Genomic DNA, 56,692 nt, shown 5'->3' on the forward strand with positions numbered 1-56,692 from the left:
AAAGACACCGTGGCAACGATTTTTAACATTGTTTGCGGGACCATTATTTAACTTCCTACTCGCATTTGTGTTATTTATCTTTTTAGCTTATGTTGTTGGTAAAACAGTCGATACACCGACTGTCGGTGAAGTATCTGAAGGGTCTCCAGCAGAAAAAGCTGGAATTGTCGCTGGTGACGAAGTGAAAGAAGTCAACGGTCAAGTCGTCAGTGACTGGACAGAAATGACACAAACAATCGCAGCAAACGGTGGAGAAGATAAACCGATTACGTTTAAAGTTGAAAACGACGGTAAGGTACGTGAAGTTGACATCGTACCGATGATTGAAGAAACAGAGACACCAACCGGTGACGTTGAGAAACGTTTAATTATCGGTGTGCGTCAAATGATGGCAGAACCTAAAAATATTTTCGAACCGATACTTTGGGGTACTGAAAGAATGATTGAAGTGAGTACGATGTTACTCACGTTACTCGGTCAATTGTTCTTATCGATATTCCAAGGTGAGTTTACATTTGATATGTTAAACGGACCTGTCGGTATTTATAAAGTGACAGAATCTGTCGCACAGCTTGGAATTATTAGTTTAATCGCATTTACTGCGATGATTAGTGTAAACCTAGGGGTAATGAACTTATTACCAATTCCAGCACTTGACGGAGGAAGAATATTATTCGTCTTATACGAAGCGATATTTAGAAAACCGGTAAATAAAAAGGTTGCAATGAATATTCAAATTGCTGGTGTATTATTCGTTATAATGATTATGATCTTAGTGACATGGAATGACATCAAAGTATTTTTCTTAGGGGGATAATTGAATGAGACAATCAAAAATGTTTATACCAACGCAGCGTGAAGTTCCAGCTTCAGCTGAAAGTTTAAGTCACCAGTTAATGTTAAAGTCAGGCATGATTAAACAACTCGCGCGCGGGGTGTATACGTACTTACCAATTACAAAACTCGTACTACAAAACATCGAAAACATCGTACGTGAAGAAATGAACCGTATCGATGGAAACGAAGTTCAAATGCCAGTACTCGCACCGAGAGAATTGTGGGAAGAGTCTGGCCGCTGGGAGAAATATGGTAAAGAATTAATGCGTTTAAAAGACCGTCACGATAGAGACTTTTTACTCGGACCAACACATGAAGAAGTCGTCGTGGACTTAGTGAGAGACGAGTTACGTAGTTATAAACGTCTACCACTCACGATTTACCAAATCCAAACGAAATTCCGTGACGAACTACGCCCACGCTTTGGATTATTACGTGGAAGAGAATTCATTATGAAAGATGCGTATTCGTTCCACATCGACCAAGAGTCACTGTCTAAAACGTATCAAGATATGTACAATGCGTATGAAAAAATATTTACACGTTTCGGTTTAGATTTTAGAGCAGTTGAAGCAGATAGTGGTGCAATCGGTGGTTCACACACTCACGAATTTATGGCGCTATCTGAAATTGGTGAAGATACGATTGTATTCAGTGAAAATAGTGATTATGCTGCAAACATCGAAAAAGCAGCGTGCTTACGTCCTGAAGAAAAAAGCAATGATGCAGAAAAAGACATTGAAAAAGTAGATACACCGAACGTAAAATCATGTAGTGAACTTGCTGATTTACTCGGTATTGATCTAAAAGAAACGACGAAAACGATGGTCGTTAACGTCGACGGTGAATTTAAAATGATCGTACTTCGTGGTGATCACGAGTTAAATACGATTAAATTAAAATCATTCTTTAACTCAAATACAGAGCCAGAGCTTGCAGATCAATCAGATATTTTAGAAATTTTCAATGCACACACAGGATCACTCGGACCAGTTAACAGTAAAATTCCTGTATATATCGATTATCAAGTAGAAGTGATGAAGAACTTCCCAGTTGGTGCGAATGAAGATAATTATCACTTTATCAACGTGAACTTAAAAGACGTTGAGGTCGAAGACGTCGGAGATTTCAGATTCATTACTGAAGGTGAAATGGCACCAGACGGTAGCGGACCAGTGAAGTTTAGAGAAGGTATCGAAGTTGGACAAGTGTTCGAGCTAGGTACTGAATATAGTGAAGCATTAAATTTAACAGTGTTAAACGAACGTGGCCAAAGTGTTCCAGTATTAATGGGATGCTATGGTATTGGTATTTCAAGAGCTTTATCAGCAATCATTGAAAAATACCACGACGAAAATGGAATTATGTGGCCGAAATCTGTCACTCCTTTTGACGTACACATCGTCATGATGAACGTTAAAAAAGAAGAGTTCGTAAATCCAGCTGAAGAATTATACGATTCACTATCTAAACAATATAAAGTGTTACTCGATGACCGTGATGAGCGTGCGGGTGTTAAATTTAACGACTCAGACTTAATCGGCATTCCAGTAAGAGTTGTCGTAGGGCGCGGTATTAAAGATGGTGTCGTTGAAGTGAAATTTAGAAATAGTGAAAAAACGCACGACGTTAAATTAGAAGACTTAGAATCATTTATAAACGAACATTATAACTAACAATACTACAGCGTAAATCGAGAGATTTACGCTTCTTTTTGGAGAGATGCTTTGTGGATTACAACCGGCAATTTAACATACTCTTACAACAGGCAAATATAGAAGACAATGAACAGTTAACTGGCGGGGAACTTAGAAAAGTAATCGTCGACGACAAAACGCGTGAATGGGAGTTTCATATACATTTTGAGACGCTGATCGATTACGCGGTATTTGCGTTTTTAAAGCAAAAAGTCGAAGAGACGTTTCGAAATATCGCAACGGTTCGCTTAAGAGTACATGCTAATGAATTCAAAGAGCGAGACATTTACGAGTATTTAAAAGAAGCGCTAGAAAATATCGAAGTGACTGAAAACTTTAAGCGCCAAATTAACAATTCGAAAATTATGTATAACGACGACACTTTAAAATTTAGTTTTACGAGTGACGTTACTAAAGAATATTTTGAACGAAAAATTAAAAACAATTTAATTTTAGAATATCGTTCATATGGCATCCTCATCTCAGACATCGTGGCAGATGTAGATTTTGATGCACAAACAAAAAACGATGAAAAACTCGATCAAAAAATTACGAATCATACAGAAAAATTATTAGAACAACATAAAAAAGAGAAAGAAAAAGAAGTATCGAAGCCTAAAGAAATCGTTAAGCAAATCGGTAAAAAACTTACGTTTGATGGCGTAAGAAAGATGTATACGATCGAAGATGAAGAATATAACGTCCGATTAGAAGGTGTAATTTTCAGTAAAGACGTGATACATACACGTACTGGAAAGCAAATTTTAAATATGAAAATTACCGACTACACGGATAGCATTCAAGTGAAACGTTTCGGTAACAAAGAAGAAGAAACTAACGTATTCGAAGCGCTGAATAAAGGGGACTGGGTAATCGTCGAAGGAAATATTGAGTACGATGACTTCGCAAAAGACCTTGTCATGAATTTACGTGCGTTAACGATTACTAAACCACCTAAACATGAAGATGATAGTGAAGAGAAGCGTGTCGAACTTCATCTTCATACGATGATGAGTGCGATGGACGGTGTGACGACAATAGAAGATTATATTGACCGCGCGGTTGAATACGGACATCCTGCACTTGCTATAACAGACCATAACAACGTTCAAGCATTCCCGAACGCATATAATTATGCTAAAAGTAAAGGTTTAAAAATGCTCTTTGGTATGGAAGCAAACATCGTCGAAGATAGTGCGAAACTCGCATTTAAAGATAGTCCAGTGCGTTTAGAAGACGCGACGTACGTCGTATTTGACGTTGAGACGACAGGGTTATCTAGTAGATACGATAAAATTATCGAACTCGCAGCAGTTAAAGTACATAACGGTGAAATCATCGACCGTTATGAAAGCTTTATTAATCCGCATGAACCGTTATCAGAGGTCATTAAAAACTTAACAGGTATTACAGATTCGATGTTAGAAAACGAACGTGAATTTGAAGATGTTCTCCCTGAATTTAGAGAGTGGGTCGGGGATGCGATATATGTCGCACATAACGCGACGTTTGACATGGGCTTCATTGATACGGCGTTCACTAAGCTTGGGTTTGGTCCGTCAGATAACCCTGTCATCGACACGTTAGAGATTACGAGAGTACTCAATAAAGACTTAAAACGTCATAACTTAGCAGCACTTGCTAAACATTATAACGTCGAACTCGTCAGTCACCATAGAGCGATCTACGACGCAGAAGCGACAGGTTTTATATTTATAAAGATGTTAGCGCAGTTAAAGAATGCGGGCATTGCCACACATCAGGATATTAATACGCTCGCTAGAGATGATGCGTTTAAGTTAAGTAAACCGAGCCACGCGACAATTTTAGTTAAAAACCAAATCGGTTTAAAAAACTTATTTAAAATTGTTTCAGATAGTTTAACAGATAGTTTTTACCAAGTACCGCGAGTGAGAAAGCACTTTTTAGACGCTCACCGTGAAGGGTTAATTATCGGAAGTGCGTGTGATAACGGAGAAGTGTTTCGAACGTTATTAGAAAAGTCATATGACGATGCACTTAAAAAAGCACGTTACTATGACTATTTAGAAGTGTTCCCGAAAGACTTATATGTTCATCTCTATGAACGCGAGTTAATTCGAGATGACGATATGTACGAAGAACTCATTCATAACATGATTAAAATCGGAGACGAATTATCGATTCCAGTCGTCGCGACAGGAAACGTTCATTATCTCGATAAAAAAGATAAAATTCGTCGCGAAATTATCATTAAAGGAAACCCTGGGAATCCGTTATCCCGACAAACGTTACCGGAAGCTCATTTTAGAACGACGACTGAAATGCTTGAGGACTTTTCGTTTTTAGGTGACGAACTTTCACGAAAAATTGTCATTGAAAATACGAACGAAATTAGTCGTTCGATCGACGAAGTCGAAGTCATTAAAAACGGATTATTCACACCAGAAATTGAAAATGCAAACGAAGAAGTTAAGGAGTTAACGTATTCAACAGCAAAAGAGATTTACGGTGATCCATTACCAGAAATCATCGAAGCACGTTTAGAAAAAGAGTTAAACAGTATTATCTCAAACGGATTTGGCGTCGTGTACCTAATCTCACAAAAGCTCGTTAAAAAATCACTCGATGACGGCTACTTAGTAGGTAGTCGTGGTTCAGTTGGTTCAAGTTTAGTCGCGACGATGATGGGGATTACTGAAGTTAACCCAATGCCGCCGCACTATATTTGTCCGAAGTGTAAGCATAGTGAGTTTTTCGACGATGGTAAATATAACTCAGGATTTGACTTACCCGACAAAAAATGTGAGAAGTGTAATGTCGAATTCATTAAAGAAGGTCAGGATATTCCGTTTGAAACGTTTTTAGGATTTAAAGGGGATAAAGTTCCAGATATCGATTTAAACTTTAGTGGAGAATATCAAGCGACAGCACATAACTACACGAAAGAACTATTCGGTGTAGACTACGTCTACCGTGCAGGAACGATTTCTACACTCGCAGATAAGACTGCATTCGGATACGTGAATGGATATATGAATGATCACGGACTTCATAAACGTAAAGCAGAAATCGATAGACTATCAAGCGAAAGTGAAGGGATTAAACGTACGACAGGTCAGCACCCAGGGGGAATTATCGTTATCCCGGATTCTATGGACGTCTTTGATTTTACGCCAATTCAATATCCAGCAGACGATACGTCGAGTGAATGGCGTACGACACACTTTGACTTCCATAGTATCGACGAAAACGTCTTAAAACTCGATATCCTTGGTCACGTTGATCCGACGATGATTCGTATGCTCGAAGATTTAACAGGCGTGGATCCGAAGACGATTCGAATCGACGACGAAGATACGATGAAACTATTTGAAGGTCCAGAAGTACTCGGTGTAAGTCGAGATGACATTATGAGTAATACTGGAACGTACGGCGTACCTGAATTCGGAACACCTTTTGTTCGTGAAATGTTAGAAGATACAAAACCAAATACATTTGGTGAGCTCGTTCAAATCTCGGGATTATCACACGGTACAGACGTTTGGCTAGGAAATGCGCAGGATTTAATCCGAAAAGGAATTTGTGACATTTCAACAGTTATCGGGTGTCGTGACGATATAATGGTTACTTTAATGTATAAAGGACTCGAGCCGAGTTTAGCGTTTAAAATTATGGAGAGTGTACGTAAAGGACGCGGACTTCAACCAGAGTGGATTGAAGCGATGAAAGCAAATGGGGTAGAAGATTGGTATATCGATTCTTGCTTAAAAATTAAGTACATGTTCCCGAAAGCACACGCAGCAGCGTACGTACTTATGGCAGTAAGAATTGCGTACTTTAAAGTGCATTATCCTAAAGAATATTACGCGACATATTTAAGTGTACGTGCAGCTGACTTTGATTTAATGACGATGACAAAAGACAAGTCGACAATTCGTACGCGCGTAAAAGAGATGAAAGACAACTATAATGAGTTAACGAAAAAAGAAAAAGACTTATTAATCGTTTTAGAAATTGTGAATGAGATGAGACATCGTGATATTAATATGTTACCGGTCAATATCGAAAAATCTCATCCAGAGCACTTCATTATAGAAGGCGATGCTTTAATCCCACCGTTTACTGCAGTACCAGGACTCGGGCTAAGTGTTGCAAGAAATATTGCTGAAGTGAGAAAACATGACCACTTTATAAGTAAAGAAGATTTAAATAAAAAAGCTGGAGTATCCCAAAAAGTGATCGATTATTTAACAGAACTTGGAAGTTTAGATCATTTACCAGATAAAGCACAGCTTTCTATATTCGACTTATAAATAATGATGTGTTATAATTAACTAGAAATAAAATGTTGTGGATTTGGAAAAGAGCGCACCATCGTGTCCGCTCTTTTCTTATGTTTTAAGCGAGGTGAACGTATCGGTGAATAAAAAAGAATTACACATATTTGAATTAGCAGAACCGGTTGTAGAATCATTGGACTACTCATTAATTGAAGTGGAGTACAAAAAAGAAGGTAAAGATTGGTTTTTAAGATTTTATTTAGACAAACCAGGTGGAATTACGTTAGATGATTGCGTACGTGGCAGTGAAGTACTTGCTGAGAAATTAGACGAATGGGATATTATCGACGGTCATTATTTCCTCGATGTCTCTTCACCAGGTGCAGAGCGTCCAATCAAAACTGAAAAAGATTTAGAGACGACTTTAAACAATGGTATTTATGTAAAAACGTACCAGCATATCGATGGTGAACAAGAATGGACAGGGATACTCACAGAGTACGATGACAGTTCGGTAACGATTAAGTATCGCGATAAAACGCGCGAAAAGACTGTAACAGTCGATCGTGACAAAATTGCTGTAATTCGTAAAGCTGTATTAGTTTGAATGGAGGAATAGTAGTGAATCAGGAATTACTGAATGCAATAGAATATATTCAAAAAGAAAAGAACATCCCAGTAGAAGTACTCGTTGAAGCAATTGAAGCGGCACTTTTAACTGCGTATAAAAGAAATTATAAAGAACATAAAAACGTCCGTGTAGAAATTAATATGGACACAGGAAACTACCGCGTTGTATCTAGAAAAGACGTCGTTGAGGAAGTAGAAGACGACACAGCAGAGATCGATTTACTCACAGCGAGAGAATACAACCCAGCATATGAAGTCGGTGACCCGTTTGATGAAGACGTAACACCTTCAGACTTTAACCGTGTCGGTGCACAAGCTGCGAAACAAGCAGTTATGCAAAGAATTCGAGATGCTGAACGTGAAATTTTATATGAAGAGTTTATAGATAAAGAAGATGAGTTATTAATCGGAACAGTCGATAGAGTCGACAGTCGTTTCGTATACGTCACACTTGGTAACACGGATGCTGTATTACCAGAGTCAGAGCGTATGGCAAATGAAGTCTACAAAACTGGCGATAAAATTCGCGTCTATTTAAACAAAGTAGAACAAACGACACGTGGACCACAAATTTACGTCTCACGTACACATCCAAATCTTTTAAAACGACTCTTCGAAGAAGAAGTTCCAGAAATTTATGACGGAACAGTACTGATTATGAGTGTCGCAAGAGAAGCTGGCGAACGTTCTAAAATTTCAGTATACGCTGAAAACGAAAACGTCGATGCAGTTGGGTCATGTGTTGGTGCAAGAGGTGCCCGCGTTGAAGCAATCGTCGACGAGTTATCAGGTGAAAAAATCGACATCGTATTATATGACAAAGATCCTAAAGTATACGTTAAAAACGCATTATCACCGTCAGAAGTGGTCGACGTAATTATTAATGAAGATGAAAAATCAACGACAGTCGTTGTACCAGATCACCAGTTATCACTCGCAATTGGTAAACGTGGTCAAAACGCACGACTTGCTGCGAAGTTAACAGGCTGGAAGATCGATATCGTTTCAGAATCTGAATTTAACGGTAATACTGAGGATGAAGAAACTTTAGAAGAAACTGAAGTAGAAGAGTAGAGGTGTGACGTTTATGGCACGAAAAATTCCGATGAGAAAAGATATTTTATCTGGTGAAATGTTTAAAAAACAAGATCTTATACGAATCGTTAAAACGAAAGACGGCGAAGTATTTGCAGATGAAACTGGAAAGAAAAACGGTCGTGGTGCCTACGTCGTCAAAGATTTAGAAAAAGTAAACGATGCACGTGACAAAAGGGTTTTAGAAAGTAAACTCGGTGTATCAACAGAGGTGTTAGGCCCAGTGTATGACGAAATTATTCGTCTCATATACCGCGAGGATATTCCGAAGCGATGAATAAAGAGTTAAATTTACTCGGACTTGCAACACGTGCAGGAAAAGTAATTAACGGTGAACCTCTAACTTTAGATGGTATTAAACGTAAATCAGTGAAACTTGTTTACTTAGCAAGTGACGCTGGGAATAGTACAAAAAAGAGAATACGCGATAAAACAACAACTCAGTCAATTCCTTTAATTGAAGATTATACTAATCACGAGCTTTCACAAAGCACTGGAGCATATAACCGAGTGGTTCTCGGTGTGACAGATGTTGGCTTTAAAAAGAAGTTGTTAGAGTTGAATGAGAAAGGAACGTGATTCAATGAGTAAGATTAGAATTCATGAATACGCGAAACAACATAACTTACAAAGTAAAGAAGTTATAAATACTTTAAACGAGAGTGGAAAAGACTTTAGCTCTCATATGCAGACGTTAAACGATGATGACGTTAAACTATTAGACCAAAAGTTTGTTAAAAAAGAAAAGAAAAATGACAAACCAAAACAAAACAAAGATAAAAAACATAAACATAACAATAAAAAGCAAGACAATAAAAAGAACGTAAACAAAAAGAATGACAAAAAGAATAAGCAGCAAAAGCAACAACCAAAACAACAAGAAAAGCCTGTAAAAGAAGCTAAAGCTGAGGTTCAAGGTGAAAAGACGTTTACGTATGAAGAAGGAATTACAGTCGGTGAGCTTGCTTCAAAAATTAATGTCGACGCATCAAAAGTCGTTAAAGACTTATTTATGCTCGGAATTATGACAAACATCAACCAAAGTTTAGATGACGAAGCGGTTGAAATCGTCGCAGATAACTACGGCTATACAGCTGAAAAAGAAGAAGTTATCGACGACACGGACCTCGATATTTACTTCGATTTAGAAAACGAAGAGTTAACAGAAGAGCGTCCAGCGATCGTTACGATTATGGGACACGTTGACCACGGTAAAACGACGCTACTTGACTCAATCCGTAACGCAAACGTAACGAGTGGAGAAGCGGGTGGAATCACTCAGCATATCGGTGCATACCAAATTCATTGGAACGGTAAAGATATTACATTTTTAGATACACCAGGACACGAAGCGTTCACTACGATGCGTGCACGTGGTGCTCAAGTGACAGACTTAACAGTACTAGTCGTCGCAGCAGATGACGGTGTAATGCCTCAAACAATCGAAGCGTTAAACCATGCTAAAGCTGCAGAGACACCAATTATCGTAGCAGTAAACAAAATCGATAAGCCAACAGCAAATCCTGACCGCGTCATGACTGAACTCGGTGAACACGGATTATTCCCAGAAGACTGGGGTGGAGATACGATCTTCGTACCACTTTCAGCATTAACTGGTGAAGGAATCGATGATTTACTTGAAATGATTACACTAGTCAGTGAAGTCGAAGAGTTAAGCACAAAATCTGACCGCGACGCGATTGGTACAGTAATCGAAGCAGAGCTCGACAAATCACGTGGACCTGTAGCGACGCTACTCGTTCAGCACGGTACGTTACATGTTGGAGATTCTTTAGTTGTTGGAAATACGTTCGGTAAAGTACGTGCGATGACAAACGACTTAGGTGAAAGAATCCAAACAGCTGGACCATCATTACCAGTTGAAATTACTGGTTTAAACGATATTCCACAAGCTGGCGACAGATTCGTCGTCTTTGAAGACGATAAAAAGGCACGTTCTATCGGTGAAAAACGCCGTGAAGACAAAATTATGCGCGACCGCGAGTCTACAAATAAGATTAGTTTAGATAACTTATTTGAAACGCTTAAAGAAGGCGAGTTAAAAGACTTAAACTTAATTCTTAAAGCGGACGTTCAAGGTACAGTAGAAGCTCTTGCAGCGTCACTCATGAAGATTGACGTTGAAGGTGTAAATATCCGAATTATCCATACAGGTGTTGGAGCAATTAACGAATCAGACGTTACACTTGCAAACGCATCGAACGCGATTATTATCGGATTTAACGTACGTCCAGATGCAAACGCACGTCGTACAGCAGAAAACGAAAAAGTAGACATTCGTCTACACCGCGTAATCTATAAAGCATTAGAAGAAATAGAGCAAGCAATGAAAGGTATGCTCGACCCTGAATACGAAGAAGAAGTCATTGGATACGCAGAAGTACGTCAAACGATTAAAGTTTCTAAAATCGGTACAATCGCTGGTTCTTACGTGACTGAAGGTAAGATTACTAGAGACGCAGGCGTTCGTGTAATCCGTGAAGGTGTCGTCATCTTTGAAGGTGAACTCGATTCACTGAAACGATTTAAAGACGACGCAAAAGAAGTTGCTTCAGGATACGAATGTGGGATTACGATCAAAAACTTTAACGATATTAAAGAGGGCGACCAAATCGAAGCGTTCCAAATGGTTGAAGTTAGGAGAGTTTAATTATGGCTAAGCGTAATGACCGAGTTGCAGAAGAAATTAAAAAAGTAGTGACTGAAGTCATCGATAACGAAGTGATGGATAAAGAACCATCGTTAAAACTCGTTACAGTGACTGAAGTTGAAGTTTCTGAAGAGCTTGAATATGCGAACGTATACTTTACGACTTTAAATGAAAATAAAAGAGAAGTTGAAGATATTTTAAATAAATATCGTGGATTACTCCGTTCAGCAGTTGCAAAAAATATTCGTTTAAGAAAAGCACCAGAAATTTACGTGAAGTACGATCAATCTGTCGACTACGGTAGCAGAATTGAAGACTTATTAAACCAAATTAAAAACGAAGGCAAATAATATGAGCGACGATTCGTCGCTCATTAATTTTTTATGAATAGATAAGTGGTATATTTATAATTAAATAATTGTATGGAGGAAAGAGATGTCAAACAATTTTTGGTTTTTAATGTACTTAGTATTTCTCGGATTATTAGTAATCGGAATCGATGCATTATTTTTCAATTTACTACCTACTAAAACATTTGGTTCGGCATTTTTATCACTCGTATTTATCGTTGTTATTGCTGGGCTCTTTGTCTTTTTATATGAAAAAATTTTTAATCGAAAAAAGTAAGAGGTGTCACAATGTATAGTGGAGTCATCTGTGTGGATAAACCAAAAGGTATGACAAGTCATGACGTCGTCATGAAAGTCAGACGTAAATTACATATGAAAAAGGTCGGTCATACAGGAACGTTAGATCCGGATGTGACTGGTGTGTTACCGGTTGTCGTTGGAGATGCAACGCAACTGACTGAAGTGTTACAAGAAAGACAAAAAAGTTATACAGCAGTAGTAACGCTCGGATTTTCAACGACAACTGAAGATTCTGCAGGTGAAAAAGTAAAAACGAGTGACGTATCACATATTACTAAAGAAATGATCGACGACGTTATTGAAAACTTTGAAAGAGATTATAACCAAACAGTACCGATCTATAGCTCGGTGAAAGTAAACGGTAAAAAGTTATATGAATACGCACGAAATAACGAAAAGGTAGAAAGACCGAGCCGCGTCGTTACGATTTATCGTTTAGAACGTACTGGAGATATTACGTTTAAAGATACGATAGATTTTCAAATTGACGTAACATGCTCAAAAGGTACATACATTCGTACGCTTGCTGTAGACATCGGTCGTAAACTCGGTGTAGAAGCACATATGTCGTATTTAAGAAGAACAGAATCGTGTGGGTTTACTGAAGATGATGCGGTCGAATTAGATACAATTAGTGAAGCGTCGATAATTCCGATTTTAGAAGTTTTAAGCGATGAATATACCGTAGAACTGTTCGACGAACTGAAAGACCGTGGACCATTGTTTAAAATTTCAAATGGGCAAAAGATGAGTCAAAATGATATGATGAAACTAACGAATAATGAAGACGTAGAGACTGTTTTATTTGTTAAAAACAACCGACCAATCGGTTTGTATAAAAAACATAAAGAAAACGAATTTAAACCGTTTAAAATGTTTCTTACGTCAAATGACTTGTGAGGGCTTTATGAAAACATATCGACTATATTATCCAAATGATTTATCTATAGAAAACGAACCAATCGCATTAGCGCTCGGTTTTTTTGATGGACTCCATCTCGGACATCAACAAGTGATTGACACGATGATTGAAATTGCAGAAGAAAAAGGATTAAAAAAAGCAGTGATGACGTTTGATCCGCATCCTTCTGTCGTTTTAAATCCGAAAATGCGACGGACGACGTATATTACGCCGTTAAAAGAAAAAGAAGAGATGCTAAAAGAAAAAGGCATCGACTACTTATTTGTCGTAAACTTCTCAAGTGACTTTGCAGCGTTATCTCACGATACGTTTGTGAAAGAGTATTTAATCTCTAACAACGTGAAAGAAGTAATCGCAGGGTTTGATTTTTCATATGGACAGTACGGTAAAGGATCGATTACGACGTTAAAGACGTATGACGAATTTAACACGACTAAAGTACTTCCGATAAACGAGAACGAAGAAAAAATTTCGACGACAAAAATCCGAGAACTTCTTTTAAGTGACAAGCTAGAAGAAGCAAATAAAATACTCGGTCGACCATATCAAATTAACGGTGTCGTCGTTCAAGGTGAAAAACGCGGGAGAACGATTGGGTTTAGAACAGCAAACATCGAACCGAGCGGACCGTTTTTACTACCGTCACTCGGGGTGTACGCTGTTACGATGACGATTGGTGCAGATGATAAGATTTATAGAGGTGTCGCATCGATTGGTAAAAAACCGACGTTCCACGAAGATTATAAAGTGACGATTGAAGTCCATTTAATTGATTTTGACCGTACGATATACGGTGAAGAAGTGTCAGTGTATCTTCATAACTATTTACGTGGAGAAAAGAAATTTGACGGTTTAGATGATTTAATTGAAGCGATGACAATCGATAAAGAAAACGCCATACAGTTACTTGAAAAATTCGAGTAAAGCGCGTATAATAATTTAAGTGCGATATCTTGGTCATTAGACACCCTAACTTTTGACTCAGATATTAGCGAATATATATATATAAGGGAGGACATGACTATGTCAATGTCAAAAGAAAGAAAACAACAATTAATCGAAGAATACCGTGTACACGAAACGGACACTGGATCTCCAGAAGTTCAAATTGCAGTGTTAACTGAAGAAATTAACACATTAAACGCACACTTAAAAGTACACAAAAAAGACCACCATTCACGTCGCGGACTTTTAAAAATGGTTGGTCGCCGTAAGCACTTATTAAACTACTTACGTGAAAAAGACGTTACTCGTTACCGTGAGTTAATTAAAAAATTAGGTTTACGTCGTTAATAGAGAGAGCATACCATTTGGTATGCTTTTTTTTATATAAATTAGTCGTTAAAAATGGTATCATAAAGAGAAGTATGTAGAGGAGAGAAATTATATGATAGAAACTAAGAAAACGTTTCAAACGGAGTGGGCAGGACGTCCACTAATCGTTGAATACGGCGAAGTAGCCAAACAAGCAAACGGTGCAGTTCTAGTACGATATGGAGATACAGTTGTCTTATCGACAGTAACTGCTTCTAAAGAACCTAAAGATATGGACTTTTTCCCACTAACAGTGGCGTACGAAGAGAAATTATACGCACGCGGTAAAATACCTGGTGGATTTAATAAACGTGAAGGACGTCCAAGTGAAGCAGCGACACTTGCGAGTCGTTTAATCGACCGTCCAATTCGTCCACTTTTCCCAGACGGATTTAGACACGACGTTCAAATTATTTCGACAGTGCTTTCTGTTGATCCAGACAACTCACCTGAAATGGCAGCGATGCTCGGTTCATCGATTGCTTTATCTGTTTCTGACGTACCGTTTAACGGACCAATTGCTGGTGTACGTATCGGTATTAAAGACGACGAGTTCGTCATTAACCCAGATGTTGAGACGTTAAACAACTCTGTATTAGAACTTGATTTAGCAGGAACGTTTGACGCAATCAACATGGTTGAAGCAGGTGCAAAAGAAGTACCTGAAGATAAAATGCTCGAAGTAATCCTTTTTGGTCATAAAGAAATTAAAAAGTTAGTCGAGTTCCAACAAGAAATCGTCGACTACGTGAATCCTGAGAAAATGGCATTTGAACCTCCAGTTGACGACGAAGAAATTCAAAAGATCGTCGATAGTCAACTCGAGCAGATTGATATTGAAGAGTGTGTATTAACAGTTGATAAGCACGAACGTGATAATAAATTATCTGAAGTGAAAGAAGCAATTATCGCTCTACTCGATGAAGAAGACGAAAACTTCGAAGCGAACGAAAAAGAAGCGAAACGCTTATTTAACGATGCGGTATTTAATACAGTGCGTCGTTTAATCACTGAAGATAAAATCCGTCCAGATAGAAGAAAACCGGACGAAATTCGTCCGTTAAACTCTCAAGTTGCGCTTTTACCTAGAGCACACGGCTCTGGTTTATTTACACGTGGACAAACACAAGTATTATCTGTTGCGACGTTAGGAAGTTTAAGTGAGCACCAAATTATCGACGGACTCGGTGAAGAAGAAGAGAAGCATTTCATGCATCACTATAACTTCCCGCACTTCTCTGTCGGTGAAACTGGACCACTTCGCGCTCCAGGGCGTCGTGAGATTGGTCACGGTGCGTTAGGTGAACGTGCACTTAGCCAAGTCATTCCTTCACAAGAGGAATTCCCGTATACGATTCGCGTCGTGTCAGAAGTTTTAGAGTCGAACGGTTCTTCATCTCAAGCGTCAATTTGTGGTGGAACGCTCGCATTAATGGACGCAGGTGTGCCAATTAAAGCACCAGTTGCTGGTATTGCGATGGGTATGATGATGAATGGTGAAAACTATACAATCCTTTCAGACATCCAAGGTATGGAAGACGCATTAGGTGATATGGACTTTAAAGTAGCAGGTACTGCTAAAGGGATTACTGCAATTCAAATGGATATTAAAGTCGACGGATTACGTGAAGATATTTTAGAAGAGGCGTTAGAACAAGCGCGCGTCGGTCGTCTACACATTTTAGAAAACATGTTAGCGACAATCGAATCACCAAGAACAGAGTTATCACCATACGCTCCGAAGATTGAAACGATGACAATTAACCCAGATAAAATTCGTGACGTCATTGGACCTGGTGGTAAACAAATTAACGAAATTATCGATGAAACTGGCGTAACGTTAGATATCGAGCAAGACGGAACGATCTTTATCGGTGCTGTCGACCAAGAAATGATCGACAAAGCACGTAAAATTATCGAAGACTTAACGCGTGAAGCAAAAGTTGGAGAAATTTACATGGGTACAGTAAAACGTATTGAAAAATTCGGTGCGTTCGTTGAGTTATTCCCTGGTAAAGACGCACTCGTTCACATTTCTAATTTAGATCACGCACACGTTAAAAACGTAGAGGACGTGTTAAAAATTGGCGATGAAACACTCGTTAAAGTAACAGAAATCGATAAGCAAGGACGCGTAAACGCATCTCGTAAAGCATTAATTGAAAAGAAAGATAACGATAAAAACAAAAAGAATAACGAGGAGGGATAAATCGTGGCAAAAGAAAGAAAGCGTGACGCGAACGTAAAAATCATCCCACTCGGCGGAGTTGGAGAGATTGCTAAAAACATGTACATCGTCGAGGTAGACGATGAAATGTTCATGCTAGACGCGGGGTTAATGTTTCCGGAAAACGAAATGTACGGTGTAGATGTCGTTATTCCGGACATTACGTACGTGAAAGAAAATATCGACCGTTTAAAAGCGATATTTATCTCGCATGGTCATGCAGATTCAATCGGTGCATTACCGTATATTTTAGAAGATATCGACGTACCGATTTATGCTTCAAAGCTGACGATTGCTTTAATTAAAGAATCATTTAAAGAATTAAATATTCGTAAAAAACAAAAGTTCTATACGATTAATAGTGAATCAAAAATGAACTTTAAAAATGCAAGTTTTGAATTTTTCGAAACGAGCCATAGTATTCCTGATTCTTACGGATGCTCAATTAAAACGAAGTACGGTTCAATCGTCTATACTGGTGAGTTTAAATTCGATCAAAGTCTCGAAGGAGATTACGGATTTAACGGTGCGAAGATGTACGACTTAGCACGTAAAGATGATTGTCTCGTATTAATTAGTGATTCTACGGAAGCAGAAAAGCGCGGATATAATACACCTGAAAATATTATCGAAGAGCAGTTATTATCAGATTTCTTAAAATCTAAAGGGCGCATTATCGTGTCACTTTATGCATCGAACTTCGTACGTATTCAACAAGTGTTAACAAACGCACATAAAGCAAACCGAAAAGTGACATTTTTAGGTAAGACGTTAGAAGCATCGTTTAAAGTCGCAAGAAAGCTCGGATATTTCGATATTCCTGAAGGGTTACTCGTTCCGTCACATCAAATTAAAAACTTCCCAGATAATGAAATTGTCATTATCGCAACTGGTAAACAAGGGGAACCATTCGATGCACTGACAGAGATGTCAAAAGGAACGCATGAAGTGACAAACATTAAAGAAAACGATGAAGTGTATATTTTAACGACGCCATCGTCAAACATGGAAGTCATTTTATATTCAACGTTAAACGACTTAACTAAAGCAGGTGCTAAAATTTACTTACCGACAAGTGGAATTCACGCATCGAGTCACGGTTTAAGTGAAGAGTTAAAAATGATGTTTAATATATTTAAACCGAAATATTTTGTTCCTGTTCAGGGCGAATATAAAAACCAGATCGCTCACGCAAAACTTGCTGCTGAAGCAGGAATCGATCCAGAAAATATTTTCTTACTTGAAAAAGGTGACGTCGTCAGCTATGACGGAAAAGAGATGTACTATCAAGAAAAAGTACATGCAGGTAACGTCTTAATTGACGGTAGAGGTGTCGGAGACGTTGGTAACATCGTCTTAAGAGACCGCCGTATATTAAGTGAAGACGGTATATTCATTGCGGTTGTTACGATCGATCGTAACGAGAGAAAAATTAAAGCCGGACCTGAAATTCAAAGTCGTGGCTTTGTCTACGTCAAAGAAAGTGAAGAGCTATTAACGACTGCTGAAGCGATTGTAAAAGAAGTCGTTGAAGATTCTATTCAATCAGGAAACTTAGACTGGAATGACTTAAAACAAGACGTGAGAGAAGCGTTACTTAAGTTCTTATACGAAAGTACGAAACGTCGTCCGATGATTATACCAATCATATCTGAAATATAAGAAAGAATTTTGGAGATATTATATTATAGTATCTCCAAATTTTTTAGGAAGGAGTTTGTAATGGCGAAAAAGAAAGCAACGCGTCGTAAAAAGAAAGATGAGCGCCAAACCTATTATGCGTTAACGAGTTTTATCACATTATTACTTGTCTTTATATCTCTGTTTCAACTCGGTAGTTTTGGTGAATATATCGATTCAATATTTACGTACTTGTTTGGAACGAGTAAATATTTTACGTACTTAATCATTACATTAACAAGTATTTACGTCGCCATGAACCGTAACTTCCCATTCACAAAGCGCATGTTCGGTTATATATTGCTACAATTTGGACTGATTTTTTTATTCCATAGTGTGCTTTACTTAACGAACAAACCACTCATTAACAATTTTTATAGTTTTGATGAAATAAAAAATACGATCGCTACGACAGGATTTAAAAACTTCACCGGTGGCGGAATTATTGGTCAAGTACTATTTACAGCGATGAATAACACGCTCAGCTTTATCGGTACAGTTTTACTTGCTGTTGTGTTTATTTACTTTTCGATTATTATGATTCGAAATAAAAGCGTCGAAGAACAACTGCGTAAAGATTTTTCTCGCGTCGGACAATTGTTATCAGTGACGGGTAAAAACATTAATAGTAAAACGTCTGAAATCATCGAGAAAAATAAAGAAAAACGTGCGAATAAACCAGAAAAAATAGAGAAGAAAAAAGCAAAGAAAACGAAAGTTGAAGATCCAATTATCGAGTCTTCAAGTCATGATGATATCGAAGAAGAAGTCGAAGAAGCAGTATATGAACCTGAAATTGTAGGTAGTGATGATATCGAGAGTGACCTCGTAGAAACAAAAGATGAGACTGTTGATTTAGAGTACGAAGAAGAGGAACTCGATGACTCGATTGAAGACGTCGAGGAGAATACTCCACTCGACGAACTAGACGAAGAAGAAATTAAAGAGCTTCTCGAGTATAAAGTACCACCGATTACATTGCTAAAAGATGCTGAAGTGTCAGAGAAGATGTCAAATGACGTCGTTTTAAAACAAGGTAAAATTTTAGAAGAAACACTTCATAACTTCGGTGTAAAAGCGAAAGTGTCTAAAATTAGAATCGGTCCAGCCGTGACACAGTTTGAAGTGCAGCCGGATATCGGCGTAAAGGTTAGCCGTATTATTAATTTACAAAACGATATTGCACTGTCGCTTGCAGCAAAAGATATTCGTATCGAAGCACCGATTCCTGGTAAATCAGCTGTCGGTATTGAAGTGCCGAACTCGGTCGTTTCTATGGTTACATTACGTGAAGTCATGAAGCGTAAGACGAGTACAAACCCACTAGAAGTTGCGCTTGGTAAAGACATTTCTGGTGCACCGATTATGGCAGAGTTAAACAAGATGCCACACTTGCTCGTTGCTGGGTCTACAGGAAGCGGTAAATCCGTATGTATTAACGGTATTATCATTTCGATTTTACTAAATGCTAAACCGCATGAAGTGAAATTAATGATGATCGACCCAAAAATGGTGGAGTTAAATGTATATAACGGTATTCCACATCTACTGAGTCCAGTCGTGACGAATCCACAAAAAGCAGCGGACGCTTTACAACGCGTCGTAAACGAGATGGAACGTCGATATGACTTATTTAGTGCAACGAATACTAAAAACATTTCAGCGTATAACAATTACTTAGAACGTACAGCTGAAGATAAAGATAAAGTATCTAAAATGCCGTATATCGTCGTCATCATCGATGAGCTTGCAGATTTAATGATGGTCGCAAGTAAAGACGTTGAAGCAAGCATTACGCGTATTGCACAAATGGCACGTGCCGCAGGCATTCATTTAATTATCGCTACACAGCGTCCATCTGTTGACGTTATTACAGGGATCATTAAAGCAAACATACCGTCACGTATTGCATTTGCCGTCAGCTCAACGACTGACTCTCGTACGATATTAGACTCTGGGGGTGCAGAAAAACTCCTAGGTAAAGGGGATATGCTCTTCTTACCATCTGGTAGATCAAAACCAGTTCGTGTCCAAGGGGCATTTTTATCAGATGAAGAAGTGAACGATGTCGTCAATTACGTCACGAGCCAGATGAAAGCAAATTACGATAAGTCGGTCATATTAAATCAAAAAGAGCCGAAAAAAGAAGAAGTTGAATCTGAAGACGAATTATACGGAGAAGCGAAATGGTTCGTCATCACAGAGCAGCGCGCAAGTGCAAGTCTACTTCAACGACAATTTAGAATCGGCTATAACCGTGCAGCGCGTCTCGTTGACGATTTAGAGCGTAACGGTATTATCGGACCAGCAAGTGGTTCAAAGCCGAGAAACGTACTCGTCACAGAAGACGAAATGGATGAGAGGGAGAGTTAGTATTGGAAATTAGAAATGAACGATTAAATAACATTCCAATCGTAACGATCGATACAAATAAATTTAAAACATTCACGTTACGCGTTACATTTAGAAATGAGTTGGACGTAAACACTGTTACAGCGAGAAATTTACTTGCTCGCATGATGGTAAAACGTACAAAGACGCATAATAGTGAAGCGGCACTCGTACAATATTTATCAGAATATTACGGTGCTCATCTAACGTATCAAACGTCAAAAGTTGGGACGAGTCATCTCGTCCACTTTACGTTAGAGTTTGTAAACGAACGTTTTATAAAAGAAGATTTAAACATATTAGAACACATGTCTAAATTATTAAATGACGTGTTAACGACACCATTTTCTTACGATGAAGAAACGGTTAAATTTTTAGAAAAAGAAAAACGACTCTATAAAAACCGTTTAAAAAGTATGATGGATAACAGTATGCAGCGCGCATACACAGGACTTTTAAAAGAGATGTTTTGTGATAAACCAGAAGGGCAACTGTCTTACGGAAATATTGATGATATCGATGAAATTACAATCGATGACATTAAAAATGTTCACAAGTCGATGATGGATACGGACGAAATGATGATTTTACTCTGCGGAAATATCGACGATCGTTCAGTTAATCTTTTACAAAAAATCTACGAAAGAGATAACTATGTTGAACTACCATTCAATAGTTATGAAGTAGATCTTAAAAAAATCGTTAACTACAAAGTAGATCATGACGACGTAGAACAGTCTAAAGCAATTTTAGGTTTTAGAATCGATAAAGATAAAACTAACGAAATGTCAGTGCGTATTTTTAACCGTATGTTTGGTGGTGGCGCGTCGAGCTATCTATTTAAGCATTTACGTGAAGCACGTTCGTTAGCGTATCAAATTAGTTCAAATGTCGATGTTAAAAATGGATATTTATTTGCGTTAGCTGGAGTTGACCACTCACGTGTGAAAGAAACGGAACAACACATCATTATCGAACTTGAAAAATTCCAAAATGGTGACTTTACTACTGAGTTTTTAGAAGAGACGAAGAAAAAGTTATTATCGGATAGAGAAAACAGTAAAGATCGAGCAAAAGGTATGATATCAATCGTATATAGCGAAAACTTAACAGGATTGACAGATGATGAATTTAAAGAAAAAGTTGAAAGTATTACGCGTGAAGATATTATTGAAGCAGCGCACTCGGTTCATCTCGATACGGTATATACGCTAACAGGAGGAGATAGTGATGACAGTTAAATATTATGAAGCACTTGAAGAAACAGTCATTAGTAAAACACTCCCAAACGGTTTAGAAGTCATTTACGTTAAAAAGCCAGGCTTTAACAAAAAGTTTGCGACGTATACGACGCGTTTTGGTTCTATAAATAATCATTTTACAGTCGACGGACTTACGCACAAAATTCCTGACGGAATCGCACACTTTTTAGAGCATAAAATGTTTGAAAAAGAAGATGGAGATGTCTTCCATAAATTTAGCGAACACGGTGCAAGTGCGAATGCATTTACATCTTTTGACCGTACGAGTTATTTATTTAGTTGTACAGACAACTTTTATGACAACTTAAAACTCCTTATGGATATGGTCGAAGAGCCTTATTTCACCGATCAATCTGTTGAAAAAGAAGTCGGTATTATTAACGAAGAAATCAAAATGTATCAAGATAATCCGGGGTATAAATTATTCTCTACGATGATGGAGTCACTATATAACACACATCCGGTTCGTATTGATATCGCTGGAACGCTCGACTCGATTCAACAAATTACAAAAGAAGATTTATATTTGTGTCATGAGACATTTTACGCACCGAACAATATGGTGTTAATCGTCGTCGGTGATTTAGATGATAGTGAGTTATTTAGTTTTATCGAAACACATCAATCAAAACGTAATCACGACCCGAAAGAGTTAACACTTCATACAGTGACTGAAGAAAATCACGTTCACGACAAAGAAAAAACAATTAAGATGAACGTGTCGGATGACAGAGTGATGCTCGGATATAAATATAATCACGATTTAGATGACGCGTCGTTATTAAAACTCGATTTCACAATGATGTTTGCGTTAGAGATGGTATTTGGAGCGAAATCTCAGTATTTCTATGATCTAATCGATGAAAATCTTGTAGATGATAGTTTCCAATACGGCTTCCAAGGGGAATCTGACTTCTCACACACGCTATTTATTGCACATAGTGAAAAACCTGAAGAAACGATTCAGCGAATTCAGGCGATTATCGATGAAGTTAAAAATACGGATTATTTCACTGAAGAGATGTTACAAAGCGAAAAACGTGAAACAATTGGTGACTATTTATCTTCTTTAAATTCACCAGAATATATTGCAAATCAATATACAAAATATTTATTAGACGGTGGCAACCTTTATGACATTCCAAATATCGTCGATTCGATTACCGTCGATGACGTGAAGGATGCATTTAACACTGTATTAAAAGACGGCTATGCCTCTGTCGTGATGATGAAAAATGCGTAACGTCATACTAGTTGGAAGTAGCGGATCCATTGGATCCGCAATACATAACGAATTAAAAGACGAACACGTCATTAGCTATTCTAGACACACACCGTCAACTTATGACAATTTGCATCATTACTTTGACTTATCACAGCCGATTTCTATAGAAGAAGTCGAAGCGACATTTAAACATATCGAAACAATCGATTGTTTAATTTATACACCTGGTAGTGCGTATTTTGATATGCTAGAAGATACACCAGTACATGTTATCGACGAACAGTATAACATCCAAGTGCGGAACTTAATTGTTTTTATACAGGCAGCATTACCGAGATTAAAGAAGAGTTCACACGGACGCATCGTCGTTATTTCAAGTGTGTACGGTCAAATTGGTGCGAGTTGTGAAAGTGTTTATGCGTCGATGAAAGGTGCACAAAACACACTCGTTCGTTCACTCGCTGTCGAGTACGCGGGTACGAATATTACGATTAACGCCGTCGCACCAGGTGCTGTTAAAGGTAAGATGACTAATCTTTTATGTGAAGAGGATATTAAAGTTTTACTCGAAGAGTTACCACAGCAAAGACTGATTGAACCAGTTGAAGTTGCAAAACTTGTGAACTTCGTACTCAGTAAAGAGAGTCAATCGATCACAGGTGAAGTGCTAAATATTAACGGTGGATGGTACACGTTATAAAGAAGGGTTAAATTATGAGTTTAGGACCATATTTAAGAAATGTGAGAGAACAAAAAGGCATTACGTTAAGTGAAATTGAAGCACGTACGAATATTCGTCGTGACATTATTCAAACGATTGAAAGAGGCGACTATCACGCGCTTCCGGATAGTAGTCATACGAAGTATTTAATTCGTACGTATGCGGATGCTTTACAGTTAAATAGTGACGATTTGTTTGAACGTTATGGTGACGAAATACCGACAAAAGAAGCGGTCTATAAAGAACGTAAAGAAAATAAAGTCGATAAAGACATGCTCTATTTAAAAAAGACGATATATACTTTTTTAATTGTGATCGGAGTGTTGTTTGTTCTTTGGCTTGTTCTTTTACAAGTCGGTGGACAAGGAGATTACTTTAGAAAGTCTCCTGTATATGATGAGGTCGAAGTCTCACCTAGAGAAGAAAGCGGCACGTTTAACGTAACGCTAGAGCGCGTTGAAGACAATACAGCATTTTATACGATAAATACGTCAAATGACATTAACGTCACGTTTAAAGGTGACGGGAGTACTGTCAACATGACAGACGATAACAATAATACGTATGTTAACGAAACAATTAATGATGAGACATATTTAATTCAGTCAGATGCCTCAGAGTTATTTATTGCAGTTGAAGACAATGACAAACTCAGTATTTTTGTGAATGATGTTGAATTAGAAGACGATGAAGTACAAAATGACGGCACGTTGTTTTATCATTTTACGATTGAGAGGGAGTAAACTATGAATTTACCTAACTGGATTACAGTGATAAGAATCATACTAATACCGGTCTTTATTATATTTGCAATTAACGATTTTAACTTCGGTACAGTAGCGATACTTGGAGGAAACGAGATTTTAATTGAGCAACTTATCGCAGCGATTATTTTCGTCGTCGCGTCACTGACAGATGCGTTAGACGGCTATTTAGCACGAAAGTTAAATTTAATTACAAATATGGGTAAATTTCTAGACCCACTTGCAGATAAACTACTCGTCGCTTCAGGTCTCATTGTATTAGTCGAGTGGTCAGTAATTTCAAGTTGGATCGCTATCGTAATTATCGCAAGAGAATTTGCAGTTACAGGATTACGTTTACTTCAAATCGAACAAGGGTTTGTCAGTGCCGCTGGTAATTTAGGAAAAATTAAAACAGTATTCCAAATGGTTGCTCTCGTCTTACTTCTATTTGGAGATTTATTTGTCAATTATATCGGGGTATCTATCGGTATGATATCTCTATATATCGCAGTGTTCTTCACGATTTTATCGATGATTGAGTATTTCTACAAAGGACGAGACGTGTTTTTAAATCAAAAAGCGTAACTTTTAATTATCTGCTTTAAAAAGTAAGCGATATTTAAAATACTGAATTTAATATTTGAAATTTAGCACATAAAAGACGAACATATATTCGTCTTTTATTTTTTGTTATGGTATACTTTAAATATCGAAAAATGATTTAAAAGATAGTTCGGAGGAATGTAATAGATGGATGAAAGACAAAAAGCTCTAGAAACTGTTCAAAAGAATATGGATAAGATGTTCGGTAAAGGTGCCGTTATGAAACTCGGTGACGATCCTGGACGTAAAGTAAAAACGACGTCATCAGGTTCGATCACATTAGACCGTGCACTCGGTGTCGGTGGATATCCACAAGGTAGAATTATCGAAATCTACGGACCAGAATCTTCAGGTAAAACGACAGTCGCATTACATGCGATTGCTGAAGTGCAGCGTCAAGGTGGAATCGCTGCATTTATCGATGCTGAGCACGCACTGGACCCAGTGTATGCTAAAAACTTAGGTGTCGATATCGAGAATTTATACCTGTCTCAGCCAGACCACGGGGAGCAAGGATTAGAAATCGCCGAAGCATTCGTACGAAGTGGTGCAGTGGATATCGTCGTTATTGACTCAGTTGCAGCATTAACACCAAAAGCAGAAATCGAAGGTGAGATGGGAGATACTCACGTTGGTTTACAAGCGAGAATGATGTCACAAGCATTACGTAAACTATCTGCTGCAATTTCTAAAAGTAATACGACAGCGATTTTCATCAACCAAATTCGTGAAAAAGTTGGAGTTATGTTCGGTAACCCGGAAACGACACCTGGTGGACGTGCGCTGAAGTTCTACAGCTCAGTTCGTTTAGAAGTGCGCCGTGCAGAACAGTTAAAACTCGGACAAGATATCGTCGGAAACCGTACGAAAATTAAAGTTGTTAAAAACAAAGTTGCACCACCATTTAGAGTAGCAGAAGTAGATATTATGTACGGACAAGGCATTTCTAGAACAGGTGAACTTCTCGATCTCGGAGTCGAATACGACATCGTCGATAAAAGCGGTGCGTGGTACTCTTATAACGGGGAAAGACTCGGTCAAGGTAAAGAAAACGCAAAAGAGTACTTAACGAATAACCCTGAAGTACTAGAAGAAATTAATGATAAATTACGAAACGAATTAGGCTTTGAAGGTGAAGTCACTGAAGAAAGTGAAGAAGTAGAAAACAGCCTATTTGATGAGTAATATTATCAAGCATGAGTCACTCTCATGCTTGATTTTTTTATGTAAAATATATAAAATGAAATCTGTATGATAAATTATTATATTTAAAATACACATTTTTAACCAACACGTGAATAGCATGTATTAGGGAGGTGTTTTTTGTGGACATGAAAGACATTTTCTTAATCTTACTTGGTATTATTCTCGGTGTTGTTATCGGATATTTAATCGTCAATAGAATTATGACGAATAAGCAGCAACAAGCAAGATCTTCAGCTGAACATATCATCGAAGAAGCAAATAAAACTGCGATGAATTTAAAAAAGGAGAAATTGCTTGAAGCAAAAGAATACAATCAAAAGTTAAAAGAAGAGTTTGATCGTGAGCAAAACGATGCACGACAAAAACTACAAGCTTTTGAATCTCGACTACTTTCTCGAGAGGAAAACTTAGATAGAAAAAGTGAAACTCTAGATAAGAAAGATGAGATATTAGATTTAAAAGAAGCGAAAATTGAAGACAAACAGCAATCGGTGGATGCCAAGGAACAAAAGATTAATGAAATCATCAGTCAACAAAATGATGAATTAACTCGCATCTCCGGATTAACAAGTGCTGAAGCTAAAGATGAAATCTTTAGAGCGCTCGAAAAAGAACTGTCACACGATATGGCTGTAATGCTAAAAGAGCGTCAAGAACAAGCGGAATATGAAGCGGACCGAAAAGCAAAAGAATTGCTTGCGACGACGATTCAACGATACGCAGCAGAGTACACGAGTGAATCGACGGTATCTGTTGTCAACTTACCAAACGACGAAATGAAAGGTCGTATTATCGGACGTGAAGGTCGTAACATTCGTACGATTGAAACGTTAACAGGAGTCGATTTAATTATCGACGATACACCAGAAGCGGTTATCCTTTCAGGATTCGATCCAATACGTAGAACGATCGCTAAAAATGCGTTAGACGAACTCGTCTTAGATGGACGTATTCACCCAGGACGCATTGAAGAAATGGTCGATAAAGCAAGACGTAATATGGAGAGTATCATTCGCGATGCTGGTGAACAAGCAGCATTCGAATTGGATATTCATAATTTACATCCTGAACTCATTAAACATCTTGGTAAGATGAAATTCCGTTTAAGTTACGGTCAAAACGTATTAAAGCACTCAGTAGAAGTTGGATTTTTAGCAGGTATGCTCGCTGCTGAACTTGGCGAAGACGTGAGTCTCGCGAGACGTGCAGGATTACTCCACGATATCGGTAAATCGATCGACCATGAAGTCGAAGGTTCACACGTAGAAATCGGAGTAGACTTAGCAAAACGCTACAAAGAAAACGAGACAGTGATTAACGCAATCGCTTCACATCATGGTGACGTTGAAGCAACGAGTATCATTTCTATAATCGTTGCAGCAGCTGACGCATTAAGTGCAGCACGTCCAGGTGCACGTCGTGAAACGTTAGAAAATTACGTAAAACGACTTGAAAACTTAGAGAAAATTGCAGAAGGCTACGACGGCGTAGAGAAGTCGTTTGCCATTCAAGCGGGACGAGAAATTCGAATTATGGTTCGTCCAGAAGACGTCGATGATGTACAAGCATATCGACTCGCTCGAGATATTAAATCACAAATCGAAGATGAACTGCAGTATCCAGGACATATTAAAGTGACAGTTGTCCGTGAGATGAGGGCTGTAGAATATGCCAAATAAAGATTGGAACATTGTTTCCAATCTTTTTTTATGAAAGGAATAAAAGATTGAGAATTTTATTTATTGGAGATATTGTCGGTAAAATTGGGCGTCGAATGGTAAAAGAAAATTTACCACAGTTAAAACGAGAATATAACATACAATATACAATCGCAAACGGAGAAAATGCTGCACACGGCAAAGGGATGACAAAAGCGATTTATAAAGAGCTCATGGGATACGGTGTGGACTTTATCACACTCGGAAACCATGCATTTCATAAAGATGAAGTATTTGAACTCTTTGAAGCAGATAAAAAAATTATCCGTCCACTTAATTATCCGTCAATCGTTCCAGGCGAAGGATTTAAAAAAGTAAATATTAACAATGAAACGTTAATGATTGTGAATCTACAAGGGCGTAGTTTTATGGAGTCGATTGATAACCCGTTTACAGAAATCGATGCATTGTTAAAAAGAGAATCCGCTGATCAAATATTTGTGGATTTTCACTGTGAAACGACATCTGAAGCGATTGCAATGGGACATTATTTAGACGGTAGAGTGAATGCTGTCGTCGGGACGCATACGCACGTTCAAACGAACGACGCAGTCGTTTTAGACAACGGGACGATGTACATAACAGATGTCGGTATGACAGGGTATAAAGATGGCATACTCGGTATCGATAAAGAAGCGGTCATTTCTAGATTTTTAGACCAATTACCAAAACGACATGTCGTACCTGATAAAGGTGATGGTATTTTATCTGCAGTAGTGATTGATACAGTCAGACAGACAATTGAACCGATTTTAATACGAGAGTAATCGGACATAAGTATGAATTTTAAGTGAATGACAGTATGTACACTGAATTCAACAGTTAAATTTGATATGATTTAATTGTTAGAGGAGGCACGAAAATGATCAGTCAATTATCATGGAAAGTCGGTGGACAACAAGGTGAGGGAATTGAGTCGACAGGTGAAATTTTCTCAACGACGTTAAACCGTATGGGGTACTATTTATATAGTTACCGTCACTTTTCATCAAGAATTAAAGGTGGTCATACGAACAACAACATTCGTATTTCAACAAAAGAAGTACGATCAATTAGCGACCACACAAATATATTAGTTGCGTTCGATCAAGAGACGATCGATATTAACGCAAGCGAGTTAATAGATGGCGGTGTAATATTAGCTGACGAAAAGTTTAAACCAGAAGTAAAAGAGGATTTAAACGTTCAGCTCATCGCAGTTCCATTTACTGAAATCGCAAATGAACACGGCAGTAAGTTAATGAAAAACATGGTTGCTGTCGGTGCAAGTGCAAGTCTTATGCATCTTGATATTGAGAAGTTTACAGATATGATTTATACGATGTTTGCACGTAAAGGGCAAGAAATTGTCGATAATAATATAAATGCATTAAAAGACGGGTTTAACTATATCGAAGAACGACTCGACCAAATCGACGGAGACTTTGAATTAGAAAAAGTCGAAACTCGTGATTCTTTATATCTCATTGGTAACGATGCGATAGGTTTTGGTGCATTAAACGCAGGTGTACGTTTTATGGCAGCATACCCAATTACTCCAGCGAGTGACATTATGGAGTATATGATCGAACATTTACCAAAGGTCGATGGTACAGTCATCCAAACTGAAGATGAAATTTCAGCGGTTACGATGGCAATCGGTTCGAACTATGCAGGTGCAAGAAGTTTTACATCTAGTTCAGGTCCTGGACTGTCACTGATGATGGAGTCTATTGGACTATCAGGTATGACTGAAACGCCACTCGTAATCGTCGATACGATGCGTGGAGGTCCGTCAACAGGCCTTCCTACAAAGCAAGAGCAATCGGATTTAATGCAGATGATTTATGGTACGCACGGTGAAATTCCAAAAATCATCCTCGCACCAACAGACGTAGAAGATGCGTTTTATCTGACAACTGTAGCGTTTAACTTAGCAGATGAATATCAAGTGCCTGTCATTCTTTTATCAGATTTACAAATGTCACTCGGTAAGCAGTCATCAAATCCGTTTGACCCTTCAAAAGTCGTCATTAATAGAGGACAAATGATTACTGAAGACATCGACGGAGACGAAAGTTACTTTGAACGCTTTAAAGTGACAGAAAGTGGTATTTCCGCACGACCGATTCCTGGAGTGAAAGGCGGTATTCACCACGTCACGGGTGTTGAACATAACCCGAACGGTACGCCTAACGAAAGTGCAGTGAACCGTAAAACACAAATGGACAAACGTATGCGTAAACTTGAGGGACTAACGATCGATGCACCGTTTAAAATAAATGGTGACGTAGACTCTGAGTTACTCGTCATTAGTTTCTTAAGTGGTAACGGCCCAGTCGATGAAGCGGTCGAACGTATCGATAAAAATATAACGACGATTCATATGCGTCAACTGTTCCCAGTGCCAATTGAAGCACTACAGCCATACTTAGATGGCGCTAAAGAGATACTCGTCGTCGAGCAAAACTATACGGGACAATTGTTTAACATCATTAAGATGAACTACCCACATCATAGTAAAATGTCTCAGTTTAATAAATATGACGGTACGCCGTTAAAACCGGTAGAAATCGAACGTCATTTGAACGAATTATTGTAATTAAAGGATGAATAGTCATGGCAAAATTTAAAGATTTTAGAAACGATATAAAGCCAAACTGGTGTCCTGGATGCGGTCACTTTAGTATTCAATCTGCGATTCAACGTGCCTCTGCAAACGTTGGATTAGAGCCAGAAGACTTAGCATTAGTCAGTGGGATCGGTTGTAGTGGACGTGTATCTGGATATATTCGTTCATATGGTTTCCACGCAACTCACGGTAGAAGTCTTCCAATCGCCCAAGGTATTAAAATGGCCAACAAAGATTTAGAAGTTATCGCAACAGGTGGAGACGGTGACGGATTTGCGATCGGTGTTGGACATACTGTTCACGCAATCAAGCGTAACATCGATATGACGTATATCGTCATGGATAACCAAGTGTACGGCTTAACAAAAGGTCAAACGTCACCGTCAAGTGCGAAAGGATTTGTTACGAACACGACACCAGACGGTTCAATCGAAAGTCCAATCGTTCCAATATCAACTGCGATGGCAAGTGGTGCGACATTTGTCGCTCAAAGTGTCTCGAGTGATATTAAAGGGTTAACTGCAATAATTGAAGCGGCAATTAAGCACGACGGCTTCGCATTCGTAAACGTTTATAGTCCGTGTGTCACATACAACAAAGTGAACACATATGAATGGTTTAAAGAACGCGTGACTGATATTGAAGATATCGAAGACTACGATAGAGAAGATCGTAACAAAGTAATGAACTATATCAACGAGCACGAAGGGTTATTAAAAGGAATTTTATATCAAGACAATCACTCTAAATCATATGCATCACATATCGACGGCTATTTAGATGAAGCAGTCGTTAATCATGATTTAAAGTTAAAAGACGATCAGTTTAACGAACTGATGAATCATTTCGCATAATAAAACACGCAAATTAAGAGAAATCTTAGTTTGCGTGTTTCTTTTTGTTTGGGTGAGAGGTTTTGGAGATTTTGCGTTAACGAATTTGAACATGCGTTTACGCAAATCGGGTTATTGTAAAATTATTTTTTATTGTTTAACATAAATCGCTTTTGTGTAAAAGGGTTGCTCATTAATTTGACGCAAAAGCTCTAATTGTCAACGAAACTGAGTGCTCGTTTACGCAAATCGATTTTGCGTAAAATTAAACCCAAACTCTAACTCCATCTATGCACCCTGACTCTCTTCTAATCGTTTTCTTTCGATTTCAAATGCTTCTTTTTGAATATCTTTTTCATTAATTTCTATTTCTTGAGCTTTAAAGACATCAGCAACGCTTGAGTCGTTTGCGTATAGGTTAAATGATTTTAGTTTTTCATCTCTAACTTGTGTGATCGCTTCGTCGATACTGTTTTCCGATAACAATCTATACACGATGACGTTTTTTGTTTGTCCCATACGATACGCTCGACCAATTGCTTGAAGCTCTGTCGAAGGTTTCCACTGTGGCTCACATAAAATTACAATGTTTGCCGCTTGTATGTTTAAACCAACACCTGCTGCGTCAATTTGGCCGATTAACGTTGCACCAGCTTCTCGATGTGTAAACGTATCAATCATTTCTTGACGCTCGTTCATTGAAACGTCTCCAGAAATGATCCCCGCACTTTGCGCACCGAGTGTTTGATGGATGAGCTCTAAATTATCTTTAAAGAAGCTGAAGATTAAGATCTTATGACCGTTTTCTTTTGCCTCTGTACAAATTTCTATTAAGTTCGCGAGTTTTTCAGAATCGTTGATGTTATTACCAGTAAATGCAGCTCGTCTCATCTTCATAAGACCAGGTAAGCCTTCTCGAACAGCGTCGTTATAGTACTGACGTTCTTTTTGACTCATTTCAGAAAACATCTCGATGAATTCTATATCTGGGAGTTCTTTTAACACATCGATACGTTTACGTCTTAAATAGGCAGGTGATACGATCGTCTTAAATGTTTCTGGTTCATTCATACGTGGATTATTATCGATTTCTTTAATGATTTGAGGTTGTAGTATGCCGATTAAGTGCTTCATCTCGTTTAAATTGTTTTCAATCGGTGTACCTGTCATCATCATGACGTATTCACTTTTTTCAGCAAGCGCCATAGCATTTTTTGTACGCTGTGTATTTGGATTTTTAATTAAATGCGCTTCATCGATAATTAAGCAGTCGATAAAATCTAATGCGTCGAAATCTATGTTTTTCGTATGCTCTGGATTTGTAATTAAAATACTCGGTGTTTCAAGCCATTCGTTAAACGCTTCGTCACGCTTAGCACCGTGAAATATTTTTACAGGGATGCTCGTCCATTTTTCAATTTCATGTGCCCAGTTCGCCATCACGCTTTTTGGACAAATGACAAATGCGCGCGTTTTATTTTCCTTAAATAAATGCGTAATCACTCCGAGTGCTTGAATCGTTTTACCGAGCCCCATTTCGTCACCGATTAGCGTGCGTTTGTTATACAACGCATACTTCGTTCCGAATGCTTGATACGGACGTAATGTTCCACCTGTAAGTAGTGATACGTCGAGATCCATGTTTGTTATTTTTTCAACTAATACTGAAGGTAAATCGCCTGCGTGTTGACTCGACGAGACGCCTGTTCTAGATTCTATAAATGCATAAAATGACGCACTGTCATTCATAAATGCTTCTTTTATTTTTAACTCATTATTTAGATCACTATAGAGCGTATCGACATCTTTATGTAGTTGACTGAGCTCTGGTTGTACTTTTTCAAATTGATGAAACGCCGCGTTAATCTTTTCTTTTTCAGCTGAAGATTGAAACCACGACATAAAAATACCACGTTTTTTCTTCATCGTTTTTAATAGATTTTCCGCGTCATTTGTAACAGTTTCATTTTTTAACTGTTCCACTTCATTTTTGTATGTCGTATTAAAGTACCAATAATTTAATAATGTACGCGCATCTTGAGTTAAATTATCAATATCAATTTTTGGGAACGTATGATTCGTAATGTCGCGGATCATTTCGTCTTTATCTTTTACTAATCGTTCGACTTCTTCAGGTTCGGCCCCTTTGAGTACGATTTGTAAAGACTTCGAATCAAATCGTCTTAAATCTCCGATGTTGAAAATGTTATTTTCACGTAAACTTGTGATGAGTCTACGATTATCATCAATTAAAACATCTACCGGGACAACTTTAATATCACTCTCCGCACGTCTTTTCTGTATGTTTTGTAGCGCGGTTTTCATTGTGTCATCACTAATATGCGTTAGAAAATTTTCAATATTACGTTTCAGCTGTTCTACTTGAAACTTTTCTGACTGAACATCCATATCTCATTAACTCCTTAGATTTTTGTTTAAAAAGTTACTTTTAATATATAGGAATCACGTTAAAAATTCTATAATCATCGTTTTTGATTCGGACGAAAGAATGATTTTGAAAATTTAATCTACTTCATCAGTAAGTTCAGTGTAATTGTGCTAAAATAGGTTTAAAGTAATTCGAAAACCGAAATAAGAGGTGTCACTATGCGAACAGTCTTTAGTTATGCGCTAAAGTATAAATGGCTGATCATCCTCGGGCTTTTACTTATGTTTGTAGAGCTTGCGGTGGAGTTAATTCAGCCGTTATTTATCCAGGGGGTAATCGATGACGGGATTGCAGAAAATAATTTAAATACCGTTTGGTTTTATTTAGGTCTGATGTTATTTGCATCGATCATTTCAACTATTGCCGGTATTTTTAACACATATTTATCGAGCTTTGCAACGAATGCATTTGGTAATGACTTACGAAATGCGATTTTTAGACGTGTCCAACGTTTTTCGTTAGAGACGTTATCAAAATTTAACGGTTCGACGCTAATTACGAGACTCACTCAAGATGTTTTAATTTCTGAGATGTTACTATTTATGGGAATGCGTATATTACTACGTGCACCGCTTCTCGTTATCGGGTCGTTAGTGATGTCATTTGTCGTGAACGTAAAACTCGGCTTTTACTTAACACTATTGACACCGATTTTACTCGTCTTTTTATATATCGTTGCGAAAATGGGAGCGACTATTTTCAGTCGTATTCAAAGACGTCTCGATAAGATTAACCGCTTCTTCCAAGAGAATTTAAGCGGGATGCTTTTAATTAAAGTAAATAACCGTGCAGAATATGAATCGAATCGTTTTAGTGGTATTGCAGGTAAACTACGCGATGATATGATTTTTGGACTTCGATTAATGGAGTCGATCTTACCGGTTCTTTTACTCATTATGAACGGAAGTTTACTGCTCGTACTTTACGTATCGTCTGACTTATTACAGACGAGTTCAGTACAAGTCGGTGAAGTCGTCGCTGTTATTAACTACGCGTTAAGAATGCAAGGCGGATTTTCTATGTTCAGTTTCCTAATTATTTCTGCGACGCGTGCGAAAGCTTCAGCAGACCGTATTAGTGAAGTGTTACATGCAGATATTACTGAAGCAGAAACTGCTAAGAAAATCGATAACAATGAAGGTGCATCTGTAGAGTTTAAAAATGTAACATTTAAATACGTGAACAGCGTTTCAAATATATTAGAAGACATCTCGTTTAAAGTTGATAAAAATGAAACACTCGTCATTATGGGGGCGACTGGTTCTGGTAAAAGTTCACTCGTGAATCTTATACCAAGACTATATGATCCACAGCACGGAGAAGTGTATGTCGACGGTAAAAATGTGAAAGATTGGAACGTCAATGAATTACGAGAACTCATTGGATACGTTCCGCAGTCAGCAGTGTTATTTACCGGTACAATTTTTGAAAATATGCTCTGGGGAGACGAATTTGCGACAGAAGCTGACGTCTATGATGCGACGAAAAAAGCACAAGTTCACGACAACATTATTCGTTTTGATCATCAATATAGCACACAAGTCGGTCAACGCGGCGTGCAGTTATCTGGTGGACAAAAACAACGTCTATCTATTGCACGTGCACTTTTAAAGCGTCCATCTATCCTTATATTAGATGACTCAACGAGTGCGTTAGATAGAACGACTGAAAGTAGTTTATGGGAAAAGATGAGTGATTTAAATGTCACGAGAATTATTATTACGCAAAAAATTTCAACGGCACAAACTGCGGATAAAATACTTCTTCTTGAAAAAGGAAAAGTATCAGCAATTGGTACACACGATTCACTCCTGAAAGAATCTGAGTTATATCAATCGATTGTAGAAAGCCAAAAGACAGGAGGGTCGTTTGATGATTAAATTTATAAGAGAACCTTTCGGTTTAAAACCAATATTAAAAAAAGAAGATATTGGCAATAAAGGAAACAAAAATCAGCAACGTGCATCGAATATGTCTGGTACGTTAAAGCGACTCTGGAAGTTTATGAGAGATGAACGTTACAAAGTATTACTCGTAATAATTATCGTTGTCATTACGAGTTTACTCGGTATCATCGGTCCGTTTTTAGTTGGTCGAGCGATCGATAACTATCTCGTACCAAAAGAGTTTGATGGGTTTGTAACTCTATTACTCGTATTACTCGGTGTATATGTCCTTCATAGTATTTCGACGTTAGCACAGTCGTTTATTATGGTTGGTGCGAGTCAACGTACAGTATTTAATATGAGATATCGATTATTTAATCATATGCAGTATTTACCGATCGACTTTTACAATAAACGTCAACAAGGGGAGTTAATGAGTCGTATGACAAACGACATCGAGACAATTTCTCAAACGTTAAACTCCTCATTCATACAGTTTACGACATCTGTAATTACACTTATCGGTACAATTTCAGTCATGCTGTACCTAAGCCCGTTACTTACAATACTTACGCTTACAATCATTCCGTTATTATTTGTTCTGGTAAAGTATATAACAAACCGTACGCGTCCGTTATATAGAATACGTCAAAGAAGTACTGGGGAGTTAAACGCTTATATCGAAGAAGTAATTTCTGGTCAAGAAATCGTTAAAGCATTCTCTCAAGAAGATTATGTTATCGATCAATTTGAAAAGAGAACGAGAAACTTACGTGACGTCACATTTTGGGCGAACCTTTACAGTGGTATGATTCCTAAAATTATGAACATGTTAAACAACTTAAGTTTTACAATCGTTGCAGGTATCGGTGGGATACTCGCACTAACGACAGATACTGTAACAGTTGGTATTATCGTCGTATTCGCTGAATATGCGAGACAATTTACACGTCCACTCGCAGATCTAGCGAACCAGTTTAACCAAGTACTTTCTGCAATCGCAGGGGCAGAACGTGTATTCCATATTATCGATACTGAAACAGAAAAAGATGACGGTACGATTACAGATAGAGATTTAAACGGTCATATCGAGTTTAAAAACGTCGTATTTAGTTACGACAAAGATCAAAAGCGTCCGACAATTAACGATGTATCGTTTGACATCAAGCCAGGTGAATCGATTGCGTTAATCGGTTCAACAGGTGCTGGTAAAACGACGATCGTACAATTATTGAATCGATTTTACGAAGTTGACAAAGGTGAGATTTTAATCGACGGAGAAAACATCGAAAACTATAAGCGACACGTCTTAAAAGAAAACAGTGCGTTCGTTATACAAGATCCGTTTATATTTAACGCATCGATTAAAGAAAACGTTCGATTCGGTAAGCTAGACGCGACTGATGAAGAAATTATCGAAGCATGTAAAAATGCGAACGCTCATGATTTTATTATGGAACTTGAATATGGATATGACACAGTGATCGACGGAGAAAATCATGCATTATCTGTCGGAGAGCGTCAACTTATATCAATCGCACGTGCGTTTATACGTAACCCGAACATATTATTACTCGACGAAGCGACTTCAAGTATCGACACGATTACAGAGTTAAAAATTCAAGAAGCATTAGAAAGCTTAATGAAAGGTCGTACGTCTATAATCATCGCACACCGATTAAATACAGTGCGCGCAGTCGACCGTTTAATCGTATTAGAGCATGGTGAAATTATTGAATCCGGAAGTCATAAAGAACTCCTCGACCAAAAAGGTGTATATTATAAAATGGTGAACGGATAGTAATATTCAATGATATACTTTATAATAGTGACATACTAAAAATAAAAGGTGAGTTATAATGGCAACTAAAGATGAAATTGTAGCAGCTGCAAAAGAAGTCGGTAAAATGATTTCGGAAACTGAAGAAGTAAAATTCTTTGAAAAGGCAGAGGCGAAAATTCACGAAAATAAAGAAATCCGTGAAAAGATGGCAAGTTTACGTTCACTACAACAACAGGCAGTAAACTTCCAAAGTTACGGGAAAACACGTGCATATGAACTTGCACAAGAAAAAATTGACGTACTCGAAAAAGAACTTGACGATATGCCAATCGTTCAGCAATTTATCGATGCGCAAGAAAATGTAAACGACATTTTACAAATGGTGTCACACGCGATTAGTAGTTCAGTGACATATGAAATTATCGAGCGTACAGGTGGAGATCACTTAGAAGGTGAAACTGGTGCTGCGATGAACAATAAAGCAAGTAAAGACGTTGAGTAAGGGAGTGGCTAGAGCCACTCTTTTTTTCTTGTAAAAAAATACTTTTAAACGCTTTCATAATATGCTAATATACTTTTTAATAGAAAGGTTAAAAAGTATTAGAGAACTAATGTATAAAACAATACAATAGGAGGGGTATTATGATAGTTGCTGCTGTAGCTCCGTTTTCACTTTTAATAAATATAGGGATATTATGTCTTGTTGTTTATTTAATTATCAAACTAATTAATAGGCGAAAATAATATAGTGAATAATATAAGTAAAGACGTTGAGTAAGGGAGTGGCTAGAGCCACTCTTTTTTTCATGGTATAATTTAAGTCATATTAATGGTTAGGATGAGTGTATATGTCGAACGTTACTCCGATGATGAAACAATATTTATCGATTAAAGAAAACTATCAAGATGCCTTTTTATTTTTTAGACTTGGTGATTTTTATGAGTTGTTTTATGACGATGCAGTTGAAGCGGCTAAGCTGTTAGAAATTACGTTAACTGCGAGAGATAAAACGAGTAAAGTACCGATGGCAGGGGTACCGCATCATTCTGCGACGCGCTACATTGAAAAACTCATTAACTTAGGTCATAAAGTCGCGATTTGTGAACAGATGGAAGATCCAAAGCTCGTAAAAGGTATGGTGCAACGTGAAGTCGTTCGCGTCATTACACCGGGAACGTTAATCGATGATTTTGGTATCGAACAAGATGAAAGTAACTATATTTTATCACTATATGTAAATAAAGATACGTACGAAGTCGTTTACGGAGATATTTCGACGGGTGATATGTATCAATTTAAAACGAAAGACACAGATACGTTAAACACTCAATTATCACGTATAAATGCGAGAGAAATCGTGACGACAAATGACGGAGAAACTGTACTTAAAAACATGTTTACAGATCCACCGTTAATCACTGTCGTAGAACATAGTGAAGAGAATGCTCATACACAGTTACTATCTTATATAGAAACTCAAAACAAACAAAAACTAACACATTTAAAAGATATTGTAGAGATCAATGTCGACTTACATTTAAAGTTATCTCAGTCGACGATTAGTAACTTAGAGCTCGTTGAAAATCTTCAAACTAAAAAGCAAAAAGGATCGTTATATTGGTACTTAAATCAAACAGAAACACCGATGGGGCGACGTAAACTGAAGCGTTTAATAGAATCGCCACTCATCGACGTTAATGAGATTAAAAACCGTCAAGACGTCGTTCAAGTGTTACTCGACAATTTTATCGAGCGTGAAGATATAAAAGCTGCGTTAAATAACGTCTATGATATCGAAAGACTGACAGGTCGAATGAGTTTTGGAAATATCGACGTAAAAGGATTTGTAGAACTTAGAGATTCTTTAGAAGGCTTACCTGACGTGTACCGATTACTTTCATCGATTGGTTTAATTGATAATGTGTTATTTAAAGACTTTGACGTGTTAAGTGACGTCTACTCAATGCTAAAAGTATTAAAATCTGACGCACCAAAGACGATTCGTGAAGGTAATATTTTTGAATCAGGTGTTAGTGAAAAGCTCGACGAGTTAAGAGATTTACAACATAACTCAAGAGAGTGGTTAGAAAATTATTTAGAAACGGAAAAAGAAAGAACGAACATTAAAAATATGAAAATCGGTTTTAACAAAGTGTTCGGATACTTTTTAGAAATCTCAAAAGGACAAGCAGCGACATTTAACGCTGAAAACTTTGGTTATGACCGTAGACAAACGTTAACGAATTCAGAGCGCTATATTACGCCAGAGTTAAAAGAAATGGAAGATAAAATACTAAAAGCAGAAGATGAAAGTGTCATCTTAGAGTATGAAATGTTCGTCGAGTTACGTGACAGCGTCAAATTACACACGGCAAGACTACAGCGTACGAGTGAACAACTGTCTATACTTGACTGCTTAATTAGTTTTGCAGACGTATCTAATACGCACCAACTCGTTCGACCAACGTTTACGGACGGGAAATTAGAAATTATCGATGGAAGACACCCAATCGTTGAAAAGATGCTCGGAGAAAGAACGTACGTACCAAATGACGTCGTTATGGATAACGATACGTTTATTTATTTAATTACTGGACCGAATATGAGTGGTAAAAGTACGTATATGCGTCAAGTTGCGATGATTACAATTATGGCGCAAATCGGTATGAACGTACCAGCATCATCATGTAAGATACCTGTATTTGACGCAATATTTACGAGAATTGGTGCGAGTGACGATTTATCGAGTGGTAAATCAACATTTATGATAGAAATGATGGAAGCGAATGATGCGTTAAAACACGCGACAAAAAATAGTTTAATTATATTTGATGAACTTGGAAGAGGTACGAGTACGTACGACGGCATGGCACTCGCTGAAGCGATGTTAAAGTATATTCATAATCATATCGGTGCGAAAACACTATTTTCAACGCACTACCATGAACTGACGAATTTAGACGCGTCACTGCATCACTTAATGAACGTGCACGTTAAAGCGTCAGAAAAGAACGGTAAACTTGAGTTCCAACATAAGGTGGAAAAAGGTGCAGTTGAAAAGAGTTACGGTATACAAGTAGCAGAACTCGCAGACCTTCCAAGAGAAGTGACGATTGAAGCGAGAAAAGTTTTAAAACGTTTAGAAGAAGCGAACTACGATAAGAAAGAAGACGTCACACAACTTGAATTATCGTTAGAAGAAGACACAGAAACGTTTAGTGTTGTAGAAGAAAAAATCAAAGCATTAAACGTAAATCATATGTCACCGATAGAAGCGTTGACATTACTGAGTGAACTTCAAGACGAACTAAAGTAAAGAGGGGATTATATGGAGAGAGTCCACGTACTAGATCCAGTTATCCAAAATAAGATTGCGGCTGGTGAAGTAGTCGAACGTCCAAGTTCGATCGTTAAAGAGCTCGTTGAAAACTCTATAGATGCGAAATCGACTTCGATTGAAGTGTTTATTGAAGAGAGCGGACTAAAAATGATACGTGTCGTCGATAACGGCGAAGGTATTGACGACAGAGATAGTCGTTTAATATTTGAGCGTCATGCAACAAGTAAAATCGCTGAAGACTATGACTTATTTGAAATTCGTTCGATGGGATTTCGAGGCGAAGCACTTGCGAGTATTGGAGCGGTGTCTAAAGCGACAGTTGAAAGTTATCGTAAAGATAGACAACCGTTTAAACTCGAGTATAGTGGTGGTCGCGAAGTAAATTACACCGATGGAAAATCACGTGTCGGGACAGTCGTTACGATTGAAGACTTATTTTTTAATACACCAGCACGTTATAAATATATAAAGAGTTTACAAACTGAAGCGGGTCGTATTATCGATATTATGCAGCGTTTTAGTTTTAACCATCCGCATATTCAGTTTAAATTAGCATTTGACGGTAAAGTCCGTTTTCATACAAAAGGAAATGGAAATTTACAAGAAGTCATTTCTGATGTGTACGGACTAAATGTCGCGAGACATAGTGTAAAAGTAGAAGCGAAAACTCCGGATTATAAATTATCAGGGTTTATCGTTCGACCAGAAATTACGAGAAGTAACAAAAACTATATTAACCTTGCGATCAACTCACGTATTATTAAAGATTTTAGACTCGTACAAAGTGTAGTTGAAGCGTATCATACATTATTACCAAAAGATAAATATCCAGTCGTCATATTAAATATCGACATGGATCCAAAACTCGTAGACGTCAACGTCCATCCAGCGAAAACTGAAGTCCGACTGTCTAAGTTAAAAGAGTTACAGCAATTAATCGAACAGACGATTCGTGAAGAGCTACGTTCTGAACGTCTCATTCCAGAAATTGAAGCGCGTGAGAAAACTGAAAAGCCAGTGATGACACAAAACGTGTTTGATTTTTCATCACGTCCAGTATTTGACAATACGTTTAACGAGTATAAAAGGGAAAATATATTTTCGAATAAAGAAGGCAAAACTCAAAATAATTTTGATTTTAATACGGAAAAAAGAGATGAAGTATCGTATGTGAATACGCCAATAGAAGAGCATATGAGTCATTCACGTGAGTCGTATGATGATTATAACGATTCAAAATTACCGTATTTAGAAATCGTCGGACAAATTCACGGCACATATATCGTCATGCAAAACGATGAAGGTATGTATTTAATGGACCAACATGCTGCACAAGAGCGTATTAAGTATGAGTATTTCTATGAAAACATTCAAAATAGTGATGAGCGTGTACCTTTACTGTTACCATATCACTTTGAGTTTTCATATGACGACGTCATTCGAATCGATGAAAAACTAAAAGATTTAAAAGCGCTCGGCTTTAATATTGAAAAAACGGGTATTAAGCAATATACAGTGACAGAATATCCGTCGTGGATATTAAAAGACGATCCAGAAGGAGATATCGAGTCAGTCATTGATTTTATCTCGAATACTGATGAGTTTTCAGTCAATAAATACCGTGAAGAGATGTCGATTATGATGAGCTGTAAACAATCGATTAAAGCGAATCATTATTTAGATTTAACACAAATGCGTGCATTATTAAATGATTTATCAAAGTGTAAGTCACCATATACATGCCCACACGGTAGACCTGTCATCATTAAGTGGACGACGTATGAAATTGAAAAAATGTTTAATCGTATTATGAAGTAAGAGGTGTTTATTAAATGAAACAACAACTCGTCTATACGCGAAATGAAGCGATTGACGTAAAAGTATATGAACCAGAAAACCCAAAAGCTGCGATGTTACTCCTTCACGGAATTTCAGAGCATAGTGGACGTTATGATTATCTTTTAAACTTTTTTAAAGAGCACGACATATACGGTGTTGTATATGATCATAACGGACACGGTTCAAGAGATAATGGGAATCGCGGAGAAATCGGAAGTTTTGAAACGCTCGTTCGAGACGCAAAAGACGTGTACGATTCACTTCCAGAAGATTTACCGAAATTTGTAATCGGTCATTCGATGGGGAGTATCGTTTTAAGATTATTACTCTCAACCATTCAACCAGCGGGTGCAATCATTGTAGGAACAGGTAATCGTACGTCGCCAATGGAGATGATTGAAACAGCATTCGTTAACGGTGTCGCTAAAGTATTACCAGACGCTAAGAGCTTATTTATTAATCGTCTCGCATTTTCTGGATTTGATCGTCAAGTGGAAGGAACAGCGAGAAATAGATGGATTAGCAAAAACTATGAAAACGTCGTGAACTACAACAAAGATCCATTATCTGGTCATCCGGTATCGATTAATACGTTTAAAGCTGTGAACAATGCGATTTTTGCAGTAAATAGTGAAGCAGTTATTGGACACTATAGTAAAGACACAAACTTTTTGTTAATTAGCGGTAAAGATGATCCATTTAGTCATAACGGTAGAGACGTTGAAGTGCTAGATGCGACTTTAAAAGCGCACGGATTACACACAAAATCCGTATTATACGAAGGATATCGTCATGAAATTTTAAACGAAGATATTAAAAATGACGTCTACCGTATGATTTTAGAGTGGATGGACACGGTAATCGATGGAGAGTAAACAAAAAGTAATTTGTCTCGTCGGGCCGACTGCTGTTGGTAAAACAGATATGTCTATAAAAATCGCACAACGATTTAATTTAAACGTCATTAGTGGCGACTCGATGCAAGTGTATAAAGGGATGGATATCGGAACTGGTAAAATCTCTCGTGAAGAGATGGACGGTGTTCGCCATGAGATGATCGATATTTTATCACCAGAAGAAGAATTTTCTGTAAAAGAATTTCAAACGAGAGTCAGAGAGTTAATGGAACGTGAATATAAAAACGATAATATTCCATTTATCGTTGGAGGTACTGCGTTTTACATCCATGCGCTTATTAACGATTTTCAGTTTGACGATGAAGACCATAAAGAGAAAGAAGCACGTGTACAGTATTACGAAACGTTTTCTAGTGAAGCATTGTATGAGAAAGTAAAAGCATTAAATGAAGACGTTCATATTAACAATCGTAAACGTATGATACGTGTACTCGTAAAACATGATTTAGGTGCGAAACCGTCACATGATACTGAAGAAAAATACGACGCGTTAATTATCGGATTATATGACGATAGAGATGTCTTATACGAACGTATCAATGAGCGAGTCTTAACGATGATGAGTGAAGGACTTGAAGAAGAAGTAAGTAACCTCTTTGAAACGTATGACTTATCTAAAACAGCACTTGGAGCAATTGGTTATCATGAATTCATCGATTATTTTAACGGAAAAAAATCGCTAGATAAGGTAATCGAAGATATTCAACAAGATTCACGACGATACGCGAAGCGTCAATTGACATATTTAAGAAATAAATTGAGTGTGGAATGGTATAAAGTCGGTACTGATGAAGCGGAGATATTTGAGAGAATAGAGACATTCATAAAAAAGTCTCATTGATCATAAATCAATGAGACTTTTACTATACACTTTCTTCTAAGTATGGTTCGATTATATTATATAGACTTTCGTAATTCACATCGTGATTGAGTCGCTTAACGATTTCACCTGTTCTAGAAACGACGAACATCGTAAAGTTTCGTTTCACATCGTTTTTAAACATTTTAAATTTACCTTCAGTTAAGTAACTAAAAATCGGATGTTTCGTATCACCTTTTACATCTACTTTTTCCATTAACGGTAAATCGATGGCCAATGCTTGATGTAACGCATGGTCGAGTTCAGTAGAGCGAAGTGTTTCTTTTTCATCGAGTTGATCTGTAGGAAATAGAAGAACTTCTAATCTTTGATCTTTTAAGTTGCTGTAGAGTTTCTCTAGCATCGTTAAATCATTAAAACGGTCGATATTACTCGCCATCGCAACAATTAGTACAACATGATCTTTATAATCGGACATTTTTATTAAGTTTTTATGGATATCTCTTGTTTTTAAATCGTAAAACTCACGTACCATTTAATTATCACCCTTATCTATTCGCCTTACTTATATTCACTTAAAACACTGACGTTAAACACAAAACAGATAATATTTTTTAAAATTTGGAGGTGACACAAGTTGGAGCAACAATTTTCAGGCATCATTATCGCCGTCAATACAAAAGAGACTGAAGACATTGAAAGTGAAGTATCTGAATTAAAGGTTTTAGCTGAATCTATCGGCATTAATATATTAAATACGCACATTCAAAATCGCCAAGAAGTCGACACACGTTACTATGTCGGAAGTGGCTTTTTAGAAGAAGTTAAAGCGATGTATGACACACTTGATTACGTCATCGTAAACGATGAAATTAAAGCATCACAAAATAGAAATATTGAAAGTATACTCGATACGTCTGTTCTCGATCGAACACAAGTCATTTTAGACATATTTAGTTTACGTGCAAATACGAAAGCAGGACAGCTACAAGTCGAGCTCGCTCAGCTTGAGTATTTACTCCCGAGACTTCGAGGACAAGGTATTAACTTATCTCGTCTTGGTGGGGGAATCGGAACGAGAGGTCCTGGTGAAACGAAATTAGAAACCGACCGACGACATATTAATAGACGAATTAAAGAGATTAAAAAAGAACTAAAGACGATTGAAAATACGAGACAAAATTACCGCGATCAAAGAAATCGTAGTAATGTCACTAAATTTAGTTTGATTGGATATACGAACGCTGGGAAGTCAGCGATGTTTAATGCACTTACTGAAGCGGACACGAAAGAAATTAACCAATTATTTGCAACACTCGATCCGAAGACGAGAAAGTTAGGATTTCAAAACGGGTTTAATGCGATTTTGACAGATACGGTTGGGTTTATTCAAAAATTACCGACGACACTCGTTGAAAGTTTTAAATCTACATTAGAAGAGGCACGAGACAGTGACTTTTTAATTCACGTCATCGATAACAACTCAAAATATATCGACGCACATTTTAATACGGTAATCGCTCTATTAAAAGAGCTCGATATGTCACACATTCCGGTCATTGTACTATTCAATAAAAGTGACTTAAATCCGAATTTAAATTATGTGACAGAGGAAATGTATTTTATCGTCAATAAATTTATGCAAAAACGTACGCTGTTAAACTGTTTAGAAGACGGAATAAAAATGCATTATGAAGCGTATAATAGAAATATTGAACCGAGTAAAATCAACGAATTGTATGATTTAAAACAAAGAACGTACGTGACGAAAGAAGCGTTTGACGAGTCTTTAGAAGTTTACAAAATTGAAGGATACACAAAAGATATGAGTATCGTTCAAGAGATTTTAAAGGAGAAACAATGACACACGCATTAGAGATTATTAAGCAATCAGAATTAGAAATAGAACCACTTGTAAAACAGAATAAACAAATTGCATACGACAACTTTAAAAAAGTGATGCAATCATTTAACGATCACTCCGTCATGGAAAGTGACTTTACTGGAACTACCGGTTACGGGTATGACGACACGGGTCGTGACAAATTAGAAGACATTTATAGAGATATTTTTAAAGCAGAAGATGCGCTAGTACGCGCGCAAATTATTTCAGGAACACATGCGATTTCTCTCAGTCTTTTATCGTTATTAGAACGTGGTGACGAGTTATTATACATTACGGGTTGGCCGTACGACACGTTAGAGAAAGTGATCGGAGATAGTGAGGAAGACGTCGGAAGTATGAAAGCACTCGGTATTGATTTTAATTACGTCGATTTAATTGACGATAAAGCGTTCGATGTCGATGCGATTTTAAACAACATTAAAGACAATACGAAAGTAATCGGTATTCAGCGTTCACGTGGATACTCGACGAGAAAATCGTTAACGATCGAACAAATTGAAGCGGTTATAAAAAGGATTAAAGAACGTCATCCAAATATTATCGTATTTGTCGATAACTGTTATGGTGAATTTGTAGAACGTAGAGAACCGATTGAAGTCGGTGCGGATATCGCTGCTGGAAGTTTAATAAAAAACCCAGGTGGTGGACTTGCTAAAATGGGTGGATACGTCGTTGGTCGTAAAGATTTAATTGAACGTGTTAGTTACAGGTTAACAGTCCCAGGTATCGGTAAAGAAATGGGTGCGTCACTAGAAGTATTACTCGATATGTACCAAGGATTATTTATGGCGCCACACGCTGTAATCGAAAGTTTAAATGGAGCGCTACTCACGAGTCACGTGTTAACGAAATTAGGGTATCGTACAGATCCACTATTCGATGAAACACGTACTGACTTAATACAAAGCATTCAGTTTAACACTGAAGAAGAAATGATTTCATTTATACAAATGGTACAAAGCGCGAGTCCTGTAAACTCTAAATTTTTACCGATTCCAGATTTAATACCAGGCTATCAACATCCAGTCATTATGGCAGCAGGAACATTTATACAAGGTGCATCTTTAGAATTATCTGCAGATGGGCCAGTGAGGGAACCATATATCGCATTTATGCAAGGTGGCTTAGTATACGAGCACGTTAAATACGCGTTAGAAAAAGTTCTTACTCACTGGAGTGAGAAAGGGATTATATAGAAACGCTTAAGGGTATATCGAATTGTGAAGGGAGAATGGTACTATGTTAGTTAAATTATTAGAACCTCTAAACATACCGGACGAAATGGTGGAAAAACTCGCAGCACCGATTAAAGAAAAAGGTCACGAATTTGTGTATTACAACGAGAAAACGACGGATAAAGATGAATTAATCGAGCGTAGTAAAGACGCTGACGTTATTATGATTGCGAACAATCCATATCCAAAAGAAGCAATCGAACAAAATGAGAACTTAAAATACATTAACGTTGCATTTACAGGTGTCGATCACGTGGAATTAGATGACGCAAATACGAAAGAAAAAGTTCTTTTAAGTAACGCTGCAGGTTATGCTAATACAGCTGTTGCTGAACTCGCGGTCGGTTTAACGTTAGACGTATTCAGAAAAATCACTGAAGGAGACAGTGATACGAGAAAAGCTGAAAACTTCCTTGGTGCTTTCCAAGGTAGAGAAATTAAAGGAAAAACAGTTGGTTTTATCGGAACAGGTAAAATCGGTTTAGAAACTGCAAAGCTATTTAAAGCGTTTGGAGCGAACTTAATCGCGTATAACGGCTCGAGTGAAAAACCTGAAGCATTAGAACTCGGTATGGAGTATATGGACTTAGATGACATGTTAAAACAGTCAGACATCATTACTTTACACGTACCAGCAACGAAAGATACGCATCATTTACTCGGTAAAGAAGAGTTTGAAAAGATGAAAGAAAGTGCCGTTTTAATTAACTGTGCGCGTGGACCAGTCGTTGATAACGATGCTTTAGCAGATGCGTTAAATAACGATGTAATCGCTGGAGCAGGAATCGACGTATATGATATGGAACCTCCAATTCCAGGGGACTACAAATTATTAAATGCAAAAAACACAGTATTAACACCACACGTCGGATTCTTAACAGATGAAGCGATGGAGTTAAGAGCAAAAATCGCATTTGAAAATACGATTAAGTTTTTAGAAGGAAACCCTCAAAACTTAATGAACTAAATGATTGAATTAGGGGCATGATATATGGATATTCGTTCAACGTTTATAAAGTTAGATGAAAAATTTTCTCGTTTTGGTGGTTTAGAACCACATGGGATTACACGATTATTATATACAGATGAGTGGAAGGCTGCCGTTAATGCCCTCATTGAAGAATTCGATAATAACGGATTAGAAGTCGTTCAAGATTCAATCGGTAACGTTTCAGGTAAACTCGTTGGAGTAAATAGCGATGAGACGATTTTAACGGGATCTCATATCGACACTGTCGTTGAAGGTGGTCATCTCGACGGGCAATACGGAATTCTCGCCGGACTTACAGCGATTCTTTACTTAAAAGAAAAATATGGTCAACCTAAGAAAAATATTGAAGTACTTGCACTCGCTGAAGAAGAAGGTAGCCGGTTCCCAATTGCATTTTGGGGCAGTAAAAACTTCTTTAACATTCAAGATAACGAAATTGTAAAAGGACTTACAGACTCTGAAGGCGTTAATTTTGTCGATGCGATGAGACAATCAGGTTTTGACTTTAGAACAGACGACTCAGTACGAAACGACATTAAAGCGTGGATAGAAATTCATATTGAGCAAGGTCAAGTGCTAGAAAAAGAACAAAAACAAATCGGTGTCGTTACAGGTATTGTTGGTTTTAAACGATATTACATAAACTTAAAAGATGAAGCAAACCATGCTGGAACAACACCGATGGGTTATAGAAAAGATGTAGTTGTTTCATTTAGCGAAATCGTACAAAGACTAAATCAGAAAGCTAAAGAGATTGGAGATCCACTTGTCATTACGTTTGGTAAAGTAAACCTCGTTCCAAATGTCACGAACGTTGTCCCAAGTGAAATTGAATTTAGTGTAGACACGCGTCATATAGACGAAAAGGAATTAAATCACTTTAGTAAAATTGTCGAAGATACGATTCAAGAAGTTGCTACAAAAAATGGATTAGAAGCGACGATTACACTTCATTTAGATGAACAACCAACATTGATGAATGAAGAAATTATAAAAACGATCGAAGATTCTGCAAAAGAAGTAACATCAGGGAACTATAAGTTTATGGTTTCAGGCGCAGGTCATGACACACAAATATTTTCACAGTTTGTACCATCAGGTATGTTGTTCGTACCATCTATCGGTGGATTATCTCATAACGTCGAAGAAGACACAGATATTGAAGATTTAGTTAAAGGGATTGAAGTTTTAGCAAAAGCGTTGTATAAATTAGCGTATTAAAAAGATATGAAATCACTAAAATTACTTATTTATTCATAAAGAAAGTTTTGATAAAATAAAAATGCTGTATAAATTAAATCTTACGTCAAATGTGAGTGACCATATGGCATCAATTAAATATTTAATCAGGAGTGGTATGAATGAGTCAAAAAGTAGTTTTAGCATTAGGTGGTAACGCAATTTTACAACCAAAACAAGAGCCAACTTACGAGAACCAGTACGAAAACGTGTATAGCGCAGCGACGAGTATGGTTGACCTCATCAAAGCAGGACACGAAATTATCGTTACTCATGGTAACGGACCTCAAGTTGGTCTTATTATTGCTCAAAATGAAGCGGCTAAAGCTGACATTAAACCGATGCCAGTATTTGTAAGTAGTGCGGAATCACAAGGCATGATTGGATTCATGCTTGAGCAAGCACTAAAAAACAAGCTGAAAGAAGCAAATATCGACAAAAACGTCGTATCATTACTCACGATGACTGAAGTTGACAAAGACGACGAAGCGTTTCAAAATCCGACTAAACCAATCGGCGTATTCTTCACTGAAGAAGAAGCAAAACGTATGGAAGAAGAACTCGGATACGACATGAAAGAAGACGCAGGACGTGGATATCGACGCGTCGTGCCATCTCCAGAACCAAAACTTATTCACGGTGTCGAAGAAATTAAAACACTTTCTGAACAATCGATCGTTATTTCTTCAGGCGGTGGGGGTATTCCGGTTTGGCGTGACGAAGACGGTGTCATTCACGGAGTGGACGCTGTAATCGATAAGGACCGTTCAGCACTTAAACTTGCACTACAAAGTGATGCAGATAAGTTAATGATTTTAACAGATGTACCGAACGCTCTTATTAACTACGGTACAGAAAACGAAACAAAATTAGAACGCGTCACTGTCGAAGAAATGGAACGATATATTGAAGAAGGTCACTTCGCGTCAGGTTCAATGCTTCCTAAAGTAGAGGCAGCAATTGGTTTTGCAAAATCAGGTGAAGGAAAAGAATCGATTATTTGTTCATTATCTGATGCGGTTAAAGCATTAGCAGGTGAAGCGGGTACTCATATTACGTTATAATATAATTACACAGCCAATTATTGGCTGTGTTTTTCTAGTTTAAGGAGGATACTATTGAGTGGAAAATTATATGATTTAAAAGAGCATTGGATGCTAATTATTTCATTGATGTTCGTTGCATCGATTTTACGTGCACCAATTACAGCTGTTGGTCCTGTAGTCGATCAAATTAAAGCCTCATTACATATTTCGAATACAGTCGCAGGACTTCTCACGACGATACCACTCTTAATATTTGGTATTGCGTCACCATTTATACCGAGACTCGTACGAAAATATTCTATTAACTTGATTATATTTTATTCTTTAATTTTTATATTATGTGGTCTCGTCATTCGAAACTTATCGAGTGTCGAGTGGTTTATATTAGGTACAATTATTATCGGATTAGGTATAGCAGTTGGAAACGTGACGATTCCGAGTTATGTGAAGCTAAAATTCCCGCTTCATATTGGTCTTATCACTGGCTTATACGGTGCTGTAATGAACGGTATGGCGGGTATTGGAGGTGGTTTATCTGTTCCACTATCAGAGGTGAGTCGATATGACTATAAATTATCGTTATCGATTTGGCTTATTTTAGCTCTATTAGCGATTGTTTTTTGGATTAAACAATTAAAAGCACCGACTTATCATACTAAAGGAGTCGATGAGAATACACCTACACTCACTGTGAAAGACATAACAAAATCGAGAATAGCGTGGGGTCTCGCACTTAGCTTCGGTTTACAATCTATGATTTTTTATAGCGTCGTCGCTTGGGTTCCGACAATTTTAGTTGCACAAGGGTTGACATTTAAAACTGCGGGATACTACTTTATGTTCGCACAGTTTATTCAAGTCCCGATTGCGTTTATTTTCCCTCAATTTGTTGAAAGTGTAAAAAATAAACGAATACCAGTCATTATTATATTTATATGCTTCATTACAGGTTTTAGTTTAATGTTCGTTCAACAAAATATCGTATTACTAATTGCGATGCTTCTTATTGGTAGTGGTGCAGGTTCGGCTTTTTCAACATGTATGGTTCTATTTTCTTTAAAGGCGAATACATATGACGGGAGCATGATGTTGTCCGGATTCTCTCAGTCAGTCGGTTACATTATCGCAGCGAGCGGGCCACTCTTAATGGGTATGATTCAAGATCAGATTCAAAACGAAATCGTTAATATTTATATTTTCATTCTGTTAAGTATAATGGTATTTATAACGTTAATTATTGCCACTGAAGATAAAACAATCGAAGAAACGATTTTTACAAAGAGGTAGATTATATGTATAGCTACACATATTTAGATAACAGTGAAATATTTTATGAAACTCATACACCACTACATTATGATTTTAAAGAGAAACTATTTAACGTACCGTTAGGTCGTAAATTCGACTTTAAAAGTGCATCAGATTTATTTAATAATCAAGAGACACCATTTTCTCAAAGTTATTTTGGTCATCAGTTTGGTAACCCAGTTATTTTAGGAGACGGCAGACAAATAATAATAGGCGAAACATTATTAGACAATTCACCTGTTGACATAGCTGTAAAGGGAAGTGGACCGACGAGGTATTCTCGTGGTGGAGACGGATTACTGCCGATCGACGCTGCCATTAAAGAATACATTTACTCAGAGTTTTTATATAATATTCATATACCGACGACGAGAAGTTTAGCGTTATTAGAAACGACTGAAGTTGCTGAAAGAGAAGTCGATAAGACAGCCGCGTTACTAATCCGAGTTGCGAATTCTCATTTACGTGTTGGTACGATTCAATTTGGCAAGGTAGCTGGAGAACCGTATTTAAAAGAAATCGTCGATTACGCAATTAATAGACATTATCCGTATTTAAAAGATATTGACGATAACAAAAAATACAAAATGTTTTTTGAAATGGTCGTAAGAAAACAAGCCGAACTCGTTGCACATTGGCAAAGTGTTGGATTTGTGCATGGAGTTATGAATACAGATAACGTAACGATTGACGGTTCAACAATTGACTTTGGACCGTGTGCATTTTTAGAAACGTATCATCAAGACGCAGTATTTAGCCAAATTGACGAGGGCGGGAGATATCGTTATCAAAACCAACCGAAAATTATGCACTGGAACTTAAGCAAACTCGGAGAGGCAATGATTTCATTATTTAGTGACGATGAAAAAGAAGCGGTTGAAATTGCGCAATCCGTACTCGATCAATTCCCTAAATTTTATAACCGCAAATGGTTTACGTTAATGGGTGAAAAAATCGGTATAGAAGATATTGACTATAACGATGAAAACGACCGAAAAATGATTATTGAATTTTTAAAGGAAATCGAACACAGACAACTCGACTATACAAATACGTTTAGACAACTCGCTTTAGGAACACTTGAATTTACACCAAATTATCGTGACCACGTCGTAGATTATGACTTAATGAAACGAAAAAATCCATCGTTTGTGCCGAGACATCATACGGTAGAGCAAGCGATAGAAGATGCAATAAATGGGGATTACAATAAAGTACATGAAATGCTAAAGGCAAGTACAAAACCATATAATGACAACGTTCCAGAGTACTTAAAAGAGTCGAGAGGCAACGACTTTTATACGACGTGTGGAACGTGAGAGGATATAGAACTACTGAGCTAAAGTAGTTCTTTTCTTATTCTCAAAATATTTTACATATGTTATAACATATATTATAATTGTTGTAGGAGGTAAATCTAATGAGTTCATCAAAAGATCTTATTAAAAAGATTGAGCACGAGGGTTGGTATCTTGTTAAAATCGTTGGAAGTCATTACCATTTTAAACATGATACAAATCCAGGAAAAGTAACTGTGCCTCATCCAAAAAAAGATTTACCTCGAGGTACAGAGCGTTCAATTTTAAAGCAAGAAGGGCTTTTATAGACTGCTTGCAAATAAATTAGGAGGACTTACTATGAAATATCATTATTATGCAATTCTTGAAAAAGAAGATGAAAACTATAACGTAAGGTTTCCAGATTTACCAGGTGCTCTTACATTTGGTGAGGATATTGAGGATGCTATTTATATGGCAAAAGATGCATTAGAGGGGCACCTGTTAGTAATGGAGGATGACGGGGATTATATTCCAAATGCGACTGATTTTTCTGAACTAAAACCTTTATTAAATGACAATGAACAACTACAACTAATTGTTGCAGATACTCATCTTTTACGTATAAAAGAAGAAAACAAAACAGTGAATAAAATGGTGACATTACCAAATTATCTAGTGGAATTAGGTAAAGAAAAAGGCATTAATTTTAGTCAAACATTACAACGTGCACTAAAAGAAGAACTTGGTGTTAAGTAAGTTTTTCAGTATAAACAAACACTCCTAAACTGGTCGTCCAATTTAGGAGTGTTATTTTATTTTTCACTATTTGTATTGTCGTAATACGGTGAGCGTTGAACTTTCTTTCTCACCCATAGTACAAAGTAGCCGATTGCGATAATTATTCCTAAATATCCATATAATGGATAGAATATGTTAATTAATGTAACGAATCCGATACGTGTTAATAAGAATGATACGATCATTAATACGACTAGTAAAATGACGTATTGTTTACTTCTAAAACGTGTGAATCGAACGAGGACCGCATACATTAATGCAACGACTGTATTGTAGATAAGTACGATAATGACGATCGAGTATATAGAACCAAAAATTGGGTGCACAGCGTTTGCGACAACTAATGCTGGTACGTCTTTAGTTACTGCAATATCCATGTTGAGTAATAAGCTTCCGTTTACTAATAGAAGTAAAATTAAAACAAAGAATCCACCGAGTAACGAACCTCTTTTTACTACTTCATATAATCTCGTGTCAGAACCCATAATCGTAATAAAACTAAATCCAACGCCGAACATTAATCCGGCATATACGATCGCATCAATCCACCAGTTGTTCCAAGGTGGTACTGTTGAGTCCGCATAAGTTGCACCTTCAGAAAGTGTCATATCTGCTGTTGAAAATGCGTAAATCGACATAATTGTTACCATAATTAAAAGAATTGGCGTCGCAATACCAAGTAAGTTAATAATTTTATCGAAATCTAACATTAACGTAATTGAGACGAGTACAATTAATACAATCGTACCGACCCATGTTGGCATTCCAAAACTTTCATTTAAGTTACTACCTCCACCAGCTAGCATTATAAAGCTCGTGACGAACATAAAGAATATGAGCGAATAGTCAAGTATACGTCCGAACACGTTACCGAATAATTTATTGAGCGGTAATTCGTGTGATTCTACGTCATATAAGTATCCGACTTTCGCAATTTGTCTAAAAATAAACGTCATAATTAAAACAGAAAAAATAATAGATATGAAACTCGCCATTCCATTATTTGTAAAAAATTGCATAATTTCTTGGCCAGTTGCAAATCCGGCACCGATTACGATACCACAATATGCAAAGGCAAACTTTAAAAGTTCCTTTATATTCAAAAAACCATCTCCTATACATGATTATTATATAATACGGTTGAATTATGTAAAGATTATATTAACTGTTATTGTTTTGTTGAGGGCGTTTAATTACACGAAAAAACCTATCCAAATAATTGGATAGGTAATGATAATTATTCTTCACTATTTGTATTGTCGTAATACGGAGAACGTTGTATTTTCTTTCTAATCCATAATATGAAGAACCCAAATCCGATAATAATCCCGAGGTAACCATATAATGGATAGAATATATTAATGAGTTCAACGAATCCGATGCGAGTAAATAAGAACGCAACGACCATTAAAACACTGAGTAGTACGACATACTTTTTACTTTTAGCTTCAGTGAATCTAACGAGTACTGCATACATAAGTGCCACTACCGTATTGTAAATAAGTACGATAATTACAATAGAGTAGATAGAACCAAATAGTGGATGCACTGCGTTTGCTACGACGAGTGCTGGAATATCTCTAGTTACTGCAATATCCATATTTAATAATAATCCACCATTTAATAGAAGCATTAAAATTAGAACGAATAGTCCACCGAGTAATGAACCTCTTTTAACAACTTCGTAAAGTCTCGTATCTGATCCCATAATCGTAATAAAACTATATCCAACGCCGTACATCAGTCCAGCGTATACTGTTGCATCAATCCACCAAACATTCCAAGGTGGTACTGTAGAATCCGCATATTTCGCACCTTCTATTAATGAAAGGTCTGCATTGATAAATGCGAAAATTGTCATAAAGATAACCATGATTAAAAGAATTGGTGTTGCGATACCGAGTAAGTGTATGATTTTATCAAAATCTAACATCAGTGTAATAGACACTAATATAATCATAACGATCGATCCAACCCATACTGGCATACCGAAACTTTCGTTTAAGTTACTACCACCACCAGCAATCATGACAAAACATGTTACATACATAAAGAATATAAGTGCGTAATCTAAAAATGTTCCAAAATATTTACCGAATAATTTTATGAGTGGTAACTCATGTGACTCAACGTCATATAAATAACCAACTTTTGCTGATTGTCTAAATGTAAAAGTAACCATTAAAACAGCGAGCGTAATTGCTGCGAAACTCATAATTCCATCATTAGTAAAGAACTGCATGATTTCTTGACCAGTCGCAAATCCAGCACCTATGACGATACCACAATATGCGAACGCAAACTTTAAGAGTTCTTTAATATTCAATGTATCATCTCCCTTTTATACATACATTTTTCGATTATACAGAACGTAGATTATATGTAAAGTAGGATATTACACTATACGTTAAATAAAACAACCATAATTTACATAGTGTAATATTTCTCTGAAATTAGAAAAATGATAGCGCATTAATGTCAAATAAAAAAGATAAACATTGAAAACAATGTTTATTTCGGTTGGTAGATAATATGATGAAAGATCCGACTAAA

The 56,692-nt window shown here is 37.2% G+C and carries 46 protein-coding genes (1 of these 46 only partly in view); 42 read left to right on the forward strand and 4 right to left on the reverse strand.

The window, feature by feature from the left end; all coding sequences use genetic code 11:
* From rseP to HMPREF3029_RS08220, 26 genes are all read left to right on the forward strand, one after another.
* Positions 1-817 carry the 3' portion of an RIP metalloprotease RseP gene (gene rseP / locus HMPREF3029_RS08095; RefSeq protein WP_070710371.1) on the forward strand. It extends 488 nt beyond the left edge of the window, so the window shows 817 of its 1,305 coding nt (coding positions 489-1,305); the start codon falls outside the window, past its left edge; the stop codon is at positions 815-817.
* Positions 818-821: 4 nt separating this feature from the next.
* The gene (locus HMPREF3029_RS08100) at positions 822-2,513 is read left to right on the forward strand and encodes a proline--tRNA ligase (protein ID WP_070710372.1); all 1,692 of its coding nucleotides are present in this window, start codon (positions 822-824) and stop codon (positions 2,511-2,513) included.
* Positions 2,514-2,551: 38 nt separating this feature from the next.
* Positions 2,552-6,829, forward strand: coding sequence for a PolC-type DNA polymerase III (locus HMPREF3029_RS08105; protein WP_371327390.1), 4,278 nt, complete (start codon positions 2,552-2,554; stop codon positions 6,827-6,829).
* 106 nt (positions 6,830-6,935) lie between these two features.
* Positions 6,936-7,403, forward strand: a complete 468-nt coding sequence (gene rimP, locus HMPREF3029_RS08110; protein WP_040929136.1) for a ribosome maturation factor RimP — start codon at positions 6,936-6,938, stop codon at positions 7,401-7,403.
* 14 nt (positions 7,404-7,417) lie between these two features.
* Positions 7,418-8,500 (forward strand): transcription termination factor NusA, encoded by a 1,083-nt coding sequence (gene nusA, locus HMPREF3029_RS08115; RefSeq protein ID WP_083315020.1) that lies wholly within the window; start codon positions 7,418-7,420, stop codon positions 8,498-8,500.
* Between the two features lie 13 nt (positions 8,501-8,513).
* Positions 8,514-8,798 (forward strand): RNase P modulator RnpM, encoded by a 285-nt coding sequence (rnpM, locus tag HMPREF3029_RS08120; RefSeq protein WP_070710374.1) that lies wholly within the window; start codon positions 8,514-8,516, stop codon positions 8,796-8,798.
* Complete coding sequence (locus HMPREF3029_RS08125; protein WP_068130470.1) at positions 8,795-9,100, forward strand: L7Ae/L30e/S12e/Gadd45 family ribosomal protein; 306 nt, start codon at positions 8,795-8,797, stop codon at positions 9,098-9,100. The genes rnpM and HMPREF3029_RS08125 overlap by 4 nt, the downstream gene beginning before the upstream one ends.
* A gap of 4 nt (positions 9,101-9,104) precedes the next feature.
* Complete coding sequence (gene infB / locus HMPREF3029_RS08130) at positions 9,105-11,192, forward strand: translation initiation factor IF-2 (RefSeq protein WP_070457752.1); 2,088 nt, start codon at positions 9,105-9,107, stop codon at positions 11,190-11,192.
* Between the two features lie 2 nt (positions 11,193-11,194).
* Positions 11,195-11,542 carry a 30S ribosome-binding factor RbfA gene (gene rbfA / locus HMPREF3029_RS08135; protein WP_070457754.1) on the forward strand — a complete coding sequence of 116 codons (348 nt, stop codon included), beginning with the start codon at positions 11,195-11,197 and terminating at the stop codon, positions 11,540-11,542.
* Positions 11,543-11,627: 85 nt separating this feature from the next.
* Positions 11,628-11,819, forward strand: a complete 192-nt coding sequence (locus tag HMPREF3029_RS08140) for a hypothetical protein (RefSeq protein ID WP_040929132.1) — start codon at positions 11,628-11,630, stop codon at positions 11,817-11,819.
* Between the two features lie 11 nt (positions 11,820-11,830).
* Positions 11,831-12,742 (forward strand): tRNA pseudouridine(55) synthase TruB, encoded by a 912-nt coding sequence (gene truB / locus HMPREF3029_RS08145; RefSeq protein ID WP_070710375.1) that lies wholly within the window; start codon positions 11,831-11,833, stop codon positions 12,740-12,742.
* A gap of 7 nt (positions 12,743-12,749) precedes the next feature.
* Positions 12,750-13,688, forward strand: a complete 939-nt coding sequence (gene ribF / locus HMPREF3029_RS08150) for a riboflavin biosynthesis protein RibF (RefSeq protein ID WP_070710376.1) — start codon at positions 12,750-12,752, stop codon at positions 13,686-13,688.
* A gap of 99 nt (positions 13,689-13,787) precedes the next feature.
* On the forward strand, positions 13,788-14,057 hold the full coding sequence (gene rpsO / locus HMPREF3029_RS08155) for a 30S ribosomal protein S15 (protein ID WP_040929129.1): 270 nt from the start codon (positions 13,788-13,790) through the stop codon (positions 14,055-14,057).
* A gap of 94 nt (positions 14,058-14,151) precedes the next feature.
* Entirely contained in the window at positions 14,152-16,287 is a 2,136-nt protein-coding gene (gene pnp, locus HMPREF3029_RS08160) for a polyribonucleotide nucleotidyltransferase (protein ID WP_070710377.1), read from the forward strand.
* A 3-nt stretch (positions 16,288-16,290) separates the two neighbouring features.
* On the forward strand, positions 16,291-17,967 hold the full coding sequence (locus HMPREF3029_RS08165; RefSeq protein WP_070710378.1) for a ribonuclease J: 1,677 nt from the start codon (positions 16,291-16,293) through the stop codon (positions 17,965-17,967).
* Between the two features lie 60 nt (positions 17,968-18,027).
* Positions 18,028-20,358, forward strand: coding sequence for an FtsK/SpoIIIE family DNA translocase (locus HMPREF3029_RS08170; protein ID WP_070710379.1), 2,331 nt, complete (start codon positions 18,028-18,030; stop codon positions 20,356-20,358).
* A gap of 2 nt (positions 20,359-20,360) precedes the next feature.
* Positions 20,361-21,617 (forward strand): EF-P 5-aminopentanol modification-associated protein YfmF, encoded by a 1,257-nt coding sequence (gene yfmF / locus HMPREF3029_RS08175; protein ID WP_070710380.1) that lies wholly within the window; start codon positions 20,361-20,363, stop codon positions 21,615-21,617.
* On the forward strand, positions 21,607-22,881 hold the full coding sequence (yfmH, locus tag HMPREF3029_RS08180) for an EF-P 5-aminopentanol modification-associated protein YfmH (RefSeq protein ID WP_070710381.1): 1,275 nt from the start codon (positions 21,607-21,609) through the stop codon (positions 22,879-22,881). Before yfmF ends, yfmH begins: the two co-directional genes overlap by 11 nt.
* A complete protein-coding gene (locus HMPREF3029_RS08185; protein ID WP_070710382.1) occupies positions 22,874-23,563 on the forward strand; it encodes an SDR family NAD(P)-dependent oxidoreductase in 690 nt (229 codons plus the stop codon). The genes yfmH and HMPREF3029_RS08185 overlap by 8 nt, the downstream gene beginning before the upstream one ends.
* A 14-nt stretch (positions 23,564-23,577) precedes the next feature.
* Positions 23,578-24,327, forward strand: coding sequence for a helix-turn-helix domain-containing protein (locus tag HMPREF3029_RS08190; RefSeq protein ID WP_070710383.1), 750 nt, complete (start codon positions 23,578-23,580; stop codon positions 24,325-24,327).
* Between the two features lie 3 nt (positions 24,328-24,330).
* Positions 24,331-24,915, forward strand: coding sequence for a CDP-diacylglycerol--glycerol-3-phosphate 3-phosphatidyltransferase (gene pgsA, locus HMPREF3029_RS08195; RefSeq protein ID WP_068130445.1), 585 nt, complete (start codon positions 24,331-24,333; stop codon positions 24,913-24,915).
* Positions 24,916-25,080: 165 nt separating this feature from the next.
* A complete protein-coding gene (gene recA, locus HMPREF3029_RS08200) occupies positions 25,081-26,118 on the forward strand; it encodes a recombinase RecA (protein WP_068130443.1) in 1,038 nt (345 codons plus the stop codon).
* Between the two features lie 140 nt (positions 26,119-26,258).
* On the forward strand, positions 26,259-27,818 hold the full coding sequence (gene rny / locus HMPREF3029_RS08205) for a ribonuclease Y (protein WP_068130441.1): 1,560 nt from the start codon (positions 26,259-26,261) through the stop codon (positions 27,816-27,818).
* A 47-nt stretch (positions 27,819-27,865) separates the two neighbouring features.
* A complete protein-coding gene (locus HMPREF3029_RS08210) occupies positions 27,866-28,624 on the forward strand; it encodes a TIGR00282 family metallophosphoesterase (protein WP_070710384.1) in 759 nt (252 codons plus the stop codon).
* 95 nt (positions 28,625-28,719) lie between these two features.
* Positions 28,720-30,438, forward strand: coding sequence for a 2-oxoacid:acceptor oxidoreductase subunit alpha (locus HMPREF3029_RS08215; protein WP_070710385.1), 1,719 nt, complete (start codon positions 28,720-28,722; stop codon positions 30,436-30,438).
* A gap of 17 nt (positions 30,439-30,455) precedes the next feature.
* Positions 30,456-31,322 carry a 2-oxoacid:ferredoxin oxidoreductase subunit beta gene (locus HMPREF3029_RS08220; protein WP_040929111.1) on the forward strand — a complete coding sequence of 289 codons (867 nt, stop codon included), beginning with the start codon at positions 30,456-30,458 and terminating at the stop codon, positions 31,320-31,322.
* A gap of 267 nt (positions 31,323-31,589) precedes the next feature.
* Here HMPREF3029_RS08220 and HMPREF3029_RS08225 read toward each other — a convergent pair whose 3' ends face one another.
* Entirely contained in the window at positions 31,590-33,710 is a 2,121-nt protein-coding gene (locus tag HMPREF3029_RS08225) for a DEAD/DEAH box helicase (RefSeq protein ID WP_070710386.1), read from the reverse strand.
* A 198-nt stretch (positions 33,711-33,908) separates the two neighbouring features.
* Here HMPREF3029_RS08225 and HMPREF3029_RS08230 point away from each other — a divergent pair, with 198 nt between their 5' ends.
* From HMPREF3029_RS08230 to miaA, 7 genes are all read left to right on the forward strand, one after another.
* The gene (locus HMPREF3029_RS08230; RefSeq protein WP_068128053.1) at positions 33,909-35,630 is read left to right on the forward strand and encodes an ABC transporter ATP-binding protein; all 1,722 of its coding nucleotides are present in this window, start codon (positions 33,909-33,911) and stop codon (positions 35,628-35,630) included.
* Positions 35,623-37,437: an ABC transporter ATP-binding protein gene (locus tag HMPREF3029_RS08235; protein WP_070710387.1), complete on the forward strand. Its 1,815-nt coding sequence runs from the start codon at positions 35,623-35,625 to the stop codon at positions 37,435-37,437. Before HMPREF3029_RS08230 ends, HMPREF3029_RS08235 begins: the two co-directional genes overlap by 8 nt.
* 58 nt (positions 37,438-37,495) lie before the next feature.
* Positions 37,496-37,921, forward strand: coding sequence for a YlbF/YmcA family competence regulator (locus HMPREF3029_RS08240; protein ID WP_070622233.1), 426 nt, complete (start codon positions 37,496-37,498; stop codon positions 37,919-37,921).
* 346 nt (positions 37,922-38,267) lie between these two features.
* On the forward strand, positions 38,268-40,736 hold the full coding sequence (mutS, locus tag HMPREF3029_RS08245; RefSeq protein ID WP_070710388.1) for a DNA mismatch repair protein MutS: 2,469 nt from the start codon (positions 38,268-38,270) through the stop codon (positions 40,734-40,736).
* A 12-nt stretch (positions 40,737-40,748) separates the two neighbouring features.
* Positions 40,749-42,578, forward strand: coding sequence for a DNA mismatch repair endonuclease MutL (gene mutL, locus HMPREF3029_RS08250; protein ID WP_070710389.1), 1,830 nt, complete (start codon positions 40,749-40,751; stop codon positions 42,576-42,578).
* A gap of 14 nt (positions 42,579-42,592) precedes the next feature.
* The gene (locus HMPREF3029_RS08255) at positions 42,593-43,474 is read left to right on the forward strand and encodes an alpha/beta fold hydrolase (RefSeq protein WP_070710390.1); all 882 of its coding nucleotides are present in this window, start codon (positions 42,593-42,595) and stop codon (positions 43,472-43,474) included.
* The gene (miaA, locus tag HMPREF3029_RS08260) at positions 43,464-44,357 is read left to right on the forward strand and encodes a tRNA (adenosine(37)-N6)-dimethylallyltransferase MiaA (RefSeq protein WP_070457790.1); all 894 of its coding nucleotides are present in this window, start codon (positions 43,464-43,466) and stop codon (positions 44,355-44,357) included. Before HMPREF3029_RS08255 ends, miaA begins: the two co-directional genes overlap by 11 nt.
* A 22-nt stretch (positions 44,358-44,379) precedes the next feature.
* Here miaA and HMPREF3029_RS08265 read toward each other — a convergent pair whose 3' ends face one another.
* A complete protein-coding gene (locus HMPREF3029_RS08265) occupies positions 44,380-44,871 on the reverse strand; it encodes a thioredoxin domain-containing protein (RefSeq protein ID WP_068128069.1) in 492 nt (163 codons plus the stop codon).
* A 102-nt stretch (positions 44,872-44,973) separates the two neighbouring features.
* On the opposite strand from HMPREF3029_RS08265, the gene hflX reads away from it, so the two are divergent.
* From hflX to HMPREF3029_RS08310, 9 genes are all read left to right on the forward strand, one after another.
* Complete coding sequence (gene hflX / locus HMPREF3029_RS08270; RefSeq protein ID WP_070710391.1) at positions 44,974-46,200, forward strand: GTPase HflX; 1,227 nt, start codon at positions 44,974-44,976, stop codon at positions 46,198-46,200.
* The gene (locus tag HMPREF3029_RS08275) at positions 46,197-47,438 is read left to right on the forward strand and encodes a methionine gamma-lyase family protein (protein ID WP_070710392.1); all 1,242 of its coding nucleotides are present in this window, start codon (positions 46,197-46,199) and stop codon (positions 47,436-47,438) included. Before hflX ends, HMPREF3029_RS08275 begins: the two co-directional genes overlap by 4 nt.
* A 43-nt stretch (positions 47,439-47,481) precedes the next feature.
* Positions 47,482-48,444, forward strand: coding sequence for a 2-hydroxyacid dehydrogenase (locus tag HMPREF3029_RS08280; RefSeq protein ID WP_070710393.1), 963 nt, complete (start codon positions 47,482-47,484; stop codon positions 48,442-48,444).
* Positions 48,445-48,468: 24 nt separating this feature from the next.
* A complete protein-coding gene (allC, locus tag HMPREF3029_RS08285; protein WP_070710394.1) occupies positions 48,469-49,689 on the forward strand; it encodes an allantoate deiminase in 1,221 nt (406 codons plus the stop codon).
* A 140-nt stretch (positions 49,690-49,829) separates the two neighbouring features.
* The gene (arcC, locus tag HMPREF3029_RS08290; protein WP_068128083.1) at positions 49,830-50,771 is read left to right on the forward strand and encodes a carbamate kinase; all 942 of its coding nucleotides are present in this window, start codon (positions 49,830-49,832) and stop codon (positions 50,769-50,771) included.
* Between the two features lie 54 nt (positions 50,772-50,825).
* Positions 50,826-52,040, forward strand: coding sequence for a CynX/NimT family MFS transporter (locus tag HMPREF3029_RS08295; RefSeq protein WP_083315021.1), 1,215 nt, complete (start codon positions 50,826-50,828; stop codon positions 52,038-52,040).
* Between the two features lie 5 nt (positions 52,041-52,045).
* Positions 52,046-53,380, forward strand: coding sequence for a protein adenylyltransferase SelO family protein (locus HMPREF3029_RS08300; RefSeq protein WP_070710395.1), 1,335 nt, complete (start codon positions 52,046-52,048; stop codon positions 53,378-53,380).
* A 101-nt stretch (positions 53,381-53,481) separates the two neighbouring features.
* Entirely contained in the window at positions 53,482-53,667 is a 186-nt protein-coding gene (locus tag HMPREF3029_RS08305; RefSeq protein ID WP_070710396.1) for a type II toxin-antitoxin system HicA family toxin, read from the forward strand.
* Positions 53,668-53,698: 31 nt separating this feature from the next.
* Positions 53,699-54,097, forward strand: coding sequence for a type II toxin-antitoxin system HicB family antitoxin (locus tag HMPREF3029_RS08310; RefSeq protein ID WP_070457806.1), 399 nt, complete (start codon positions 53,699-53,701; stop codon positions 54,095-54,097).
* Positions 54,098-54,153: 56 nt separating this feature from the next.
* Here HMPREF3029_RS08310 and HMPREF3029_RS08315 read toward each other — a convergent pair whose 3' ends face one another.
* Together HMPREF3029_RS08315 and HMPREF3029_RS08320 are read right to left on the reverse strand one after the other, a co-directional pair.
* A complete protein-coding gene (locus tag HMPREF3029_RS08315; protein WP_070710397.1) occupies positions 54,154-55,242 on the reverse strand; it encodes a YkvI family membrane protein in 1,089 nt (362 codons plus the stop codon).
* 134 nt (positions 55,243-55,376) lie between these two features.
* Positions 55,377-56,465, reverse strand: a complete 1,089-nt coding sequence (locus tag HMPREF3029_RS08320; RefSeq protein ID WP_070710398.1) for a YkvI family membrane protein — start codon at positions 56,463-56,465, stop codon at positions 55,377-55,379.
* Between the last annotated feature and the right edge of the window lie 227 nt (positions 56,466-56,692).

This window comes from Nosocomiicoccus sp. HMSC059G07 (genome assembly GCF_001815515.1).
In the GTDB taxonomy this organism is placed as follows: domain Bacteria; phylum Bacillota; class Bacilli; order Staphylococcales; family Salinicoccaceae; genus Nosocomiicoccus; species Nosocomiicoccus ampullae_A.

Bases quoted from the DNA above. Each gene is read 5' to 3' on its own strand.
- allC (WP_070710394.1), top strand. From the start codon at position 48,469: ATGGATATTCGTTCAACGTTTATAAAGTTAGATGAAAAATTTTCTCGT.
- HMPREF3029_RS08280 (WP_070710393.1), top strand. From the start codon at position 47,482: ATGTTAGTTAAATTATTAGAACCTCTAAACATACCGGACGAAATGGTG.
- HMPREF3029_RS08305 (WP_070710396.1), top strand. From the start codon at position 53,482: ATGAGTTCATCAAAAGATCTTATTAAAAAGATTGAGCACGAGGGTTGG.
- infB (WP_070457752.1), top strand. From the start codon at position 9,105: ATGAGTAAGATTAGAATTCATGAATACGCGAAACAACATAACTTACAA.
- rbfA (WP_070457754.1), top strand. From the start codon at position 11,195: ATGGCTAAGCGTAATGACCGAGTTGCAGAAGAAATTAAAAAAGTAGTG.
- pnp (WP_070710377.1), top strand. From the start codon at position 14,152: ATGATAGAAACTAAGAAAACGTTTCAAACGGAGTGGGCAGGACGTCCA.
- HMPREF3029_RS08170 (WP_070710379.1), top strand. From the start codon at position 18,028: ATGGCGAAAAAGAAAGCAACGCGTCGTAAAAAGAAAGATGAGCGCCAA.
- rpsO (WP_040929129.1), top strand. From the start codon at position 13,788: ATGTCAATGTCAAAAGAAAGAAAACAACAATTAATCGAAGAATACCGT.
- mutL (WP_070710389.1), top strand. From the start codon at position 40,749: ATGGAGAGAGTCCACGTACTAGATCCAGTTATCCAAAATAAGATTGCG.
- HMPREF3029_RS08190 (WP_070710383.1), top strand. From the start codon at position 23,578: ATGAGTTTAGGACCATATTTAAGAAATGTGAGAGAACAAAAAGGCATT.
- HMPREF3029_RS08230 (WP_068128053.1), top strand. From the start codon at position 33,909: ATGCGAACAGTCTTTAGTTATGCGCTAAAGTATAAATGGCTGATCATC.
- HMPREF3029_RS08265 (WP_068128069.1), bottom strand. From the start codon at position 44,871: ATGGTACGTGAGTTTTACGATTTAAAAACAAGAGATATCCATAAAAAC.
- HMPREF3029_RS08300 (WP_070710395.1), top strand. From the start codon at position 52,046: ATGTATAGCTACACATATTTAGATAACAGTGAAATATTTTATGAAACT.
- HMPREF3029_RS08125 (WP_068130470.1), top strand. From the start codon at position 8,795: ATGAATAAAGAGTTAAATTTACTCGGACTTGCAACACGTGCAGGAAAA.
- HMPREF3029_RS08240 (WP_070622233.1), top strand. From the start codon at position 37,496: ATGGCAACTAAAGATGAAATTGTAGCAGCTGCAAAAGAAGTCGGTAAA.
- pgsA (WP_068130445.1), top strand. From the start codon at position 24,331: ATGAATTTACCTAACTGGATTACAGTGATAAGAATCATACTAATACCG.
- HMPREF3029_RS08185 (WP_070710382.1), top strand. From the start codon at position 22,874: ATGCGTAACGTCATACTAGTTGGAAGTAGCGGATCCATTGGATCCGCA.
- HMPREF3029_RS08275 (WP_070710392.1), top strand. From the start codon at position 46,197: ATGACACACGCATTAGAGATTATTAAGCAATCAGAATTAGAAATAGAA.
- HMPREF3029_RS08140 (WP_040929132.1), top strand. From the start codon at position 11,628: ATGTCAAACAATTTTTGGTTTTTAATGTACTTAGTATTTCTCGGATTA.
- yfmH (WP_070710381.1), top strand. From the start codon at position 21,607: ATGACAGTTAAATATTATGAAGCACTTGAAGAAACAGTCATTAGTAAA.
- arcC (WP_068128083.1), top strand. From the start codon at position 49,830: ATGAGTCAAAAAGTAGTTTTAGCATTAGGTGGTAACGCAATTTTACAA.
- truB (WP_070710375.1), top strand. From the start codon at position 11,831: ATGTATAGTGGAGTCATCTGTGTGGATAAACCAAAAGGTATGACAAGT.
- HMPREF3029_RS08215 (WP_070710385.1), top strand. From the start codon at position 28,720: ATGATCAGTCAATTATCATGGAAAGTCGGTGGACAACAAGGTGAGGGA.
- rnpM (WP_070710374.1), top strand. From the start codon at position 8,514: ATGGCACGAAAAATTCCGATGAGAAAAGATATTTTATCTGGTGAAATG.
- miaA (WP_070457790.1), top strand. From the start codon at position 43,464: ATGGAGAGTAAACAAAAAGTAATTTGTCTCGTCGGGCCGACTGCTGTT.
- HMPREF3029_RS08100 (WP_070710372.1), top strand. From the start codon at position 822: ATGAGACAATCAAAAATGTTTATACCAACGCAGCGTGAAGTTCCAGCT.
- ribF (WP_070710376.1), top strand. From the start codon at position 12,750: ATGAAAACATATCGACTATATTATCCAAATGATTTATCTATAGAAAAC.
- HMPREF3029_RS08255 (WP_070710390.1), top strand. From the start codon at position 42,593: ATGAAACAACAACTCGTCTATACGCGAAATGAAGCGATTGACGTAAAA.
- HMPREF3029_RS08220 (WP_040929111.1), top strand. From the start codon at position 30,456: ATGGCAAAATTTAAAGATTTTAGAAACGATATAAAGCCAAACTGGTGT.
- HMPREF3029_RS08225 (WP_070710386.1), bottom strand. From the start codon at position 33,710: ATGGATGTTCAGTCAGAAAAGTTTCAAGTAGAACAGCTGAAACGTAAT.
- recA (WP_068130443.1), top strand. From the start codon at position 25,081: ATGGATGAAAGACAAAAAGCTCTAGAAACTGTTCAAAAGAATATGGAT.
- HMPREF3029_RS08310 (WP_070457806.1), top strand. From the start codon at position 53,699: ATGAAATATCATTATTATGCAATTCTTGAAAAAGAAGATGAAAACTAT.
- mutS (WP_070710388.1), top strand. From the start codon at position 38,268: ATGTCGAACGTTACTCCGATGATGAAACAATATTTATCGATTAAAGAA.
- HMPREF3029_RS08235 (WP_070710387.1), top strand. From the start codon at position 35,623: ATGATTAAATTTATAAGAGAACCTTTCGGTTTAAAACCAATATTAAAA.